The sequence below is a fragment of the bacterium genome, from assembly GCA_028820935.1.
Classification (GTDB): Bacteria; Actinomycetota; Acidimicrobiia; order Spongiisociales; family Spongiisociaceae; genus Spongiisocius.
In genome coordinates, this window is sequence record JAPPHZ010000028.1 from 1 (window position 1) to 45978 (window position 45978).

Genomic DNA, 45978 nt, shown 5'->3' on the forward strand with positions numbered 1-45978 from the left:
AGCGCGCTTCGTTCGGGACGAAGAGGTCGTGGGTTCAAATCCCGCCTGCCCGACCAGCAGTCTGTTGGTGCTCGACTCTCGCGGCCCGGCGGGCCTTGATCAGAAGGTGTCCGCCCACGAAGACGGTTCCGAACACGCCTCCTCGCCGTCCCGCTTAGTAAAGGCGGACGGGGTTTCCTTAACTTACGCCCGTCTCTTGTTAAGAGGTCTTTAGTCCACCCTTCGATTACGGAAGCTTGTACCGGATTGCGCTACTGAGAATGAGTGGGGTAGGCCGCCTGCAAGGAGGGACTTGCTACCCGGCGGCTCCGGACTCCAGCTTGGACGCTGCGGCGTACTCGAATGCGGCGAGGGCGCTCGACACATGGCCGATCTCCCGTGCCGCGATCGCGGCTGCCTCGGCGCTGATCGGCCGGGCATCGGGGGCCTTGACGTGGACTTCGGCCACCCGCTCGAACAGCAGGAACCAGCCGATCGCCTCCTCGACCGAGCCGCCCACGGTGACCGGCCCGTGATTGCGCAGCAGCACCGCCTTGGCGTCACCCAGGGTGGCCGCGATCTTCTTGCCGGTGTCGAAGTCCGAGACCTGGACCTCCTCCCCTTCGTACACCTCGTGGTCGTCCAGGAAGGCGGTGGCCTCCTGGCAGATCATCCGGAAGCCCTCCACGTTGGCCGCCCAGGGCGTGGCGTACGGGGTGTGGGTGTGGGCCACCGCCACTGCGTCGGGACGTGCCTCGTGGATGGGAGCGTGGATGTAGTAGGCGGTCATGTTGATCGAGCCGCCGCCCTCCACTCGCCCATCCGGACCGACCAGCACCAGGTCGTCAACGGTGGTGCGGTGGAACGGCACCCCGTAGCGGATCAGCCACATGGCGTCGGTACGTTCCGGATCCCGCGCCGTGATGTGCCCGTCTCCCAGCGATCCCCATCCGAAGGCGCCGAACAGGCGGTAGGAGGTGACCAGCATCCGCTTCCGGTGGGCGCGCAGTTCCTCGACCGAAGCGGGTTCGGCGCGGGCCGCCGCTCCGTCGGATGCGATACCAGATCGCCAAACGGGGTAGGAGCCGACCATCGCGCACAGATTACCCGAGGCTGCGATCTTGTTACCCGAGATTGCAGCTAGTGGCCTGTCTGCGAAGCGACCAGGCCTGTTCTGGCGGTCATCGGCGCCCCATCGCTGCGTTCCGCTTCCTCAACGTACCACTGCGGGTACGCCTTCGTCAGCGGGCCTTGCGAGGAACACCGCTGCCGACGCCATACCACACCGCCGCTCCACAGACAGACCACTGCTAGATCAGCAGCTCGGCGATCTCCACCGCGTTGAGCGCCGCTCCCTTGCGCAGGTTGTCGCCCACCACCCACAGGCTGATTCCACCGGGCACGCCGATGGTGGGACGGATGCGGCACGCCAGCACCGGATCCTGGCCCGCCGAGTCCAGCGGGGTGGCCACGCGGTCATCGCTCCACAGCTCGACGCCCGGCGCGTCCGCGAGCACCCGCCGGGCGGTTTCGGGGTCGACAGGCGAGTCGAACCACATCGAGGCGGAGATGCCGTGGCCCACCATGACCGGCACCCGCACGCAGGTCGGTTCCACCTCGATGCTGTCCCGTTCGAGGATCTTGCGCGTCTCGTTCACCAGCTTCCATTCCTCGTCCGTGTGACCGGCATCGGTGATCGACCCGGCCAAGGGCAGGACGTTGAAGGCGATGGGTCTCTGGAACGGATCGGTCTCGCCCTCGTCCCATCCTCCCCGCACCAGCGCTTCACGGCGGTCACCGAGTTCGAGCATCTGTTGCCAGAGCGTGTCCATGCCGGTCATCCCGGCCCCCGAGACCGACTGGTAGGACATGGCCACCATGCGGTCCAGCCCGGCGTAATAGTGCAGCGGTCCGGCGGCCATCATCAGCGTCATGGTGGTGCAGTTCGGGTTGGCGATGATCCCGTCGCTGTCGGCCGCCGCGTGATCGTTGACGCCCGCCACCACCAGCGGAACCTCCGGCGCCATGCGGAAGGCGGAGGAGTTGTCGATCACGACGGCTCCCCGGTCCACGAACGACGGGGCGAAATCCCTGCTCCTCCCCGCACCCGCGGAGAAGAGGGCGATGTCGATCCCCGAAGGGTCTGCGGACGACAGGTCCTCCACCGTGATGTCACCCCAGCGGGTGGCGACCACCCGGCCGGCTGAGCGGGAGGAGGCCATGAGACGCAGCTCCGAGAGCGGGAAGTCCCGTTCCTCGAGGATCTCGAGCATGGTGCGGCCCACCGCTCCGGTGGCACCGACCACGGCTACTCGTGGATCAGGCATCGGCGCCGACCTCCGCCGTGATCACAGGGGGGTCGAACTCGGCGTGCAAGGCGCGCACTGCGTCCTCCACCGAGTCCCGATTCACCACGCACGAGATCCGGATCGGGGACGTGGAGATCATCTCGATGTTGATGCCGGCGTTGCCCAGGGCGCGGAACACCCGGGCCGCCACGCCGTGGGTGGATCTCATCCCCGCTCCCACCAGCGACACCTTGCCCACGTTGGCATCCACGGCGGAGCCCTTGGCGTCCAGCTCCACGACCAGCTCGGCGGTGGCCCGGCGAGCGACGTCGACGTGGGCCTCCGGGACCGTGAAGCTGAGGTCCGTGCATCCGTCCTCGCCCACGTTCTGGACGATCATGTCCACGTTCACCCGGGCGCCCGCCAGCTTCTCGAAGATGGCCGCCGCGACGCCGGGGCGGTCTGGTACTCCGCGCAGGGTCACCTTCGCCTCCGAAGTGTCGTGCGCGATGCCGCTGATAATCGCTTCTTCCATCACCTTCTCCTTGACCCAGGTCCCCTCGTCCTCCACGAACGAAGACCGCACGTGGATCGGAATGTTGAACTTTCTCCCCACCTCAACCGAGCGCGCCATCAGCACCCCGGCGCCCCCGGCGGCCAGCTCGAGCATCTCGTCGAAGGAGACCTCGCCGAGCTTGCGAGCGTCGGGCACCACCCGGGGATCGGCCGTGTACACGCCGTCCACGTCGGTGTAGATCTCGCACACCGCCGCGGAGTAGGCAGAGGCCAGCGCCACCGCCGTGGCGTCGGAGCCGCCCCGTCCCAGCGTGGTTATCTCCCTCGAGTCGGGATTCACCCCCTGGAACCCGGCCACGATCACCACCTGCCCGGCCGCGATGCTGTCCCCTACCCGGGTCCCGCGTATCTCGGTGATCTTCGCCTCGCCGTGGGCGGAGTCGGTGAGTATCCCGGCTTGAGGACCGGTGAGGCTGAGCGCCGGAATGCCCTTGTCGTGGAGAGCCATGGCGAGCAACGCCATGGAGATGCGCTCGCCCGCCGTCAGGAGCATGTCCATCTCCCGGGCCGGTGGGCTGGCGCTCACCTGATGGGCGAGGGCGATCAGGTCGTCGGTCTGCCTACCCATCGCCGAGACCACCACCACCACGTCGTTGCCGGCGCGCTTGGTGCGAGCCACCCGGTGGGCGACGCGCTCGATGCGCTCCGAGTCGGCCACTGACGTGCCGCCGTACTTTTGGACAACCAGAGACATGGCAAGCAGTTCCAGGGAGAGGCGCGGGCGGGGCCGCTTTCTATTGCTCCGATCCGCGCTGGCATGCCGTGGCGCGTCGGAGACTCTTACAATAGCTCCCATGGGGAAAGAGAAGAGAGCCCGCCAGAAGCAGAACCGCCAGGCCCGCATCGAGGAGGAGCGCCGGGCCGCCCAGCGGGCCAAGTGGCGGCGCCGGATTATCACGGGGCTGGTCCTGTTCGCGCTGCTGGTGGTGGTCTTCGTGGTCGGGAACCTGCTCACCGGCGGCGGTGACGCCGGAGTAGCGACCACCACCGTCCCGGTCGTCACCGACACCACCGCCGCGCCCGGCGGCCCATAGGGACCGGGCACGGATGGCCTCGTAGCCAAACCTCACACACCCCGAGACGCCGAGAACGCGAAAATCGCCGGAACGCAGCCTCCCCGGCGGGCCCATCCCCCAGCCACCACCTCCTTCGGTCCGAGCGCGTTCCGCCATCCCCGACGGGTCCGCTCCCGAATTGATCCCGGTTCCGGTTCCCTCGACGTCGATTAGCTGAGAACCGGCGGTGCTTGTGACTGCCGTTCAGTATGCAAGGGGTGCGTGACAGTTTCAACCCCCTTGTCCGGGCGCCGGAATCCCGTCACCACCACAGTCGGGTAGCGGACGCAGCCAACAGAGGCCCGGGACCGGGATCTCGGCGGTGGGCATCACCGGTACGTGCCTGCCGTCGATCCGCCCGACTCCTTACCGGCGCCCGATCCGAGGAATCGGGGTTAGCCTCATCTCCGGATGGCCGTCGATCTTCACACCCACTCCACCGCCTCCGACGGCAGCGAGAGCCCGGCCGCGGTCGTGGGGCTGGCCGCCCGGGCCGGTCTTTCCGCGGTGGCCCTGACCGACCACGACACGCTTGAAGGGATCGAGGAGGCCCGCGCGGAGGCGGGTCCGGCCGGTATCGAGCTCATCCCCGGTGCGGAGGTGGCCTGCGAATGGAAGGGCGGCGGGCTCCATCTGGTGGTGCTGTTCCTGGAACCGGGACCCGGCCCGCTCCAGGATCGCCTGGCGGAGTTCCGTGCGGGCCGGGACCGCCGCAACCAGGCGATCGCCCGCCGGCTCGACGAGATCGGCGTGGACATCGACTACGAGGAGGTCCTCGCCCAGGCCCGGGGTGGCGGGAGCGTGGGCCGACCCCACTTCGCGGCCCTCCTGGTCGCCAAGGGATATGTTCCCGACATCCCCACCGCCTTCCGGGAATACCTCGGGTCGCGCGGCGTGGCCTACGCAACCCGCCCACTGCTGCCGCCCGAGGAGGCCATCCAACTGGCTCGGCGCTCCGGCGGAGTGCCCGTGGTGGCGCATCCCCATACCTTGGGACTGAACACGGCCGAGGAGTACGCGGACGCCTTCCGGCGCCTGGCCGGACACGGTCTGGTGGGCGTGGAGTGCTACTACGGCGAGTACCCGGCCGAGACCCGCCTCCAGCTCGAGGCCACGGTCCGGTCGTTCGGCCTCCTTCCGTCAGGCGGGTCGGACTTCCACGGCTCCTACAAGCCCGGCCAGAGGGTGGGCGTCGGACGGGGCGATCTGGTCGTCCCCGACCGGATCCTGGCGGACCTGCAGGCCGCCCGGGACGGCTGAAGCGATGCGCCGGCCGGCAGGAGGGATAGCGCGGGCCGCCTCGGTGGTCGCGGTCGGCATCCTGGTATCCCGCATCCTGGGGTTCGCCCGCAACGTGGTGCTGGCCAACCGGTTGGGTGACAGCCCGGCCGCCGATGCCTACGAGGCCGCCTTCATCATCCCCGACTTCCTGAACTACCTGCTGGCCGGAGGTTTCCTGGCGATCACGTTCATCCCCATCGTCAGCAGGTACCGGGCCAGAGGCGACGGCGCGGGTGCCCGGACCGCGTTCAACGCGGTGCTGGGGCCGGTGGCGGTGCTCATCATCGCCCTGACCGTGGCGGCGGCGCTGGCCGCCGACCTGGTGGTCGGGTGGCTGTTCGGTTCGGGTGGCCGGCTCGACGCCGCGCAGCTGGCCGAGGTGGCCCGCCTCACCAGGCTGGTGCTTCCGGCGCAGGTCTTCTTCGTGGTGGGCGGGCTGTTCACAGCGGTCCAGTACGCCCGCGGGCGGTTCCTGGTCCCGACCCTGGCCCCGATCATCTACAACCTCGGGATCATCGTGGGCGGCGTGTTGGGAACATCGTCCGGCGAGGCCTCGGCCACGGGCTTCATCGTCGGAGCGGTGGCCGGGGCCTCGATCGGCAACTTCGCCCTCCAGTGGTGGGGCGCCGCCCGGGCGGGCTTCCGGGTGCGCATGATGGTTCCCGACTTCCGGCATCCGGCCTTCCGGGAATACCTGCTGCTGGCCTTCCCCCTGATGGTGGGCCAGTCGATCGTGGTGCTCGACGAGTCCATCGGCAAGATCGTGGCGGCGGCGGCCTCGGACGGGTCGATCTTCAGCCTGAACCTGGCCCGGCGGGTCAACATGCTGCCGGTGGGCGTGATCGCCCAGGCCGCCGGGGTGGCCGCCTTCCCGTTCCTCGCCCGCCTGGTGGCCGAGGGCCGCGGTGCCGAGATGCGGGAGTCCATGGGGCGCACCATCCGGACGGTCCTGTTCGCGTCGGGCGGAGCGGTGGCGGCCGCGGTGGCAGTCGGCCTGCCCGCCGTCCGGGTCGCCTTCCAGCACGGAGCGTTCAGCGAGGACGGCACGGTGCTGGTGGCGGCGGCCCTGGTGGGGTACTCGCTCGGCATTCCGGCGTGGGGCATCCACCAGCTGTTCGCCCGCAGCTTCTACGCCCACCGCCAGATGTGGGTCCCGGTCATCGCGGGGACCGCCTGGGTCCTGCCCGCCATACCCCTGTACTTCCTCGGGTACCGGGTCGGAGGCGTCCCCGGCATCGCAGTGGCCGCCTCGATCACCGTCACCGGCCATGCGCTGACCCTCTGGCTGCTCTGGCGGCGCTTCCACAGCGGCGAGGGATTGGAGGGGATGGTCCGGGCGGTCGGGCAGGTGGCGCTGGGCACACTGGTCGCCGGCGCGGCCGGATGGCTGGTCGCTACGGCGATAACCGGGGGGCAGGTGCCGGGCATGTCGACCGGCGTGCTGGCGACGCTGGCCGGAGGAGCGGTGGTGGCGGTGGTCTACCTGGCTACGACGTACGCGGTCGGCTCCGCCGAGGCGCGCTCGGTCGTTCGGCGCCGTTGATCCGGGTCCCGGCGGCAGGCCGGGGCCGGTGGTAACGGTGGTTCCATCCGGCCACGGTCCAGTTGGTGAACCGCCGCGCCGGGCCGGGCTTGCCGTTGCGGCGTTCCTCCGCCAGGGCGTGCTCGAGCACAGCGGCGATCACCGCCGCCTCGTACGGTCCGGCGGCGCCGTCGACGTGGAACTTCACCCCGGCGTGATCGGACGATCCATTGCTGGTCATGTAGGGAGTTCGACTAGCTCGACGAGGGTTTGGTTTCCACCTTTCGGATGCACGAAGGCGATCCGGGTGCCGCGTCCCCCGGTTCTGGGGGTCTCGTCCACCAGGCGGGCGCCCTCCGCCTTCAGGTGGGCCAGGGCCGCCTCGATGTCCACCACCGCGAACGCCACGTGGTGCATTCCCTCGCCCCGGCGCTCCAGGAAGCGGCCCACCGGAGTGTCGGCGTCCAAGGGTTCCAGTAGCTGGACGAAGGACCCGCCCACCGCCAGCATGGCCTCCTCCACCCCCTGGTCCTCCACCACCTCCCGGTACAGGGGCTCTATCCCGTAGCGGCGCCGGTACTCGTCCAGCGCCTGGTCGAGGTCGCGAACGGCGATCGCCACGTGGTCGAGGTTGAGGAGCTTCACGGCGGGGAGCGTAACCCGATGGCCGGTCCGATCTGCATTCGGTTACCGTGGCCGGGATAATGCAGCATACGGATCGGTGCCCCGCCACGGGGATGGGACGCCATCCGGAGCCGCCGACCTGGAGGCAGAATGCGTATCGGAATCCTGACCGGCGGGGGTGACGTCCCGGGACTCAATCCGGCCATCAAGTCCTTCACCAACCGGATGGACGAGGCCGGCCATTCCGTCCTGGGGCTGCGCCGCGGCTGGGGAGCGATGATCGGCATCGATCCTGACGATCCCCGATCGATCTCCGCCCACACCATGCCCCTCGACCCCCTGGCGGTGCGCGCCATCGACCGGACCGGCGGGACCATCCTGCATTCCAGCCGTACCAACCCGGGCCGGGTGGCCGAGGGGAGCCTGCCCCCGTTCATCACTCCCTCCGAATCCGAGGCTCCCTACGACCTGACCGCCCATGCGGTGCGGGTGATCGAGCGCCTGGGCCTCGACGCGCTCGTGGCGATCGGCGGTGACGACACCCTCTCCTACGCCCTCCGGATGCACCAAGAGGGCGTCCCGGTGGTGGCCATCCCCAAGACGATGGACAACGACGTGCCGGGAACCGACTACTGCATCGGGTTCTCCACCGCCGTCACCCGCTCGGTCGGGTTCATCAACGACCTGCGGAGCGCGGTGGGAAGCCACGAGCGGGTGGCCGTGGTCGAGCTGTTCGGCCGCTACTCGGGAGAGACCAGCCTGGTGTCGGGCTACCTGGCCTCCGCCGATCGGACCCTCATCGCCGAAGTGCCCTTCGACATGGATCGGCTGGCCGCCATGGTGGTGGCCGACCGGGCGGCCAACCCGAGCCGCTACGCCGTGGTGGTGGTGTCCGAGGGCGCCACCATGTCGGGTGGAGAGCGGGTGGAGAGCGGCGCCGCCGACGCCTACGGCCATCGCAAGCTGGGCGGGATCGGGGAGACCACCGGGAACCTCATCAAGCGGATGACCGGTATCGGCGTCATGAACCAGCGGGTCGCTTACCTGATGCGCAGCGGTCCTCCGGACGTGCTGGACCTGATGGTGGGCACCAACTTCGGTACCATGGCGGCGGAGATGCTGCTGGCCGGGACCAGCGGGGACATGGTGGCGATCCGCCGCGGCGTCTACACCACCGCCGGTCTCGAGGTGCTGGCGGAAGGCGCCCGCCGGGTGGACGTGGAGACCTTCTATGACGCCGAGGCCTACCGGCCCAGGGTCCGCGCCCTGGCCGGCAAGCCGATGTTCCTCTCCTGATCCGGCCGGGCGGTCCAGGGAGGTAGGTGATGAAGGCCCAGGTAGTCCACGAGTTCGGTGATTACCGCAACCTCAGCTACGAAGAGGTGGACGACCCGGCGCCGGGACCGGGGGAGGTCCTGATCGGAGTCGAGGCGGTGGGGCTCAACTTCCCCGACATCCTGATGATCGCCGGCCTGTACCAGGATCGGCCCGAGTTGCCGTTCGTGGCCGGAGCGGAAGCGGCCGGGAGGGTGCTGGCCGTAGGGGACGGGGTCACCCAGGTATCTGTCGGTGATCGGGCCTTCGGATACAAGCTCCTGGTCGGGGCCATGGCGGAGCGGTTCGTGGCGCCCGCCGACCAGGTGCTCCGCCTGCCCGAGGGGGTGACGATGGAGCAGGGCGCCTGCCTGTCGCTCACCTATGGCACCGGCTACCACGCCCTGGTGGATCGAGCCCGTCTCGAGCCCGGCGAGACGGTGCTGATCACCGGCGCCACCGGCGGGGTGGGCTCGGCCGGCATCCAGATCGCCAAGGCGCTGGGCGCCCGGGTCATCGCGGCGGTCGGTACGGATGCCAAGGCGGAGACGGCCCGGTCGTTGGGCGCCGATGATGTGATCATCTACACGACCGAGTCCCTCAAGGACCGCACCAGGGAACTGACCGGCGGCCGGGGCGCCGACGTCATCTACGACCCCGTCGGCGGCGACACCTTCCTGGAGTGCCTGCGCTGCATCAACTGGGAGGGCCGGATCCTCGTGGCGGGCTTCACGTCCGGCCGGATCCCCAAGGCCCCGATGAACCTGCCCCTGCTCAAGGGATGCTCGATCGTCGGGGTGTTCTGGGGCGCCTTCGCCGAGCGGGATCCGCAGGCCAACCGAGCCAACTTCGCCCGCCTTCTCGACTGGACCGCCGAGGGGATCATCGGGCCCCGGATCAGTGCCCGTTTCCCGCTGGAGTCGGCGGTGGATGCGCTGGACACGATCGCCAACCGGCAGGCAACCGGCAAGGTGGTGCTGAGTCCGGGCTGAGGCACATTCGCGACAGCCCAAGGAGCCTCCGGTTCTATCGGTGCCATCGATGGGCTCCCGAGCGTCTGAACCCGAGATAGGCAGCGGCGGCGAACCTGAGGATCAGGGCGTCATATATGACGCCCTCTGCCTCAAGAATCGCCAGGCGCCAAAAGTCGCGAAAAACCGATGCTCCGCATCGGGCCCCGCCCCCGCCACCACCCATCCTGTTGGAGCGTGGTCGGCCATGCCCGGCTGGATGCCGGGCCTCGGCTGTTCGCTCCATGAAGCCTTGTGTTCCCTCGGACCGGCCGTCCGATCGGTCTCACCTCATCGGCCGGTGTTGGTGCTTGGCGATAGGCAACATATGGTGGGGATGTGACGGTTTCAACCCCTTGTTACGAGAACGCGAAAATATTCTCCGCACCAGGTTCACGACAAGGCCATGCCCTCCGCGACGAGCCGGATCGCGCAGCTGCCACGAACAGGGGAATTCGTGGAGGAGGCAACGGCCTGATCGCCTAGTGGCCAATCCCGGATGACGCGGCTCCGGGACGATCGGTGACGCGCTACGCGGCGTGGACTAGGAGGCCCGCTCCGCCCGGTTCTCCAGTGAGTCCTGGACCAGCGCGCTCGTCCGGTAGGTGGCGTGGACGAACTTGCCGTACGGCAGGCTCACGAAGAAGGCCGCCACCAGCGCCAGATGCAACAGCAGCAGCAACCCCATGGCCGTGGTCGACCGCAATGCGAGCAGCGCCAGTCCTGACCCGTTGACCAGGACGAGGAGGATGATGAAGTCCAGATCCAGGCGCCGGGCCCCGCCCGCTTCGAGTTCCTGCCGGCTCCCGGCCCGCAACACGAGCAGCCCGGCGCAACCTCCGATGGTCGCGATTCCGCCGACGGTCCCGATTATCACCGGTGCGCTCAGCAGCGGATAGGGAGGCATCCTTCCCAGCAGTTCCTGCCAGATGGCGGCGAGGACGGTGGCGAGGAAGGTGAGGAGGAACCCGTTGAACACCAGTGAGTGCATGACCAGCCGGCTCTTGGCAGGCGTCTCGTCGGGATACGTGCATCCCGGTCCTCCGCCGTGCATGTTCTTGAGGCTGAAGGCGGCGTAGACAGCCTCTCTCATCGAGCCCAGGTCGGGCCTGCCGCGGGTGGTGTCCCGCCAGAAGGCGGCCAGGCCGGCGCCGAGGAAGAGCAGGGCGAGGCCCGCGATCACCGACGCCGGGATCGTCATCACCAGGAAGGGGACCACCTCGTAGAACGCCTCTTCTGCGGCGGGCGGGGCCACGAGCCGGTCCCATCCGAGGATGAGCAGCCCGATCACCACGGTTACCGCCACTACGACCGTCGCCAGCCAGGCCCTTCCTCGGGTCGGCCCCAGCAGGGCGGGCCCGAGAGGCTTGGGACGTGCGTAGCTCTTGTAGGTCTCCTCCCGGATGCGGCTCATCAACGGGGGGATGTCCACCGCGAACTCGTGGGGCGTGGCGTAGGGGCAGACGTCGTAGCAGCTGCGGCAGTCGTGGCACAGGTTGGCGAGGAAGAGGATGTCGCCTTCGCTGAACGTAGGGCGTCGCTCGAGGGCCGGGAAGACCGCGCACAGGCCCTCGCAGTACCGGCAGGCGTTGCAGATGTCGAATTGCCGTTGGGCCTCGGTGAGAAGGCCGGGCTCGAGGATTCGCGGAGGGTCGGTCGCGATTGCGACGCTCGCCGTCGGAGCGCGCATGCTCGTGCTCGGTTGGTTCACGAGACGTACAATACAGCCATGTCCAGTCACTCCGTCGCCCGGCGTAGGGAACCGGTGCGGCCGGATCCGGCGAGGCGTGGAGGCGCCATGACGGTAGATGAGGGTTCGCCATGACAGCAGCGGCCGATGTGATCGTCGTGGGTGGCGGCAACGCCGGGCTGTGCGCCGCCCTGACCGCCCGCCGGTTCGCCGACAGGGTCCTCGTCCTGGAGTCGGCGCCCATGGACATGCGCGGAGGAAACACGCGCCACACCCGCAACATCCGCCACATCCACGCCGGCGGCGACAGGGTCCTGACCGGCGCCTATAGCGAGGAGGAGCTCTGGGAGGATCTCGTCAAGGTGAGCGACGAGGACATCGACGAGGACATCGCCCGGATGGTGATCAGGGAGTCCGAGTCGGTTCCGGGCTTCATGGAACAGCACGGCGTCCACTGGCAGGCGTCCCTCAAGGGCACGCTCCACCTGTCACGGACCAACCGGTTCTTCCTCGGCGGAGGCAAGGCGATGCTCAACGCCCTGTACGCGTCCGCCGGGAGGCAGAAGATCGAGGTGCGTTACGAGACGCCGGTGACGGACATCCTGGTCGAAGGGCGCAGAGCGTCCGGAGTGGTCGCCGTCATCGACGGCGAGCCGACCGGGTTGGCGGCGCGGTCGGTCGTGGTGGCGTCGGGTGGCTACGAGGCCAACAAGGATTGGCTCCGCGACCACTGGGGTGATGCGGCGGATCGGTTCGTGATCCGCGGGTCGCCCTTCAACATGGGCGGCCCCCTCAAGGCCCTGCTCGACCGGGGCGCGCGGTCGGTCGGCAATCCGAAGGGGGCGCACGCCATCAGCGTCGATGCCCGCGCCCCGGACTTCGACGGAGGGATCGTCACCCGGATCGACTCGGTGCCGCTGTCGATCATGGTCAACAGGGCGGGCCGGCGCTTCGCGGACGAAGGAGAGGATCTCTGGCCGAGGAGATACGCCAGCTGGGGTCACCTGATCGCGGCCCAACCGGATCAGATCGCCTACTCGATCTTCGACTCGCAGGTCAACGACCTCTTCATACCGGGCCTGTACCCGCCGTACCGGGCGGAGACGCTCGACGGTCTGGCAGAGTTGGCCGGGCTTCCTCCGGATGCGCTCGGGCGGACGGTCCGGCAGTTCAACGCGTCGGTTCCGGACGACCCTCCCTTCGACCACAGCGGCCTCGACGGGCGGAGCACGGCCGGCCTCGACATACCGAAGTCGAACTGGGCGCTGCGCATCGACACCCCGCCCTTCTACGCCTACCCGCTGCGATGCGGGATCACCTTCACATACCTGGGCCTCAAGGTCGACGCCGAGGCCCACCTGCAGACGGACGCCGGCCGGGTCGACAACCTCTTCGCTGCCGGAGAGATCATGTCGGGCAACGTGCTCACCGCCGGCTACCTGGCGGGGTTCGGCCTCACCATCGGCGCGGTCTTCGGCCGGCGAGCCGGGTCCGGGGCAGGCCGGTTCGCCTCGTCCGGGAGCTAGCCGACGCCTCTCACGTCATCCCATGTGGACAATCCGTCAGCCTGATGTCCATGTGGGTGCGGCTTGCGGGAATTTCCCTGCCGGAGAACGCCGCCAGCGCGAGGATCGTCCGGTTGCTACTCGGCCGTCCAGGTGCCGAGGCTGGTGATCAGCTTGCCCAGGTCGCCACTGCCGCGGGCTGCCGTGGAGCGATTGACGGCATCCTGGAGGGCGTCGTCGTAGACCGGGCGGTGGACTTCGCGGAAGATGCCCAGGGGGGTCGGGCCGTAGGGTCCGTGGGCCAGGCGGGAAAGGGCGAATGCCGCCGATGCGTCCTCGGCATGCGCGTCGTGGACGATGATCTGTGACGGGTTGACCGAGGCGCGGTCGGCGATCGCCGCCCGGCCGCCGTCCCAGACCACGGCCTTATCCTTGTTGGCGCCGAACACGATCGGCTGGCCGTGGACCAGGTCGATCCGGTTGGCGTAGCGATCGGGCTTGCCGGTCAGCTGGATGAACGCCTTGTCATTGAAGACGTTGCAGTTCTGGTAGATCTCGATGAGGGCCGAGCCGCGGTGGGCGTGGGCGGCCTTCAGCATGGCGGTGGTGTGGTTGCGGTCCATGTCCAGGGTCCGGGCCACGAAGGTGGCTTCGGCGCCCAGCGCCAGGCTGACCGGGTTGAACGGGTAGTCGATCGAGCCGGCCGGCGAGGACTTGGTGGTCTTGCCGGGTTCGGACGTGGGCGAGTACTGACCCTTCGTCAGCCCGTAGATCTGGTTGTTGAACAGCAGGATGGTCATGTCGATGTTGCGGCGCAGGGCGTGGATCAGGTGGTTGCCGCCGATCGACAGCAGGTCCCCGTCCCCTCCGACCACCCACACCGACAGCTCCGGGTTGGCGACGGCCACGCCGCTGGCGATGGCGGGTGCCCGGCCGTGGATGGCGTGCATGCCGTAGGTGTTCATGTAGTAGGGGAAGCGGGCCGCGCAGCCGATGCCCGACACGAACACCACGTTCTCGCGCTTGATGTCGAGCCCGGCGAAGAAGTTCTGGACCGCGGCGAGGATCGTGTAGTCGCCGCAGCCCGGGCACCAGCGGACCTCCTGGTCGGTCTGGAAGTCGACCCGTGTGTAGCTCATCGGCCTGCTATCTCCATGATCTTGGCGCTTATCTCGCCGAACTGGAACGGCACCCCCTCCACCTTGCTGTAGGAGATGACCGGCCGGGCGAACTCGGCCTTCACCATCCGGGACAGCTGGCCGTTGTTCATCTCGGGTATCAGCACGTGCTCGTAGCTGCTCAGCACGGTGGTCATGTTGGGGGGGAAGGGACTCAGGTACCGGATCCGTGCGTAGGCGACCTTGGCGCCCTTGCGCCGGGCGTTGCCCACCCCGGCCTTCACCGCCGAGTACGTCGACCCCCAGCTCAGCACCAGCAGGTCCGCCCCGTCGGGGTCGTCGACCTCCACCTCCGGGATGTCGTTGGCGACGTTCGCCACCTTCCAGGCCCTGATGTCGGTCATGAGTTGGTGGTTGGCGGGGTCGTAGGAGACGTTCCCCGTCACCTCCTCCTTCTCGAGGCCGCCGATGCGGTGCTCGAGGCCGGGCATCCCGGGGATCGCCCACCGGCGGGCCATGGTCTGGAGGTCGCGCAGGTAGGGCAGGAACTTGTCGCCGGCGTTCGGCCCGGTCGCGAACGGAACCTCGAGGATCGGCAGGGATGCGATGTCGGGCAGCCTCCAAGGCTCGGAACCGGTGGCGATGTAGCCGTCGGAGAGCAGGATGACCGGCGTCATGTACTTGATGGCGATCCGGGCGGCCTCGATCGCCACCTCGAAGGCGTCAGATGGGGAGGACGCCGCCACCACGGGCAGCGGAGACTCGCCGTGGCGGCCCCACACCGCCAGGAACAGGTCGGACTGCTCCGGCTTGGTCGGGAGGCCGGTCGACGGGCCTCCCCGCTGCACGTCGACGATGATCATCGGCATCTCGGTGATCATCGCCAGGCTGATCGTCTCGCCCTTGAGGGACAGACCGGGCCCGCTCGTGCCGGTGACGGCCAGCGACCCGGCGAAGGCCGCGCCGAGGGCGGCGCCCGCCGCGGCGATCTCGTCCTCGGCCTGGAAGGTCTTCACCCCGAAGTTCCGGTGGCGCACCAACTCGTGAAGGATCTCCGATGCCGGGGTGATCGGGTAGGAGGCGTAGAACAGCGGCAGGCCCGACAACACCGAGGCGGCCACCAGCCCCCACGACAGGGCGGCGTTGCCGTTCACGTTGGTGTAGGTGCCGGGCGGCAGGTCGGCCGGACGCACCTCGATCTGGCGCGCGAAGCTCTCGGTGGTTATCCCGTAGTTGTAGCCCGCCTTGAGAGCGGCCAGGTTGGCGTTCATCACCGGCTCGATGCGGCCGAACTTCTTCTTCACCCACTCGGCGGTCACGTCGGTCTCGCGTCCGAACATCCAAAGGAGCAGCCCCAGGGCGAGGAAGTTCTTGGAGCGGAGCACCGCCCGGCCGCTCACCCCCGAGCCCTTGACGGCTTCCTTGGTGAGGGTCTCCATCGGCACCCGGTGGACGTCGAAACCGGCGAGCGTGCCGTCGTCCAGGGGGTTGGCCTCGAATCCGGCCTTGTGCAGGTTGCGCTCGTCGAAGGCTTCCTCGTTGACGATCAGGATCCCGTCGTCGCGCAGGTCTTGGAGATGGACCTTGAGGGCGGCCGGGTTCATGGCCACCAGCACGCCGGGCCGGTCACCGGGGGTAAGGATGTCCCAGTCGGCTATCTGGAGCTGGAAGGACGAGACGCCGGGGAGGGTGCCGGCGGGAGCGCGGATCTCGGCCGGGAAGGTGGGCAGGGTGGCCAGGTCGTTCCCGAAAATGGCCGCGGCGTCGGTGAACCGGTTGCCCGCCAGCTGCATGCCGTCGCCCGAGTCGCCCGCGAAGCGGATGACCATCCGGTCCGTTCGGTCGACGCCTACCCCGCCGTTGGTGCCTGTGACGCCGGGTGCCTCCGGCAGGGGGGTGACCGGGTTGTGGTCGCTGTCCACCGTCTTTCTCTCTCCAGCCGTTCCTGAGGCGCGAATCCGGGCGCGCCCCTGGCTTCTGCCGCACGCGCGCACTCCGCAGTGACCGGACGGTCCATCCGGATGCGGATGCTCCGGAGTCTACCCCCTCCGTACGGGTGTGCGGGGCGGACCGGCTGTGGGGAATCGGTGCCGGTATCACTCAACAAGGGTATTGTCACTACGCCCGACTATACGTACTGTTACTTCTGTCTGATATTTGCGATATATGGCCACGTATTCAAACAGTGTGGCGCTGGCGGAGCATCGGCTCCGGTCCGGCGTTACACTGGCGGCAGAAAGGACGCCCAACATGCCCCCTCTCGACTGGATCGGAGTCGTCACCCTCTTCGGCATCGCCGTGAGCATCAACTGGTGGGTGGTCAAGAGCTACTCCGACCGGATGGAACGGCGCTTCGATCAGCAGGACGCTCGTTTCGACAAGCGCTTCGATGGGCAGGACGCTCGTTTCGGCAAGCGCTTCGATGGGCAGGACGCCCGTTTGGATCGGCAGGAGAGGCGTTTGGAGAGGCTGGAGACCTTGATGCTCAGTCTCGTGCGCGACGTAGGCCTGCTCATGGGCGCGATGGGTATCTACCCTGCCGCCAAGGCGAAGGCCGGCTCCGGGGAGTAGGCCCGCACCGGTGACATCCTCACCCGCTTGACGGAAGGGCCAGGCCGGTCCGGATCAGGCCGGCCTGTTCCAGCGCCTCACCCACACCCAGCAGCACGTTCTCTCCCCACCAGGGCGCCAGGAACTGGACCGACGGGGGTGGCGCGCCCTGGTCGGTCGTCGGCAGGGCGATGGCCGGGCATCCGGTCAGGTTCACGAGCGAGCTGTAACCGTTCAGTACGTCCCGGTAGAAGTGGGCCTCACCGTCGATCGTCATGGTGTCGTTCCCGATGGTCTTGCGGGAATGGCCGACCGCCGGGGTAAGCAGCAGGTCATGGTGGCGGAAGGCCTCGCGGGCAGCCTGCTGGAGGGCCGCTCTCCGGCTCATCGCCTCCGTGTATTGGTCTATCGTCACGTCCATCGCCGCCCCCAGGCGCACCTCGAGGTCGGGACCGTACGGCTTGTCGGGGTCGTTGAGCCACTTCCGATGCACAGCCGCCACCTCGCCGGCCACCACCGCCATGTATGTCGGATCGGGCACCAGGCCGGGGGCCTCCACCAGCTCGACATGGGCGCCCACGCTGCGGAGCCGGTCGGAGAAACGATCGAACGAGCGGTGCATTGCGGCGGAGGTGGGCGCCGCGGACAGCCAGCCGGTCGGCACTCCGACACGTAGGTTCTCGAGGCGTGGAGCCCGATCCGGGGAATCGGGCGCCCGCGTCGACCTGGGATCCTCCGGGTCGAACCCCTTCATCGCGTCATACAGCAGGCGGGCGTCGCCCACCGTGGCGGTTATCGGTCCGACCGTATCGAGGGAACCCGCCACGGGGAGCACGCCGGTCAAGGGGACGGCCCCGTGGGTGACCTTCAGACCCACTACCCCGCAGAGGGCGGCGGGCACCCGCACGGATCCTCCCGTGTCGGTGCCGATCGCTCCCGCCGACATGCCGGCCGCCACGGCCGCCGCCGATCCGCCCGAAGACCCTCCCGGCGACAGGTCGCGATCCCACGGGTTGCGAACCGGCCCGAACCAGGGGTTCTCCGACGAGAACCCGAACGCGAACTCGTGTAGCCCGGTCCGGCCGATGATGATGGCGTCGGCCGCCTCCAGGCGCCGCACCACGGTGGCGGATGCCGTCGCCCTGTGCCGGTAGAAGGCCGACCCGGCCGTGGTCACGTGCCCGGCGTGGTCGACCAGGTCCTTGAGGGCGATCGGTACCCCGCACAGCGGTCCGGCCGGTGATCCCGCACGGAGCCCGGCATCGACCGCATCGGCCCGCTCCAAGGCCCCGGCCCGGTCGATCTCCACGAACGCGTTGAGCTCCGGGTTGAGCCGCTCCGCCACGTCCAGGTATCGCTCCACCACCTGGCGGGCGGACCGGGTGCCGCTCCGGACGGCCTCGGCGATGCTGGCGCCGGTCCCGGGCATCAGCGCTACCAGACCAACTCGGCGGTCTCCGGGTAGATCATGATCCACGTCAGGCCCGCCGGCATGGTCACCGGCTCGCCGCCGGACCCGGTGAGAGTGAACCAGTCGCCGTTGTCGGCGCGGCTCCACCTCCCTTCCTGCGCCAGGCCCTCGGCGAACACGACGGCCCGGTTCTCCCCGGTGGTGTGCCAGGCCGGAACGCACGAACCGTCACCCGAAGGGCAGGCCGTGTAGCGCTCGGCCATCAGCACCACCAACACGTCGGCCGCGATCTGGGTGGTGGTGCCGTCCTGGGCGATCAACTGATGGGGCACCCCCTCCACCGAACGCAGGTACTGGGTGCCGTCCCAGTGCCACACCACATCGGTTGTGTCCGTCCAGTCGAGGAAGATGTAGGTGGCCACGTCCATCGGCGAGGCGGTGGAGGGACCCCGGTTGAACAGGGTCGGGGGAGGGCTCTGGTCGAGGCGCCGGTCCGCTGCGATCCGGCGGGCCTCGGCGGTGTCGGCGTAGAGGTTGTGGGGCGCCTTGCGCTCATTCCAGCGGTCGGTCAGGGGCGGTCCCATGTCTCCGATCAACGGTACGAGTGACTTGCCGACTATCCACGACTGGCCTCCGCTGATGGTCAGCGCCCCGTTGAGCGGCTTGATCAGGGTCGAGTCCGTGGGACGGAGCGACCGCACCGGGCCCACCCACGCGGAGTCGCTGTTATGGAACAGAGCGATGAACCTGGTGATCCCTGCCTCCACGACCAGCTCGAACACCGCGTCGGCCTCCTGGATTCCGGACTGGGGCCGTGAGTTCCAGTGGTTGTCGACCTTGACGGCGATCAGCTTGCGATCCACCAGGGAGGAAGACGCGACGGGCAGACCGCTGACCGGCGACACCGGGCCGGAATAGACGGTGGTCGAGGGGGAGGTGTCTTCGGTCTCCGGGGTATCGGTGGGCTCCGAGGTCCCCGCGGTGGTCGTGGCGCCCGTTCCGTCCGGCTCGGTACCCCCATCGGTGGTGGCTCCCGTGGTGGCTCCCGTGGTGGCGCCGGTGGTGGCGCCGGCGTCCTGGGCGTCCTCCCCGGTCGTGGTGGCGGCGGTCCCCGCCTCCGGCCCCGTCCCCGCCTCCCCGGCCGGCTCGCTACCGGATCCCGGGTCGGATGTGGAGGTGCCGGCGTCCCCGCTGACCTGGGTGGTCGTGTCGGAGGGGGCGGTCGAGGGAACGGCGTCCTCGCCACCGCCACAGGCGACGGAGAGCACCAGCCAGACAGCCACGACCAGGAGGTTCTTTCGGGGCATAGGTCGTCTCAGTTTCTCAGACTCGGAGGCCTATTCCAAGCATCGAGCCGGCCCGCACCGGCGCGTCACCACTAGACGCGCCCGGCTCGGCGCCAGGGCCAGTACCGGGCCACCACTCTCGAGTGGACGCTCGGGCGCCGGATCGGTCCGAGCGTCCGGCTGTCGGCCGAAGAGTCGGCCCGGTTGTCGCCCAGGACGAACCAGGAGTCGGATGGCACGACCCACTCACCTTCGGGACGGGTGGCGGCGTGCCACCACGGATCCACGGCCGGCCGGCCCCCGATCATCAGCACACCACCCTCGATGCCGACCGTCTCGCCGGGCATGCCGACCACCCGCTTGATCATGTAGCGTCCACCAGCCCGGAAGATCATGACGTCCCCCCGGGCGAGCCCCGTCCGTTCCCACGCCCGATCCGTCATCAGATGGTCCCCCGGCTCGATCGCGGGCATCATGGAATGGTCCGCCACCCGGAAGCGGCGGTAGCGGGACATCAGCACCCTCGAGAGCACGGTCGAGGCAAGTCCGGTCAGGGCAATGATGCTCCGGCGGGCACGGCGCCTCCAGGGACTCAAGGCGCGAGAGCGGGTAGGGGCTGCATTAACGGGACACCGATGAGTGTATTGTCTCCCTCATCCGGTAACCACCAGACCCGAGGAGATGTTCATGGGGATTCTCGCACCATCCAGGCAGGCCCACGCCCACTGCGACCTGTTCTGCGGCGTCTACGACCCGGCCCAGGCCAGGATCGAAGCCGAGTCGGTGCTCCAGGCCGCCAACAAGTACCACGGGAGCGATGACGAGGTGTTCCGCAGCCGTTGCATCGCGGTCAAGGAGGCGCAGGCCGAGCTGGTGAAGCACCACCTGTCGGTGCTGTGGACCGACTTCTTCAAGCCGCACCATCTGGAGCAGTTCCCGGAGCTGCACAATCTGTTCTGGAACGCCATCAAGGCGGCCGGCGACGCCAAGAAGTCGACCGATACGGCCGTGGCAGAGGATCTCGTGGCCCAGATCGAGGGCATCGCTGAGGTCTTCTGGCAGACCGCGGAGTCGGCCAACGTGGGGCTGTACCCGCCCTCCTGAACCCCCTCGGTGCCCACCCCTCCCACGAACCTAAGGCTCAGGGCGTGGTCTGCCGTGTTTTGAACCTAAGGTTCAGCGATCGCTGGTCTCGGAAGCTGGAAACACGCGACCCCTTCGGCAGGTAGTCCGACGGCGGGGCACAGAGCAAGCGGAACCCGTGGTCTGAGGGCTCACGGTTGGCTCACCTCTCGCGCAAGATCGAGCAGCGGGACGGCCTCGGTGTCCGGAGTGATCCTGTAGCGCTCCGCTCCGGGATAGACGACGAATTTGGCATCCGGACGCACGTCGCTGCAACCGCTATGGAAGCCCCTGCGAGGCCGGGGGTTGAGGCTCCGTTTGACCTCGATCGCCCACGGACGACGCCCGGGCAATGTCACGATCAGATCGATCTCCGCTCCCCCCGACGAGCGGTAGTAGCTCGCCTCACTTCCTTCCGGTAGCCGTGACACGAGAGTTTCGATGGCAAACCCCTCCCAGCTTGCCCCGACCACGGGATGGCCGAGAAGGTCCTCCTTGAAGGTCAGACCCAGCAGGGCATGCACGATCCCGCTGTCGCGCACATAGACCTTCGGGGACTTGACAAGACGCTTCCCCGTGTTCTTGCGCCAAGGCGGCAGGCGCCGTACCAGCAGCAGGTCGGACATGAGGTCCAAGTAGCGGGAGACAGTCTTGCCGTCCACTCCGAGGCCGCGGGCGAGGGCCGCAGCGTTGAGCAGTCCCCCTTGGGCGTGGGCCAACATCATCCAGAAACGTCTGAGCGTCTCGGCAGGAATACGCGGGCCGAACTGGGGAATGTCGCGCTCGAGATACGTCCGGATGAAGTTCTGTCTCCACAGGAAGCTCCGGCGGTCATCGGCCGCCAGGAAGCTGTCGGGGAACCCGCCTCGCACCCAAAGGGGCGCCCAGTCGCCTGACCCCACCTCCGTCACGTCCAGCGGACCGAGTTCAAGGTAGGCGATGCGCCCGGCCAGGCTCTCGCCCGACTGCCGTAGTAGCTCCATTGACGCCGACCCCAGCAGAAGAAACCGCCCCGCTCCTCGTCCTCCGCGCCTTCCCCGATCTATGAGGCCGCGAAGGACTTGGAAGAGGCCCGGTGTCCTATGCACCTCATCGAGGATCACCAACCTGTGCTGATGGTCGGCCAGGTACAGCTCGGGGCCCGAAAGCTTCGCGAGGTCAGATGGCGATTCCAGGTCGAGGTAGACCGAGTCCAGCGCGTCGGCGATCTGCCAGGCCAGCGTGGTCTTCCCCACCTGCCGGGGTCCGATCAGAGCAACGGCGGGATACTCCGAGAGGAGTTCGTGCAGCCGTGAATGCAGACGGCGCGGAATCATCCTTGTAATTATGGCACAGCACTCCAGAAATACAAGGTTGAGGAGGAGGTCACACTTTGGTGTCGCGTTCCTGAGGTTCAGGGCGTCATATTTGGTGCGGTGATCCTCAGGTTCGGGGGTCGTGGTGTTCCTCAGGTTCAGGGCGTCATATTTGACGCTCTCTGCCTCAAGAATGTCCTGAAGTCCCCGAACTCGCGAAAAAGCAGGCCGAACTCGCGAAAATCCGGCGCTTCGCACCGGGCCCTCCCCCGCCACCACCTGTCCTGGTTTGGAGCGTGGTCGGCCATGCCCGGCTGGATGCCGGGAATCGGCGGTTCGCTCCATTAGCTGTCGTGTTCCCTCGGGCCGGCCGTTCCGATCGGTCTCACCTCATCGGCCGGTTAGGTGCTTGGCGATAGGCAACATATGTCGGGGGTGTGACATATTTGACCCTTGCGGGGCAGACCGCGAAAAAACTGGTCACGGTTGGAGAAAGGTCGAGTAGCCGGGTCGCGTAGCCGCGGCGCGGATGCGCAGGAGGTTAGGCGCATGGGAGCCCGAGCTACCTGCTCGGGGCGGCTGTCACTCGCCGACCAGGTCCCGCCGTTTCAGGATCGACCCCGTGAGCAGCACCGAGACCAGCGCCATCACCGCAACCTTGGCGGCGGCACCCCCCGCTCCGATCGCCACGCGGCCGAGTATCACGTCCACGGTGTCGTAAGTGTCGATGGTCATCGTGGCGAAGTCGGCCGAGGCCGAGACGACGATGCGGTAGATCGAGGATGCCTGTATCCCCCCGATGATGCTGGAGAGGATCCCCTCCCACAGGAACAGGTAGCCGAGGCCGAACAGGGTGGCCCGGTTGAGCACCAGCCCCAGGGGCACGAACAGCGCGGCCGAGGCCACGCTCTGGATGGCCACTCCCACCGTGGTGGCCATCCCGATGGTCCAGTCGCCGCTCATCACGCCGGCCACCAGCCACGTGACCAGCACCCCGGCCTCCAGGATCACGAAGGAGGAGACTGCCGCGGCTATCAGGGCGCCGAGGGCGATCACAGCCCGAGGCACGGGCTTCAGGAGGAGGAAGGGAAGGGTGTGCGCCTTGCGCTCCTCGCCGAGGGCGGCGGTCGACACGACGAGGGCGGCGACCGGGTAGAGGGTGGCCATCCCCAGGCTGAACGTGAGGTCGTTGTACATCTCGGCAGCGAACGATCCGGAGCGCCCCAGGGACAGGAAGAACAGCAGCGGCGCCAGCGCCCCGGTCAGGAAGAGCATCGCGATCGACCGGCGGCGCCTCATCAACCGGCCGGTTAACGAACCGACCACCAGGAACAGGGCTCTCATCGGGGGTTCACCAGGTAGCGGAAGACGCTGTCCAGGGACTCGTCCTCGGGGGAGACCGCGGTGATCCGGGCTCCGGTCTCCCGGGCGCCGGCGGCGATGTCGAGGCCGAGGGCCCGGGCGTCGCCGGTCCTGATCTCGATCCCGTCCCGGCCGACCCGAACCGACTCCACCCACTCTCCTCCCAGCAGCCTCCGCGCCAGCGGGCGCGGCCGGTCGGTGTCGATCCGTATGACGCGGGGCTTGTCGGACATGGCGTCCCGCAGCGCGGCCAGGGTTCCCGCCGCGGCCACCCGTCCGTCGACCATGGCCACCACCCTTCCGGCCATGCGTTCCACCTCCGCGAGGACGTGTGAAGAGACGATGATCGTCCGGCCCTGCTGCCCGAGATCCAGGAACAACTCGATCAGGCGGGCGCGCTGGAGTGGGTCGGTGCCGTTGAGCGGTTCGTCCAGGAGCAGCACCTCCGGATCGTGGACCAGGGCCGCAGCCACCTTGGCCCTCTGGCGCATGCCCTTGGAGTAGGTCGACAGGGCCCGGTCGGCGTCCTTGGTGAGGTGGACGGTCTCGAGCGCCCGGACGGCGGCCGCTCCGGGGTCCGCCACCTTCGACATGGCCGCGCTCCACCGGATGAAGCGCCGGGCGGTCATGTGCCCGTACACGGCTTCGTCCTCCGGGACGAACCCGAGATGCCGGTACGCCGCGGGCTTGCGGCCCGGATCTCTACCGAGGATGGTCGCGCTGCCCGCCGACGGCGTCAGCAAGCCGGCCAGGACCCGGAGCAGGGTGGTCTTGCCGGCCCCGTTCGGACCGAGCAGGCCGGTCACCCCCGGCCCGAACGAGCAGTCCACCTCGGAGACCGCCACCTTCGCCCCGAACCACTTCGACAGCCGGTTGGCCACCACCGTGGGCTCGTCGACATGGAGGGCGTCGGTCGAGCGGTCGGGCGCCGTCACGTCAGCCTCCGGTAGCGCCAGCCGACCAGCGCCGCGCTCAGAACGGCCAGCCCGACTATGACGGCCAGCGAGATGCCCGGTCCGAATCCGGCCTGCGCCGGTATCCATTCGGCCGATTCGTGGACCCCGAAGATCCAGTCACGCACGTACCGGGGATGCTGCTCGGTGGCGAGCAGGGCCGCCCAGCGGGATCCGGGCGTGTCGTCCGTGGCCTCTTGGAAGAAGAGCGCCACCAGGTTGAGGCCCAGCGAGCCGATCAGGAAGGCGGCCGCGGCGGCGCCGACCCGGTTGATGAAGGACGCGGTGAGGAAGCTGAGCGATGCGTGCAGGACGAAGTAGGCGAGGGCTGCCAGCGGGACCTGCCAGAGGATGTCGGTTGTCCGGCCCAGGTAGGACAGGAAGCCCTCCCGGGAGAGCGCGGCCAGCCCCAGGTGGAGCAGCAGTTGGGGCGCCAGCCAGAAGCTGAGGATCACGGTGGCATACGCCAAGACCTTGCCGATCAGGTAGTCCCGGACGGCCAGCGGGCGCGAGAAGTACACGTTGAGGACCCCGTCGGTCCGGTCGGGGATCAGGAGCTGCGCCCCGGCGTAGGCCGCGAACAGCAGAGCCACCACCGAGATGAAGTCGAAGTAGCCCCGGTAGCGGGGGACCAGGTCCGTCAGCTCCTCGGCCGGGGTCTGGGAGGTGGCCCAGGTGATGGCGACCAGTATCAGCACCGACGCCAGCGCCACAGTGATGAGCGTCCACGGCAGCAGCTTCCGTTTCGCCTTGCGGCGGAAGCCCATCACCCTGCGGAACCCCTCTCTCACGATGGCCCGCACCGCGCCCCTTCTCCCGGTGCGGGTCCCGTCGTAGTGCCGGTAGCCGCGGTCGACGATGATCGCCTGGTCGCGGCCGGTCTCCCGCGAGTCAGCCATTTGCTTCCCTGGCGGCGGCCACGAGCACGTCCTCGAGGCGCCTGAGGCTGGTTCCCAGCCTGCGGACAGACGAGCCCGACGACTCGAGGGCGTCGCGCATCACGGTGAAGGCGTCCTCGGATCGTGTCACGACCGTCACCACCGCCCCGTCCAGGGTGGCGGACACGCCCCGGCGGGTCAGCGCCTCGACCAGGGGCCGGGGGTCGCCGTAGACCTCCACGGACAGGCGGTCCCCCTCCCCCGGAGGGTCGAGGGGCGCCGAGTGGATCAGCCGCCCGGCGTCGAGCATCACCACCCAGTCGCAGGTCCGCTCGATGTCGTCGAGGATGTGGGACGAGAACAGCACGTTCATGCCGAACTCGCGGAACCGGGCTATCAACTCCAGCATCTGGTCGCGCCCGGCGGGGTCGAGACCCGAGGCGGGTTCGTCCAGGAGCACCAGTTCGGGGTCGTGCACGATGCTCTGGGCAAGCTTGACACGCTGCTGCATCCCGGTGGAGAAGTCCCCCAGGTAGCGGAACCGCTCCTCGTGCAACCCCACCAGGAAGAGGGTCTCCGAAGCCCTCCTCCGCGCCTCGACCGGAGGGATCCCGCCGAGTTCCGCGGCGTACGCTACGAAGTCGGCCGCGGTCTGGTCCAGGGGAAGGCACTTGTTCTCGGGCATGTAGCCGATCCGCTCCCGGAGCCCGGCCGGGTCCTCGGCCACCGGCGTTCCGAATACCGAGATCTTCCCGTAGGTCGGCCGGATGAGGCCGAGCACGAGCCTGATGAGGGTGGTCTTGCCGGCGCCGTTGGCCCCGATGAGGCCGGTCACTCCGGGCTGGACGTCCAGGTCGACGTCCTCGAGCGCCCTGATGTTCCCGTAGCGCTTGTGGAGACCGCCGGCCTCGATGATCGGCGCGCCGGCCTCCGGCGTGGTCCGGCGTTCGGTCACGAGCCCGCTCTCACGCGAGCGCACCGTGTCTCATCCGGAAGTCCTTTCGGGAGCATCTCACCTGGCTCGCCCTTGACCGCCGGGCGGGCGGTGCGAGCATGAAGCCGGGCGGGCGGTGCGAGCATGAACTCTACTGTTCTAAAGGTCGCGCCAGATGTCAATGGGGGATGGCCCTCGCGATACCCGGATCGCCGGGCGGAACATCGGGATAGTTCCCTCCGTCGGCCGCACAGCCGGTCGGGATTCGGGAGTTCGACCTCGACTGACGCGCTCTCGGAGCCGTTCAGCCCGACGTAGGATCCGGGCCTTCCCGGCGGCGCCGGGAGCGGGACGACCGCTTGTCCTTCATCTTGGCGGACCGGTCCGCCATCCAGGAGCGCACCCGCGCCAGGAGTTCCCGGGCCCACCTGAACTCGGAGGACCACACGAGCAGGCCCGCCACCAGGAGCACGGTCCCGGGGATGATGGGGAGCACGAGCCCGGCCAGTGCCAGCAGGATGAGGAGCCCGCCGCCGATGGCCACCAATACCCTCCGGAAGTTCTTCTGGAGCCTCATCTCTTCGTGCCTGCCACGCCGGATCGGGCCTGCTCAGCCGCGGCTCTCCGCCTCGACCTTCCGGTAGAGCGGAGAGACTTCACCGAGCGGGGTTCCGGCCGGGACCGGAGCGCCGACCCATCCCTGCTCGGCGACGGTGCCGGGAAGGCCCAGCATCGAGTGGAGCCGTTCCGTGGTCACGGGGAGGTAGGGGGCGAGTGCGAGCTTGAGGTGGTTGATGGCGTCGAGGGAGTTCTTCAGGACGGTGGCCGCCGCCTCCCGGTCGGTCTTCACCAGCTTCCAGGGCTCGGTGGCGTTGAGGTAGGCGTTGATCCTCGCCGCCCCCTCCATCGCCGTCCTGAGCCCGGCCCTGAGCTCCACCCGCTCTATGTGGGCCGCCACCTGGTCGAGGGTCCGCCCGGCCGAGTCCAGGATCTCCTGGCCCATGGCGGTCTGCTCGCCCCGTTGGGGTACCCGGGCCGAGAACCCCGACCGGGTCATGGAGAGCACCCGGTGGACCAGGTTGCCCCAGGTGGCGACCAGCTCGTCGTTGATGCGGCGGTCCAGCTCCTCCTCGGACACCTCGGTGTCGTTGTTCTCGGGCAGGTTGGCGGCCAGCGCGTAGCGGAGCGCGTCCGGCTCGTAGACCTCGAGGGCGGCGCCGATGGTCAGGCCGATGCCCCGGCTCGCCGAGGCCTTCCCGCCGCGGAAGGTCACGTACTGGTTGGCGGGGACGTTGGTCGGTAGCTCCAGGCCGCCGTATCCCATCAGCATGGCCGGCCAGATGATGGTGTGGAAGGGGATGTTGTCCTTGCCGATGAAGTAGTAGTGCTCCGCCTCGGGGTTCTCCCACCAGTCCTTCCAGGCGTCGGGGGTGTGCTGGATCTGCGCCCATTCCTTGGCGGCGGACAGGTAGCCGATCACCGCGTCGAACCAGACGTAGATCTTCTTGCCCTCGCCGAGGCCCTCCACCGGGATGTCGACTCCCCAGTCGATGTCCCGCGTGATCGCCCGGTCCTGGAGGCCCTCCTCGATCCAGCCCAGGGAGAAGTTCAGCACATGGCGGCGCCAGCCCTCGCGGGACCGCAACCACTTCTCGAGGCGGTCGGAGAAGTCGGGCAGGCGCAGGTAGAAGTGGTCGGTCTCCCGCCGGACCGGGGTCGCTCCGGACAGCTTGGAACGGGCGTCGATCAGGTCGACCGGATCGAGGGTGCGGCCGCAGCCGTCGCACTGGTCCCCGCGGGCCTCGGGGTAGTCGCAGTGGGGGCAGACGCCCTCGACGTAGCGGTCGGGGAGGAACCGGCCCGCGTCCGGGTCGTAGAACTGCTCGGAGGTCCGGCGGTCGATGTGGCCGTTCTCGTGCAGGCGGCTGAAGATGTCCTGGGTGACATCGTGGTGGTTCCGGGTCCCGGTGGACGTGTAGAGCTCCCACTGGATGGCCAGCGCCTTCCATCCGGCCACGAACTCGGCGTGGTAGCGGTCCACGATCTCCTGCGGGGTGACGCCTTCCTGGTCGGCGCGGACCGTGATCGGGGTGCCGTGGACGTCGCTCCCCGACACCATCAGGGTGCGGTTGCCGACCAGACGGTTGTAGCGGGCGAAGATGTCGGCGGGCAGGTAGGCGCCGGCCAGGTGTCCCAGGTGCCTGGATCCGGATGCGTAGGGCCAGGCCACGGCCACGAGAATGTTTCGAACCATGCTCCTAGGGTACCGGAGTCGTTCCACCCGGCCCGCGCGGCGGCGCCGTACCGGGCGATTTCGCGGCCGCGGCCGGGGCCTACGATTGGGACGGTATGAGTGCTGCGGCCTCCCTGGCGGCCGGCTTGGTCGCCACCCTGTTCTGCGTCGACCTGGTGCGACGCTACCGGGCCTCGCCGAGCCCTCATACCGCCGCCTACGCGGCCGGCATCGGGTTCTTCGCCCTGGCCACCTGGGCCCTGTTCGTGGGGACCGCCACCGGGTGGACCTCGGCCAGCTACCGGACCTTCTTCCTGTTCGGGGCGATCGTGAACATCCCGGTCTTGGCGCTGGGCTCGATGTTCCTGGTGGTGGGGCGGAGGGCCGGCCACGTGATGCTGCTGCTCATGTTCCCGTTCTTCGCCATCGCCCTACCCACCACCCTGGCACAGCCGTTCGATGCCGGTTCCCTGCCGGCGGGCGGGGTGCCGAGCGCCCGCGACCTGTGGGCGGACATGTTCGGACCCCGTCTGTGGTCGGTCATCGGCGGGCGCCTGGGCGGAACCATCATCATCCTGCTGGCCCTGGTGTCGCTGGTCCGCTTCCTCCGCAAGAACCCGCGGCTGGCATGGGGCAACCTGGCCATCGTCGCGGGGACGCTGGCGGCCGCCACCGGGGGGACCATCCTGGCCCAGGGTGCGGACTGGGGGTTCGCCGCCTCGCTGCTGGTGGCGGTCACCTTCATCTGGGCCGGCTACCGCATCGCCTCGGGAGCCCGCCGCGCCCGCCCCGCCGCAGCCGAGGGCGGGGCACAGCCCGTCCGGCGAGAGTGATCCGGTCGGGTCTCGGCCCTCCCGCTGCAGTAGAGCGATCGCGCGGTCTGGCCGTCCCGAGTCCCGAAGAACGCGAAAATCGCCACGGACCGGCGTCCCCGCAGGGCCCGGCCCCCGCCGCCACCACCGTTGGGTTCGGAGCGCGGCCGGCCATGCCGGGCTTGCCGCCGTCGTGACCGGCGACCGGCGCTCCGCAAACCTCAGATATGTTGCCTCCGGACCGGCCGGACCGATCGGATCTCGCAGCGTCGGCCGGTTCAGGTGCTTGGCAATGGGCAACGTATCGCGGGGATGTGACAGGTTCAACCCCTTTGTTCCACCCCTTCTATCCGTGCCCTTTCCAGCCGGAGTGACGGCCCTGCCGCCTCGGCTTCCGGGCCCGCCTCATGCCCACGAGATCTCCCGTCATGCCAGCACGGCGAGGATAAGTCCGGTGGCCGACGCAACCATCGCGAACACCAATCCGGCGAACCACATCGTCTCCCGGAACCTCGCACGGTCGGACTCCCGCATTGCCTCAACCAGAGCGGCCATCGCCTCGGCCTTGATGCGTTCGGCCTGAGCCTCCACGAATCCCTCTGTGACCGTCATCGCTTGACCCCCTCGAAGACTTCTCGCTTTTTGCGGGGAGGTGCTGGTCTGACCTCCATCCTATATGCCAACCGCTGTAACGGCTGTTCCCTTCGACTCTGCTACCCAGCACGATCGGAACAACGCCCCGGTGCTTGGCGGTCGGTAACGTATCGCGGGGGTGTGACGTGTTCAACCCTGTTCCACCCCTGCTGGTCGTGCCCGTCTCCTACGGGTGCTTCGCCTCCCTATAGGGGACGGGAAGCGCTTGCCGGACCCGGCCGGTTCCTCCGGGCATCCGTCCGCAACGAGGCCCATGCCTGGCGATGGGATCGCCGTCACTGCTGCCGTGGTAACAGCCGGGGCCCGCGTGTCATGGTTGTCAACGTCCGGTGAATACCGAGCACGTTCTCGCAGCATCGGCCGGTTCAGGTGCTTGGCAACGGGCAACGTATCGCGGGGATGTGACATGTTCAACCCCCCTGTTCCCACCCCTCCATTCCGTGCCGGTCTCCCAGGGTGGCACTATCCCCGTCTCTGGGGAAAGGGGCGCTAGCCCGACTCGGCCAGTTCCTCCGGGGCCGCGGCAGGGTGCGCCAGGCCGTCGCTGTCGGGTGCGCCGGTCAGGGCCGGTTTGGGGGTGCGGGTCTTGAGATCCTCGATGCGGTCCAGCGTCCGCTCCAGCTTCCGTTGCCGGGTGGTCGTCAGCTCCCCGAACGCGGAGTTGAGACGGCCCAGGTGGCGCTCCGCCAGTTCGACCTTCGCCACGTAGCGGCCCCATTCCTCGGCGAAGACGGTCAGGTGGTCGAGTATCTCCTGGGAGGACCGCTCCAGGGCGATGGTGTCCATCGCCTGGCGCACCAGCGAGACCATCCCGAACAGCGTGAAGGGGGAGCACACCACCACCCGCACCGACAGCGCTTGGTCCAGCAGTTGCGCGTGGTGCTCGTGGATGAAGGCGTAGACCCGCTCGTTGGGAACGAACATCAGGACGAACCCGACCGTGCTGATCGACTCGCGGTAGGCATCGCGCCGGGATGTCTCCAGGATGTGGCGCCACACCGCCCTCCCGAAGTCCTTGACCGCGGCCTCCTCCTCGTCGGGCGTTCCGGCCTCCAGGTAGCGGACGTAGGCCTCCAGGGGGAACTTCACGTCCATGTGGAGGAGCCGCCCGTCCGGTAGGTCGAAGCTGAAGTCGGGCCGGGTGCCGGCGCTGGTGGTCAACTGCTTGCGGTAGTTCACCCCCTCGATCAGCCCGGCCGAACGCAGGATGTCGTCGGCCATCCGCTCTCCCCACTGACCCCTGGCCTGAGAGTTCCCGAGGATGTCGTTGAGCCGCTGGGTGGAGTCGAGCAGCCGGCTCTGCTGGTCGGCGGCGTTGCGCAGGCTCTCGGTGAGGCCCTCGTGCTGGGCGGCCCGGTCCTTCTGGAGCTCGGCCACCAGCCCCCGGATGCCGGACAGCTCCTCGTTGACCCTGGCGACCAGCGGCTCCCACTTGGTGTCGAAGACGTCACGCTCGCGGGCGATCTCGGCGTGGCCGGTCCGGATCTCGGCCCGGCCGGTCTCGAGATGGGTCTGGAACGCCTGCCCGGTCACCCGCACCACCTGCTCCACCAGCGCGTTGGGATCCACTGCCAGCTCCGGGCCACGACCCCGCCGCCGGGCCAGGGCCAATCCCACCCCCGCCCCGAGGGCGCCGGCGAGAACAAGACCGAGAATGACGGTGATGATGTCCATGCCCGGCATGGTAAGGGCGGGGTGTGACACATTCCGGGATTGCCCCCGCTTCGACGCCGCGACCCCACCGGTTCCCTCCGTGCTGTGATGCCACCCGGCCACGGTCAGCAGCCCGTCATGGCTGCTTGTTATATTCTGAGAATGATGACAGAATGACAAAATCTTCTGCCATAGACCAACCAATAGAATAAGAGGATTGATATATAGTACGTATGTTGGACGGTCACAGCTCAGGACAGGATGTCGACAACGGTGTGCTGGCGAGACGAATCTGTAGAATCGAGAAGTGAAGGAGAGAGCACGTGACCGCGCAGTTCGTTGATTGGGGAACACTCCTCACGCTGCTGGGTCTGCTGGGCAGTGTCGTGGGTCTGGCGGTGGGGCTCCTCTGGCGTGCGATAGCCGCGCAGATGAAGATGCTGCACGAGCGCTTCGACAAGCAGGACGGGCGTTTCGACAAACAGGACAACGACATGGCTGAGTTGAGGTCGGACGTGGGGGAGTTGAAGACGGACATGGCAGTGGTGAAGAACGATCTCGGGCATGTGAAGAACGATCTCGGCCAGCTGAGAGACGATTTTGGCCATCTCCGGTCTCGCTACGATCGGATGGACGACAACATCGTCCAGATCATGCGCGACCTCGGTCGGTTGGAGGGCGGGCAGCGGAGTGCCTCCCCGAAGGAGAAGATCGGCGCCGGCGGCTCGTAGGGCCCAAGGACAGGGTCCGGTCCGCAGCAGTTAACCAGCGCTCAGGCTTGTCCGGTCATAGCTCCGATCGCCTCCCCTAGTGGTCTGTCTGTGTAATGGCGGTGTGGTATGGCGAGGCAGCGACGGGGCGCCGATGGCCGCCAGAGCACCCGGTTGTTTCGCAGACAGACCACTAGCTTCCCATGTGTTCGGGGACCATCCGCCGGAGCTGGAGGCATCCTCCAGGATTCCTAGCTCCAGCTAGGCCGACGGCGGTCTGGGACCAGAGTCGTCGCATTCCGGATACAACGGCCTATCTGGTCGAGATGTAATGGCGAACATGTGACAATGTAATTTTTCCCATCAATTTCAGACGTATCGTTAACAAGATAACACTATCGTCATGGCAATAGGCAGAGGGACCGGTCGGTTGGGGGCCACACTGACCGCGTCTCTCGACGCCCTTCTTGAACGCCCGTAGTAAGGAGTGAGCTAATGGATGTAGGGCTGGCATGGCTATTTCTCCTGAGCCTGATCGGGGTGATCTTCGTGATCGTGCTGCCCGACAGGATGACGTTGAAGTCCTCGGAGCACCGCATCGAAAGGCTGGAGGAGAAACTGTCGGACTTGCAGCGCGACCTGTGGGACTTGCAGTCGGACGTGCGGTCTATGCGGGTGGATGTGTCGACACTTGAGAGGGGCCAGGCGAGGTTGGACGACAGGGTTCCCGAGATGAGTTCGGCCCTCCGGAACCTGAAGGTCGACTTGGCGTCTGTCAAGAGGTGGTCTTAGCCACACGAACCGCGCCCGGAGAGCTTCGACCACGAGAGGCCGTCAAAGCCGTCTCGATCCTTGGCTAGGCGGAGGTCGGGTTGACCTAGTCCGTTTCCGATTGTGAGGGCCGCTCCAGCTGGTTGGTGCGGGCCGTTCCTGCCGGGCGGCTGTAAGCACTGCCTGAGGTTGGTCCGCCCCGCAGGCCTCCCGCAGCGGCCCCCGACCACACGTATATATATGTGCAGGAGGAACCGGCCACACGCCTGACCGCCCCGATCCACAAGCAACTCCGCAGCGCGCAGCCCCGGATCGCAACCCCGCCGACCCCATTACCTCACGCGCCACGAACCGGCCAACCGACACTCGGGGTACCCTTCCAAACACGATGTCAGCTCCGGCCACCACCGCCCCCGCATCCCCGCTCCTCGGGCCCTCCGTTTCCCCGCGGACGATCGACTCCTTCCTGCGGGCGGTCCCCTCCGTGGACGAGGTGGGCGTGGCGGAGCGGGCCGGCGCCCTGTCCACCCGTTCGGTGAAGCGGGAGTCCAAGCTGGCGGCGCTCGACCTGGCCATCCGGATGTGCGACCTGACCACCCTGGAGGGCCGGGACACCCCCGGCAAGGTCATCCAGCTGGCCTCCAAGGCGATCCGCCCGGATCCCACCGATCCCTCCATCCCCCCGGTGGCCGCCCTCTGCGTCTATCCCAACATGGTGCCCCACGCCGTCAAGGCCCTCGCCGGAAGCGGCAGCGGCGTGGCCGTGGCGTCGGTGGCCACCTACTTCCCGTCCGGCCAGGCCCCCCTGGAGGTCAAGACCGGCGAAACCGCCTGGGCGGTAGCCGCCGGCGCCACCGAGATCGACATGGTGATCAACCGGGGCGCCTTCCTCTCCGGCGACTATCTCAGGGTCCATGACGAGATCGTTGCGGTCAAGGAGGCCTGCGGGCCCGCCCACCTCAAGGTCATCCTCGAGACCGGCGAGCTCAGCACCTATGACAACGTGCGGAGGGCCTCGATGCTGGCGATGGCGGCCGGCGCCGACTTCATCAAGACGTCCACCGGCAAGGTTTCCCCCGCCGCCACCCTGCCCGTGACCCTGGTGATGCTCGAGGCCATCCGCGACTTCCACGCCGCCACCGGAACGCCCGTAGGGATGAAGCCGGCGGGCGGGATCAGCACCGCAAAGGTGGCCATCCGCTACCTCGTCCTGCTGTCGGAGACCCTGGGGTCCCACTGGCTGACCCCCGACCGGTTCCGCTTCGGGGCCTCCAGCCTGGTCAACGACCTGCTCATGCAGATCCGCTGGCTCCGTGACGGCCACTACCAGTCGTCCGACTACTTCACCAAGGACTGATCCGCCAGATGGACCCTTCCGAGCCATGACCCCGTCCGAGCCAATGAGCCCCCCCGAAGCGCCGAGCCCCGCCCGGAGCCCCGAGATCGTCCCGGCCGGCCTCGACTACGTGGCTTCCATCGAGTCCACCGATGTGGTGTCAGTCGACCCGAGCTACGATCTCTGGATCGCCGGAAACCCCGCCGAGCCCAAGACCAACCGCTACTTCCCCACCATCAACCCGGCCACCGAGGAGACCCTCAGCCGGGTCGCCGAGGGAGGCGCCGAGGACGTCGACCGAGCCGTCAGATCGGCCCGCAAGGCCTACGAGGGCGCCTGGGGCCGCATGCCTGGCGCTGAACGGGCCAAGTACCTCTACCGGATCGCCCGCATGCTCCAGGAACGGTCCCGGGAGTTCGCCGTGCTCGAGACGCTCGACGGGGGGAAGCCGATCCGCGAGTCCCGCGACATCGACCTGCCCCTCGCCGCCGCCCACTTCTTCTACTACGCGGGCTGGGCGGACAAGCTGGAGTACGCCTTCCCGGGCCTCGACACCGCCCCGGTGGGCGTGGTCGGCCAGGTCATCCCCTGGAACTTCCCGATGCTGATGATCGCCTGGAAGGTGGCGCCGGCCCTGGCCACCGGCAACACGGTGGTGCTCAAGCCGGCCGAGACCACCCCGCTGAGCGCCCTGGCCTTCGCCCGGCTCACCGCCGAGGCCGGCCTCCCCCCCGGCACCCTGAACATCGTCACCGGCGATGGAAGCACCGGCGCCGAGGTGGTGGGCCATCCCGATATCGACAAGGTGGCCTTCACCGGCTCCACCACCGTCGGCAAGCTGATCCAGCGCCGCCTGGCCGGCACCGGCAAGCGCCTGACGCTCGAGCTGGGGGGCAAGGCGCCCCACATCATCTTCGACGATGCGCCCGTCGACCAGGCCATCGAGGGGATCATCAACGGCATCTTCTTCAACCAGGGCCACGTGTGCTGCGCCGGCAGCCGCCTCCTGGTCCAGGAGTCCATCTTCGACGACCTCATGGACAAGCTGCGCCTCCGCCTCACCCACCTGCGGGTGGGCGACCCGCTCGACAAGAACACCGACGTGGGCGCGATCAACAGCCGGGCCCAACTCCAAAGGATCACCGACCTGGTGGACGTGGGCGTGGCCGAGGGCGCCGAGATGTACCAGCCGCCGTGTGTGCTGCCCGAACGGGGCTTCTGGTTCGCCCCCACCCTCTTCACCGGCGTCTCCCAGAGCCATCGCATCGCCCAGGAGGAGATCTTCGGCCCGGTGCTGTCGATCATGACCTTCCGCACCCCGGCCGAGGCGGTGGAGAAGGCCAACAACACGCCCTACGGCCTGTCCGCGGGTGTCTGGACCACCAAGGGCGCCCGCATCCTGTGGATGGCCGACCGGCTCGCCGCCGGGGTGGTGTGGGCCAACACCTACAACAAGTTCGACCCGGCCTCGCCCTTCGGCGGCTACCAGGAGTCCGGGTTCGGCCGGGAGGGCGGCCGCCACGGCCTGCTCCCGTACCTGGAGGGGCACTGAAGAATGTCCGGTCAGCCCGCTATCCGACCGAGAAACCCACGCCCGAAGACCATCGCACGCCGACCCGCCGCCGTCCCCGCCGGCACCCTCTCAGCGTCCCGTGCCGGAGTTTCACGGCCGATTGACGCCTCCCTTGCCTATTCCCGTCACCCGGACGCGAACGTGTCACACCCTCCCTATAGGTTGGTTCATGCCAAGCACCGCCACCGGCCGACAGCTGCGCAAGCTCCGATCGGCCCGGCCGGGACGGAGGGAACATACAGAAGGGGTTTCGTGGAGCGATCCGCCGCTTCACCCGGCATCAAGCCGGGCGTGGCCGCTCACGCCCCGGACCATGGTGGCGGCGGCGGGGGAGGGACCCGTTGGGGGACGCCCGCCCGGCCAGCGGCGTTTTTCGCGCTCTTCCAACGACTCCGCACCCAACGACTCCGCACCCAACCACTCAGCACCCTCCGACTCGGCACTCTCCCGGGAGGTGGGCCGTGAGCAGGCTGGCGGTCCGCAAGACCTACAAGCTGTACATCGACGGGGACTTCCCGCGCTCCGAGTCGGGACGGTCGTTCCCCGCTCTCGACCACAAGGGCGAGGTGGTCGCCCGGGTGGCCGCCGGCACCCGCAAGGACCTGCGGATGGCGGTCCGGGCCGCCCGGCGGGCCCAACCCGGCTGGGCCGCCCGCACCGGCTACAACCGGGGCCAGATCCTCTACCGGATCGCCGAGATGGTCGAAGACCGGGCCGAGGCGTTCGGAGCGGCCGTAAAACTCACCGGCGTCAGCGCCGCCAAAGCCCGCAAGGAGGTCACCCAGGCCGTAGACCGGCTGGTGTGGTACGCCGGATGGGCCGACAAGTTCGCCCAGGTGATGGGGAACCTCAATCCGGTGTCCGGACCGTTCTTCAACATCTCCACACCCGAGCCCACCGGCGTGGTGGGGATCATCGCCGTCGAGCCCTCCCCGCTGCTCGGCCTGGTGTCGCGGGTGGCGCCGGTCATCGTGTCCGGCAACACCTCGGTGGTGCTGGCCTCCGAGCGTTGGCCCACCCCCTCCATCACGCTGGCCGAGGCGCTGGCCACCGCCGATGTCCCCGGAGGGGTGGTCAACATCCTCACCGGCCCCAAGAAGGCCATGGTCCCGTACCTGGCCTCGCACCTGAACGTCAACGCCATCGACGCGTTCGGCGCCGAACCCGCCATGATGCACGACATCGAGCAGGAGGCGGCCGCCGGAGTGAAGCGGGTGGTGCGCCCGCCCGGCGGCGAGATCGACTGGGCCGGGGCGCAGAGCCCCTACGCCATTGCCGCCTTCACCGAGATCAAGACCGTCTGGCACCCCAAGGGCCTATAGCTGGTTGCTGGTTACTACAAGAGTGATAAAAATACTTATCACCCTGATCGGATAGCAGCCATGTGCTTCTCTAGATTAACCATTTGTTGATAAGTAGATATCTGCTATGCGCTCTTACTCGGTGGGACAATGCTTCTAGCATGGATAGGGAATGGAGTGGTAGATGGATCCGCAGCTAGTTGACTCTAGAGCCTCTCTTGGCGGCTCTGTCGTTCATACTGGGCTTCCTCTGGCGCGCGATGGCGAGGCTCACGCGGCGTCTTGACCAACAGGGGGAAGGCCTTGGCGGTGGTGAAGGCGGATGTGGCCGGGTTGAAGGAGGGTCAGGCTGGCTTGCAGAAGGATGTGGCCGACCTGAAAGCGAGTCAGGCTCGGATGGGCGACACCCTCCTCCGGACAGTCGGCGATCTCGGTGAGGTCAAGGGTGAGTTGAAGAGGATTCGCCCCAGGGAGAAGGTCGCGGCCGGCGGTTCGTAGCCCCGTGCCGCTCAGGGGGTACCCAGCTCGTCCTCTCCTCGTAGCTCCCGAGTCTTTCCAACCAGCAACTACCAACTAGCTAAGCGGCAGGGGGCTCGTAGGCACCCGTGCCGGTCGCCGGATTCTCAGCTCGTCCCTTCCTGTAATTCCCAGGGCTCTCCCGCCCGCCTATACATATATATATACACATCAGAACCGCTTCGCTACACGACCGCCGGCCACCGGTCCGCAACCGAACGGGTCTTGGCCGCCCGGCGACCCTCCGATCCGGCGGAATTCTTCCGAGAACGCGAAAAAAAGACTCTCGACTCGATAGGGCCGGAACCGGTCCGGCTTGGCCGGATGGTGGCGTTCCGCTGGCCCATGCGTGATCCTCGACCGCTGGCCCATGCGTGATCCTCGACGACGCCGAGATCGACCTGCTGGCCGAGCGCAACGCCAATGTGGCCCACTGCCTGTCCAACAACATGAAGCTGGCCAAATGCGTTACCCGGGTGCCGGACCTGTTGGCCGCCGGGGTCAACGTGTACCTGGAGGTGGACATGATGAGCGACATGCACACCGAGATGCGGCCCCGAGCTGCCCTTGTAGTCGCTGCATTTGGCAACCCAAGCGTGTTCACATCCCGGGATCTGCTCCCGAATGGCGACCTGGAGCCTCCGCTGGCCCCGAGCCCGCCTACAGCCCCGCCGACTTGGCCCTGATGGAGGCCCGCTCGGTGCTCCGGGCCCCGCTGGTCGATGCCCGGCACGCGGTAGTCCAGCACACCCAGGTGCCCATGGTACGCCATGTTCTGGTGGACGCCGCCTGGCTCGACCGCCTGGGCCTGCCCGGAGGCCCTGCTGACGGACTCGGACAGACCGGGCGATTCCACGCGCGGCGTCTCCCGCGCGCTACGTCGTCGGCCATGGCGAACGGTTGCCGTGCGCCGCTGGTGCTGTTACGGTGACATGATGTGAACGACGGGTGTCGGAGGGTTCCGCTCCTGTTGGTCAACACAGCGTTACACATCTGGAATGGATGGCCATGAATGAACGTGCTGCTCAGTGTGCCGTGCTACACTCTGTGTTCGGCATGGGCCCTGTCACCGTGGTAAGGTTCTCCATACGTTCCGGGTCAGCGATCCAGAGGGGAGTGGCCGGTGGTTGACGCAGGTAGCGTTATCCGGGAGCATCCGCGAGGGTTTTGCATGTGCGAGTTGTGCGGTCCCGGAAGGGCAGAACTTCGCCAAGGTGGAAACGAAAGGAGGGGCCAATGCCCCGTTTGAGAGGGCATGCGCCCCCGTTACAAGCAAAGGAGGGGCCGATGCCCCAGCTAGTGAACAAGCGGCGCTCGCGTTTGGCAGTGCTTGTCGTGAGTGCCTTGGTCGCTTCGATGCTCGCTGTCACCGGGGTTTCCCCGGCGGCCGCGGCTGAGCAGAACGCCGATGCTCAGGCTACGTGGACGGCGTGCCTTGGCCCGGCGAAGGCGGGTCACGGTTTCGATGACGTGGACATGGGCGGCGTCCATTACGACAACATCAACTGCCTCGCCTACTACGGGATCAGCACCGGCAAGACCGGCAACACTTACGATCCCCGGAGCAGTGTGACCCGTTCGCAGATGGCGCTGTTCTTGACCCGCATGGCGACGGTGGCTGGTGTCGATCTAGGCGACGCCATGGACGCCGGTTTCAGCGACTTGGGCGTCACCGGCGCGGACCGGGTGGATGCCATCAACCGCTTGGCGGCCGCGGGCATCATGGAGGGGCGTACAGCCACGACCTTTGATCCTGGGGGCATCGTCACCAGAGCCGACATGGCCCAGCACCTGTTCGCGTTCACCGATCTGGCGCTGGCCTCGGTCCACATCGACAATCTGCCCGTAACGGTTGACGGTGACGGGACCGGCATCGAGTTGAACGTCGTCGACGGCGACGGCACCCCAGTCGACGACTGGTTCGGTGACGCGCGTAGGACGATGCCCGCCCATGTCGACGAGATCATCGGTGCGGTCTATGAGCTCGGCATTACTACCGGCACCAACGACATGGTCGGCGAGAACGGCACCTTCGAGCCCAACAGGCCGGTGACCCGCGCAGAGATGGCGAGCTTCATCATGCGCACCCTGGGTCACACCAACCTGCGGCCCGCCGGGGTCACCGCGCAGCAGACCCTCACCTCGACCCAGGTATCGGTGCGCGACGCCGACTACAGCCCCATCGCCGATGCCGCCGTCGAGCTGTTCACCACGAACTACGCCGACGATGTCTTCGACGCCAGGAGAGAGTGCATCGACCGCTACGTGTCGAACTCGGGCTTCGGCTTCGAGACGGGCTGGGAGGCCTGCCAGATCGACCAAGGCGAGCAGCGCACCGGCGACGACGGCAACCACGTGTTCACCGAGATCGGCTCTGCCGGCAGGCCGGCCAAGGTCTGCGAGTACACGCTGACGGCGAGTGGGCTCGACGATCCCGACTCCAAGTACGGCATTTGGGCGTGGACAGGCGATTACGGCGACACCGTCGGGCGTGACACCACCCTCACCGTGCCCGAGTCCGCCAACGCCCAGTCGGGCCTGCGCACACCGGCGAGCGCCCTCCTCAGCGGCGGGACGAGCTACGACCTGAAGATGGGCACCGACACGCTGAGCTACACGATCCAGCTCCTGGATAGCGCTGGCAACCCCGTAGGCCCCGAGCCTGACGTGAACCGCACCTTCAGCGTCACGACCTACGTGGTTGACGTAGACCGTTCGTCGGCTGTAACCGTGGATCTAGGTACGGGCACGCTGTCGCCAACCTCACGCAAGGCAACGGAGACGATGACGCCTGACCGCAACGGGCGGATCTCGGTCCGCATCCCGCATCCCGATACCAGCGGTGCTGCCGATGGCTCTGATGTGCTTGTGGCTATCACCGTGGCGCTCGGAGGTCGCGCCGAGGAAGGGCTGGAGATCACGGACGCGGCACATCCGCGGGGAACCACCAGCAACGAAGTGGCCGCCAACGTACCGGAGGACGGAGCAGTGACCGTGAATATCGACGGCGCCGCCCCGACTGTCGCTTTGGTGGCAGCGGTGTTCTCTGACGATGACAGGGAACCGTCCAGCTACACGATCTCGACGCGGGACTGGGGCCGCTTCAGCAGCACCGGCAACCGCAACGAGGTTACGCTCACCCTGTTTGACCAGTACGGCGATACGTACCGCGGGACGTCTGCGACCAGCTATCGGTTCGGACTCACGCCTTCCGGTGGTACCGCAGATAGTGATCCCAACGATGCTGACGATGGGGACACGGTGTACGCGAGTGTGGCCAGCAACGGCCGAGCCCGGATCGTCTACACGAGCCCGGCCAGCGTCAGGTCAGAAGTACAAACCGATACGGCGATTGTTATTCAGTCGACCACCGGTGGCACTCACACTCTCGTCAATCTCACTGCCGCAGAGTTCTCGGTCTATTGGGCCGAGCCCGGCTCAGCCGCAAATGGCACCACAGCGGCGGTGCGTGTGGCCGATCCGTCGGCTCGCATCATCGTTGTCGAGGGCGGCACGGACGACCCCGAGTACTACGTCTTCGGCACCGACGACAACTTCATCGTCGGTACCACCTCCGTCAGCTTCGCCCAGTTCATGGAGGTGCTGGCGGCGGGGAACGACCCGACGATTACGGAGATCACCTTTGGCGGTACGCCTACGCTGACGTGGACCGGCTATGACGCGGCCCGGCCGAGGGACAGGGCCACATGGACGCTCGCGGGGGTCTGTGGCAGCTAGTGCATAACAGCGGCGGCTAGGCCGTCGAAGAAACTACTAACCCCGAGGAGGCCCTCGCACATTTGGCGGGGGCCTCCTCGCGTCTACGCAGCGGCCGTCGGACCGGTGCCGCATGGCGTACAGATGTGGGAGACTACGTACACAACCCACGAACGGAAGAGACCATGGACCACTTGCCTGACTCGTTCGTCAACCGCACCTACCGGCTGAATCCTCAGTAGAGGGGTTGTGGCTTGGCTGTGGGGCACACCCATCGCTGGCGACCGGCCCGCCGGGCCGCGAGGCGGGTTGTGGCCGCCACTGTCGCGGCTGCGGTTGTGGCTGGTGGTTTGGCGGCAACGGCGTCGGCTCAGGACCGCTACACCGACGTCGGCGGGACTTCCGTGCACGGCAGCAACATCGAGGCGCTCGACATATTGGGCGTGTTCGACGGCACCCAGTGTGGGGCGCGCAAGTTCTGTCCCGGCGAGCTGGCCAGGCGCTGGGAGGTCGCGGTGTGGATCGTGCGGGTCATCGACGGCCAGGACCCGTCCCCGGTCAAGGAGTCGAGGTTCGCGGATGTGGACGACGACGAGTGGTGGATGCCCTACGTTGAGCGGCTGTACGACCTGGGGATCACCACAGGCTGTGAGAAGGACCCGCTGCGCTACTGCCCCGACGACTCGGTCAGCCGGGCCCAGATGGCGTCGTTCCTGGTGCGGGCCTTCAGGCTCCAGCGGGCATCGTCGGCCAATTTTGCCGACACCCGAGGCAACCGTCATGAGGAGAACATCGACGCCGTGTTCGCGGCCGGCATCACCGTCGGGTGCAAGCAGCGCCCCGCTCGCTTCTGTCCTGACAAGTCGACGACCCGGGCCCACATGGCCACCTTCTTGAACCGCGGACTGACCAATGCGGGCCGAACGATCATCGGAGGCGGCCGACCCACCGACGGAACGAACACCGGTGGAACGACAGGTCCGGGCACGATCACCAACAGCCAGGGGCCACGCAGCGGTGACACCCAGATCGCGGCCATCCGGGGCCGCACCTGCGCGATCCGTTCTGACGAGACGGTAACATGCTGGGGAGGCGACGACGGCTACCGGGAGCACCTGAGCGCCGCAGACCTCGTTGACGTGGTCGCGCTGAGCATCAGCGACCACCCCTCCGACGAGCTGCACTCCTGCGCAGTGCACGACAACGGCGATGTCTCCTGCTGGGGCGCAGGATCAGAGGGGCAGCTTGGACAGGGGAACACGAACAGCTACTACCTGCCACAGCCAGTCTCCGACGTTAGGGACGCGGTGGCAGTGGCTGCGGGGGCGGGCTTTACCTGCGCTGTACACCGCGACGGCGACGTCTCCTGCTGGGGCGCCAACAACCTGGGTCAACTCGGCGACGGCACCACCTATTCGGGCAGCAACTGGCCTCAGTTGATCATCCGGCGGTTCGACGCAGTGGCCATCTCGGCGGGCGAGAACCACAGCTGCGCCATTCACCGGAACGGAGCGCTGTCGTGCTGGGGCGGGGTGTACGGCACCAGGCCGTCGACCGTGGCCGTCCCCGGCGACGTGACTTCGGTGTCGATGGGCGGGGTCGAGACCTGCATAACCACCGCCGACGGTCGGGTCTTCTGCTGGGACCTTGACGCATCCAGATCGCCGGGCATGACCCAGGTGGCCAACATCAGTGACGCGGTGAAGGTCTCGGTCGGCAACGAAACCGCCTGCGTGCTGCATCTGCGCGGCGGGGTCTCGTGCTGGGGACGCAACGACGTCGGCCAGGTCGGAGACGGCACCACCACCCGCCGCCACGCTCCGGTGCGGCTCAACACCATCACCAACGCCATCGACATCAGCGTCAGCCCGGGATCGGCCACGGTGGGAGCCCACGCCTGCGCCCTGCACTCCAACCGATCAGTCTCCTGCTGGGGAGGCAACAACGTCGGGCAACTCGCGGACGGCACCGTCACGAACAGACTCACTCCGACGCCTGTCCAGCTGTTGAGCAGGATTCGTTCCTTGGAGCTGCCCAGGACCGAGAACGCTTTGCTGCTGGACTTCATAGACCGGGTTGTGGACAATCGGGAACGGCGGTTCCCCTGGCTGCGTGAGGCATGGGACCACATCGATACGTCTACGAGAGCCAGCCCGACAGCCAGCACGGCGGGTGCTGGCGGCGATATTACCTTCGCTTGCACGACCAATCCGTTGTCAGGATGCGCCGTCACGGCCATGACCATCACCGACATGTCTGTGGGGACTGTGATTCGCCAGCTCGCCCGTGTGTACGATCTCGGTATTGCCGCGGGCGAGCAGTGGGGGGCCGTGCAGCTCTACTTCGCCTCCAGGTATCCCAGATGCTCGCCCGGCGATTACCTGCATGGCGCCCAGGTCCTAGCCGACACGCTGCTGCATGTCACCGCGCCCCACGCTTGGCTGCCCTACTACCAGGGGGGCCGCAGCCGCGATTGCACCGGGCTACCCAGTACACCAACACGCGAGGCCGAGCAAGTCGTCTCGCAGGGCCTGGAGGACCGACGGGCGCCTGGCCGGGCGCCTGACTGGTACTACACCAACATCACCAGCGCCGCCGAACTGTGGACGACCTGGCGCAACAACCCGTCGCTGCCGGCTCTGGATAACCTGCTGCGCGTCGAGTACGGAGGCCTGTGCATGACCTGGATCCAAGACTGGATCCCCACGCCGGGGACGCCGGCTACGGCGCTTCCGAATCAGATTCCCACGCAGCCCCAATTCATCGACGCCGGCTGCTGAACCGGCGCGCACAATGGGACTCATCAGGGTGCACCTGCCTCGCACCGGTGCCGGATGTTGACGATCATCGAGTTTGGCTCATGGTGGCGATCGACCGCAGGCCGGCGGAGATTGGAGCCAGGCAGAGGCCTTTTCTCCGACCAGCACTATCGTTACAGCAAGCTCGTCCGGCTACTCCACCGAAACGTCGTGTTCATCGTCATGTGAGGTGGGCCCGCTTTGGTGACACTCTGACGATGACCGCACTCACACGGGGTCTGGTGGATGCCAAGAACCAACCCCACCAGGCCGCCTGCACGTCGTAGGATTAGTACATTCGTGGGCGGCGTGGCCGCATTCGTCTACCACCGCGACTCCGACACCGGCGCCATCGAGACGATCACCGCCCGCCACGACACGCACACGGCCACCGCCCGCCAGATCTGGGCCGGCCCCATCCCCGCGCGCACCACGGGCTCCGGAGTCCTGGTAGATCCCGCCAACAACTGCGCCGCAAAATACGCTCCGGCATCGATGTCTGGCTAGTCGCCTACAGCCATACCGACCGCCTGCACATCGGCCGTGACCGTGTCCGCGTGTCCGCATGACCACTCCAAGAGACGCCCTAAACCGATGGCGCCACCCTCAGCTACCGGACAACCCCCACCGGCCAACCCAACACCTACACCCTCCCCACCCCCTAACCCCAGGGAACGCCCGCGCCCAACAGCGCGGACCCGGGAAAGGTCTAGCCAAACGCGCCCACCAGATGCGGGGAGGCTCACAGCTCCCCGCACCCCTTCCCCAGGCTCACGCTACCCCGTCCGAACCTTAGGTTCAGGACGCGCTCTAACTCGCTCGAGCCTTAGGTTCGCACGAAGCCGTCCCCGCTGTTGCAGCCGGTGGCCGCCCGCCATGTCGCGGGGTTTGTGTGACTGTCGCACCCGACCTAACAAGGCGCCGGTCTAGGCGGCTTGGGTGGTTTCGACGATCCTCGAGGCCTACACGACCACCCAGGCAGTCCGACAGTCACCTCGCAAGCTCGTTCGCCGCATCGTCTCTATCGAGCGGGCCTAGGGTCTTCACAGTCGTCTCGGCGCCGCTCATGGCTGACCGGTACATTGCCCACAGTCGTCGGGGAGCGTCGGTGCGGCGTCGACAACGGGTCCGCTCGGTTTTGTGCTCAAGCACGAAGATTGGGGAGTTAGTTGACGTGAGTGCCCAGGGCTAATAGCCGGCACAATTGCCGGACGTGTGCGTCCCGTCGTGATCCGTGCCGGGGTGGGTGTGTTTCGGGTGTCCCGCATGCCAGTGGGTGCAGCTGCCCGAAGGTGGGGGCACCGTAGTCGTAGTGGGTGCGGTGGTTGTTGTAGTGTCGGCGGGCGCGGCCATACTGTGGAGAAGAGCCATCATGTCCGCACGTGTGAAGTCAGGGTTGGAGAACTGGTCGTCACCGTCGGCGCCGAGGACCTGATCGTAGAAGCGTTCGATGAACACCCTGGCGTGCTTCCGCTTTAGCGGCTGGTCTGGGCAGAACTTGTCGGTGTCGCAGCCCTGCGTAATCCCGCGGTCGGATGCCCACTCGATAGCGTCAACCGGGTGGTCGTCCGTTACGTCCTTGAATCGGCTGTGAGCCGCGAGAGCGCCACCCGCGATAACCAGGACCATCAAGCCACCCAATACCCAGCCGATCCTTTTGCGCTTGCTCGCTGGCTTTGCCATGGGATCCTTCCGACTGGCCGACACGCCACGCTAACAGGTCTGTCACGGCCGTTGGTCGTCTTAGTCGTTGGTCGGACGCGAACGACGACCCGGTACCCAGGCCGGGCGTCATGTTCAGCGTCAGTGTGGAGGAGTCGCGGGACGGTCGTAGCCACGGACTCGGCGCTACGGTTAAAGAGACCGCCTCGGACGGTTCGTTCGAGATGGAGTTCTACGAGATCGATCAGAACCCCAAGCCCGAGGACCTGGGTGACATAGCCCAACTGGACCTCGATATCCTGGACAGCGGCATGCTCGAGGTGATAGACCGCACCACTCTCGGGCTGCTGGCGAACGACGGGACCAGCGAAGACCGGCTGCTCAACTGGTCTGACGAGGTGGGAGTGTTCACCACCCTCACGCTGACAGTGCCTAAGGTGATGGCGATCAGTGAGATTCCCCGGAGTTGATCGTCGAAGTTCCCCACCC

42 protein-coding genes are annotated in these 45978 nt (G+C 67.6%); 21 read left to right on the top strand and 21 right to left on the bottom strand.

All coding sequences use genetic code 11. From position 1 onward, the window contains the following. Positions 1 to 295: 295 nt before the first annotated feature. From OXM57_05915 to OXM57_05925, 3 genes are all read right to left on the bottom strand, one after another. Positions 296 to 1072 carry a class II aldolase/adducin family protein gene (locus tag OXM57_05915; GenBank protein ID MDE0352207.1) on the bottom strand — a complete coding sequence of 259 codons (777 nt, stop codon included), beginning with the start codon at positions 1070 to 1072 and terminating at the stop codon, positions 296 to 298. A gap of 217 nt (positions 1073 to 1289) precedes the next feature. Continuing rightward, on the bottom strand, positions 1290 to 2306 hold the full coding sequence (locus tag OXM57_05920; GenBank protein MDE0352208.1) for an aspartate-semialdehyde dehydrogenase: 1017 nt from the start codon (positions 2304 to 2306) through the stop codon (positions 1290 to 1292). Beyond that, complete coding sequence (locus OXM57_05925; GenBank protein ID MDE0352209.1) at positions 2299 to 3537, bottom strand: aspartate kinase; 1239 nt, start codon at positions 3535 to 3537, stop codon at positions 2299 to 2301. The genes OXM57_05920 and OXM57_05925 overlap by 8 nt, the downstream gene beginning before the upstream one ends. A gap of 100 nt (positions 3538 to 3637) precedes the next feature. On the opposite strand from OXM57_05925, the gene OXM57_05930 reads away from it, so the two are divergent. The 3 genes from OXM57_05930 (at position 3638) to murJ (ending at position 6722) form a co-directional block, all read left to right on the top strand. Next, complete coding sequence (locus tag OXM57_05930; protein MDE0352210.1) at positions 3638 to 3877, top strand: hypothetical protein; 240 nt, start codon at positions 3638 to 3640, stop codon at positions 3875 to 3877. A gap of 432 nt (positions 3878 to 4309) precedes the next feature. Beyond that, positions 4310 to 5158, top strand: coding sequence for a PHP domain-containing protein (locus OXM57_05935; GenBank protein MDE0352211.1), 849 nt, complete (start codon positions 4310 to 4312; stop codon positions 5156 to 5158). Between the two features lie 4 nt (positions 5159 to 5162). Beyond that, on the top strand, positions 5163 to 6722 hold the full coding sequence (murJ, locus tag OXM57_05940) for a murein biosynthesis integral membrane protein MurJ (GenBank protein MDE0352212.1): 1560 nt from the start codon (positions 5163 to 5165) through the stop codon (positions 6720 to 6722). Here murJ and OXM57_05945 read toward each other — a convergent pair. Next, complete coding sequence (locus OXM57_05945; GenBank protein ID MDE0352213.1) at positions 6667 to 6942, bottom strand: hypothetical protein; 276 nt, start codon at positions 6940 to 6942, stop codon at positions 6667 to 6669. The two genes, murJ and OXM57_05945, sit on opposite strands and share 56 nt — an antisense overlap. After that, entirely contained in the window at positions 6939 to 7346 is a 408-nt protein-coding gene (mce, locus tag OXM57_05950) for a methylmalonyl-CoA epimerase (protein ID MDE0352214.1), read from the bottom strand. Before mce ends, OXM57_05945 begins: the two co-directional genes overlap by 4 nt. Before the next feature lie 129 nt (positions 7347 to 7475). Between mce and OXM57_05955 the strand changes: the two genes are divergently transcribed. Then, positions 7476 to 8621, top strand: a complete 1146-nt coding sequence (locus OXM57_05955; GenBank protein ID MDE0352215.1) for a 6-phosphofructokinase — start codon at positions 7476 to 7478, stop codon at positions 8619 to 8621. Positions 8622 to 8650: 29 nt separating this feature from the next. Next, entirely contained in the window at positions 8651 to 9631 is a 981-nt protein-coding gene (locus OXM57_05960; protein ID MDE0352216.1) for an NADPH:quinone oxidoreductase family protein, read from the top strand. Between the two features lie 562 nt (positions 9632 to 10193). Here OXM57_05960 and tcuB read toward each other — a convergent pair. Continuing rightward, positions 10194 to 11339 carry a tricarballylate utilization 4Fe-4S protein TcuB gene (gene tcuB, locus OXM57_05965; GenBank protein MDE0352217.1) on the bottom strand — a complete coding sequence of 382 codons (1146 nt, stop codon included), beginning with the start codon at positions 11337 to 11339 and terminating at the stop codon, positions 10194 to 10196. Between the two features lie 131 nt (positions 11340 to 11470). Here tcuB and tcuA point away from each other — a divergent pair, with 131 nt between their 5' ends. Further along, positions 11471 to 12865, top strand: a complete 1395-nt coding sequence (gene tcuA, locus OXM57_05970; GenBank protein ID MDE0352218.1) for an FAD-dependent tricarballylate dehydrogenase TcuA — start codon at positions 11471 to 11473, stop codon at positions 12863 to 12865. A gap of 116 nt (positions 12866 to 12981) precedes the next feature. On the opposite strand, the gene OXM57_05975 is transcribed toward tcuA, so the two are convergent. Both OXM57_05975 and OXM57_05980 read right to left on the bottom strand, forming a co-directional pair. Next, positions 12982 to 13983, bottom strand: a complete 1002-nt coding sequence (locus OXM57_05975; GenBank protein ID MDE0352219.1) for a 2-oxoacid:ferredoxin oxidoreductase subunit beta — start codon at positions 13981 to 13983, stop codon at positions 12982 to 12984. Continuing rightward, positions 13980 to 15791 carry a 2-oxoacid:acceptor oxidoreductase subunit alpha gene (locus tag OXM57_05980; GenBank protein ID MDE0352220.1) on the bottom strand — a complete coding sequence of 604 codons (1812 nt, stop codon included), beginning with the start codon at positions 15789 to 15791 and terminating at the stop codon, positions 13980 to 13982. Before OXM57_05980 ends, OXM57_05975 begins: the two co-directional genes overlap by 4 nt. A gap of 421 nt (positions 15792 to 16212) precedes the next feature. On the opposite strand from OXM57_05980, the gene OXM57_05985 reads away from it, so the two are divergent. Next, a complete protein-coding gene (locus OXM57_05985) occupies positions 16213 to 16533 on the top strand; it encodes a hypothetical protein (GenBank protein ID MDE0352221.1) in 321 nt (106 codons plus the stop codon). Between the two features lie 19 nt (positions 16534 to 16552). On the opposite strand, the gene OXM57_05990 is transcribed toward OXM57_05985, so the two are convergent. From OXM57_05990 to lepB, 3 genes are all read right to left on the bottom strand, one after another. Continuing rightward, a complete protein-coding gene (locus OXM57_05990) occupies positions 16553 to 17941 on the bottom strand; it encodes an amidase (GenBank protein ID MDE0352222.1) in 1389 nt (462 codons plus the stop codon). Between the two features lie 5 nt (positions 17942 to 17946). Then, on the bottom strand, positions 17947 to 19230 hold the full coding sequence (locus OXM57_05995) for a DUF3048 domain-containing protein (protein ID MDE0352223.1): 1284 nt from the start codon (positions 19228 to 19230) through the stop codon (positions 17947 to 17949). 71 nt (positions 19231 to 19301) lie between these two features. Then, a complete protein-coding gene (gene lepB / locus OXM57_06000; GenBank protein ID MDE0352224.1) occupies positions 19302 to 19805 on the bottom strand; it encodes a signal peptidase I in 504 nt (167 codons plus the stop codon). A gap of 91 nt (positions 19806 to 19896) precedes the next feature. Between lepB and sodN the strand changes: the two genes are divergently transcribed. Further along, positions 19897 to 20313, top strand: a complete 417-nt coding sequence (gene sodN, locus OXM57_06005) for a superoxide dismutase, Ni (protein MDE0352225.1) — start codon at positions 19897 to 19899, stop codon at positions 20311 to 20313. A gap of 170 nt (positions 20314 to 20483) precedes the next feature. On the opposite strand, the gene OXM57_06010 is transcribed toward sodN, so the two are convergent. From OXM57_06010 to metG, 7 genes are all read right to left on the bottom strand, one after another. After that, positions 20484 to 21647, bottom strand: a complete 1164-nt coding sequence (locus OXM57_06010; protein MDE0352226.1) for an ATP-binding protein — start codon at positions 21645 to 21647, stop codon at positions 20484 to 20486. A 561-nt stretch (positions 21648 to 22208) separates the two neighbouring features. After that, the gene (locus tag OXM57_06015; GenBank protein MDE0352227.1) at positions 22209 to 22970 is read right to left on the bottom strand and encodes an ABC transporter permease; all 762 of its coding nucleotides are present in this window, start codon (positions 22968 to 22970) and stop codon (positions 22209 to 22211) included. Continuing rightward, entirely contained in the window at positions 22967 to 23923 is a 957-nt protein-coding gene (locus tag OXM57_06020; protein MDE0352228.1) for an ABC transporter ATP-binding protein, read from the bottom strand. The genes OXM57_06015 and OXM57_06020 overlap by 4 nt, the downstream gene beginning before the upstream one ends. Further along, positions 23920 to 24840, bottom strand: coding sequence for a hypothetical protein (locus OXM57_06025; GenBank protein MDE0352229.1), 921 nt, complete (start codon positions 24838 to 24840; stop codon positions 23920 to 23922). The genes OXM57_06020 and OXM57_06025 overlap by 4 nt, the downstream gene beginning before the upstream one ends. Further along, positions 24833 to 25774 (bottom strand): ABC transporter ATP-binding protein, encoded by a 942-nt coding sequence (locus OXM57_06030; protein MDE0352230.1) that lies wholly within the window; start codon positions 25772 to 25774, stop codon positions 24833 to 24835. Before OXM57_06030 ends, OXM57_06025 begins: the two co-directional genes overlap by 8 nt. Positions 25775 to 26057: 283 nt before the next feature. Further along, positions 26058 to 26330 carry a hypothetical protein gene (locus tag OXM57_06035; protein MDE0352231.1) on the bottom strand — a complete coding sequence of 91 codons (273 nt, stop codon included), beginning with the start codon at positions 26328 to 26330 and terminating at the stop codon, positions 26058 to 26060. Positions 26331 to 26363: 33 nt separating this feature from the next. Continuing rightward, on the bottom strand, positions 26364 to 28007 hold the full coding sequence (gene metG, locus OXM57_06040; protein MDE0352232.1) for a methionine--tRNA ligase: 1644 nt from the start codon (positions 28005 to 28007) through the stop codon (positions 26364 to 26366). 95 nt (positions 28008 to 28102) lie between these two features. On the opposite strand from metG, the gene OXM57_06045 reads away from it, so the two are divergent. After that, positions 28103 to 28819, top strand: a complete 717-nt coding sequence (locus tag OXM57_06045) for a hypothetical protein (protein MDE0352233.1) — start codon at positions 28103 to 28105, stop codon at positions 28817 to 28819. A gap of 405 nt (positions 28820 to 29224) precedes the next feature. Here OXM57_06045 and OXM57_06050 read toward each other — a convergent pair whose 3' ends face one another. Beyond that, positions 29225 to 29410 carry a hypothetical protein gene (locus tag OXM57_06050; GenBank protein ID MDE0352234.1) on the bottom strand — a complete coding sequence of 62 codons (186 nt, stop codon included), beginning with the start codon at positions 29408 to 29410 and terminating at the stop codon, positions 29225 to 29227. 531 nt (positions 29411 to 29941) lie between these two features. Further along, positions 29942 to 31126 carry a DNA recombination protein RmuC gene (locus OXM57_06055; GenBank protein MDE0352235.1) on the bottom strand — a complete coding sequence of 395 codons (1185 nt, stop codon included), beginning with the start codon at positions 31124 to 31126 and terminating at the stop codon, positions 29942 to 29944. Positions 31127 to 31428: 302 nt separating this feature from the next. On the opposite strand from OXM57_06055, the gene OXM57_06060 reads away from it, so the two are divergent. The 11 genes from OXM57_06060 to OXM57_06110 all read left to right on the top strand — a co-directional run bounded on the left by OXM57_06060 (position 31429) and on the right by OXM57_06110 (position 44334). Then, positions 31429 to 31836 carry a hypothetical protein gene (locus OXM57_06060; GenBank protein ID MDE0352236.1) on the top strand — a complete coding sequence of 136 codons (408 nt, stop codon included), beginning with the start codon at positions 31429 to 31431 and terminating at the stop codon, positions 31834 to 31836. A gap of 474 nt (positions 31837 to 32310) precedes the next feature. After that, a complete protein-coding gene (locus OXM57_06065; GenBank protein MDE0352237.1) occupies positions 32311 to 32607 on the top strand; it encodes a hypothetical protein in 297 nt (98 codons plus the stop codon). A gap of 367 nt (positions 32608 to 32974) precedes the next feature. Beyond that, positions 32975 to 33943 (top strand): deoxyribose-phosphate aldolase, encoded by a 969-nt coding sequence (gene deoC / locus OXM57_06070; GenBank protein ID MDE0352238.1) that lies wholly within the window; start codon positions 32975 to 32977, stop codon positions 33941 to 33943. Positions 33944 to 33986: 43 nt separating this feature from the next. Next, the gene (locus OXM57_06075) at positions 33987 to 35474 is read left to right on the top strand and encodes an aldehyde dehydrogenase family protein (GenBank protein ID MDE0352239.1); all 1488 of its coding nucleotides are present in this window, start codon (positions 33987 to 33989) and stop codon (positions 35472 to 35474) included. A 482-nt stretch (positions 35475 to 35956) separates the two neighbouring features. Beyond that, positions 35957 to 36817 (top strand): aldehyde dehydrogenase family protein, encoded by an 861-nt coding sequence (locus tag OXM57_06080; GenBank protein MDE0352240.1) that lies wholly within the window; start codon positions 35957 to 35959, stop codon positions 36815 to 36817. Between the two features lie 261 nt (positions 36818 to 37078). After that, positions 37079 to 37294, top strand: a complete 216-nt coding sequence (locus tag OXM57_06085; protein MDE0352241.1) for a hypothetical protein — start codon at positions 37079 to 37081, stop codon at positions 37292 to 37294. Positions 37295 to 37686: 392 nt separating this feature from the next. Further along, positions 37687 to 37998: an amidohydrolase family protein gene (locus OXM57_06090; GenBank protein ID MDE0352242.1), complete on the top strand. Its 312-nt coding sequence runs from the start codon at positions 37687 to 37689 to the stop codon at positions 37996 to 37998. Then, positions 37998 to 38243, top strand: a complete 246-nt coding sequence (locus tag OXM57_06095) for a hypothetical protein (protein ID MDE0352243.1) — start codon at positions 37998 to 38000, stop codon at positions 38241 to 38243. The genes OXM57_06090 and OXM57_06095 overlap by 1 nt, the downstream gene beginning before the upstream one ends. Positions 38244 to 38599: 356 nt before the next feature. Then, positions 38600 to 41050, top strand: a complete 2451-nt coding sequence (locus tag OXM57_06100) for an S-layer homology domain-containing protein (GenBank protein ID MDE0352244.1) — start codon at positions 38600 to 38602, stop codon at positions 41048 to 41050. Between the two features lie 290 nt (positions 41051 to 41340). Continuing rightward, positions 41341 to 43809, top strand: a complete 2469-nt coding sequence (locus tag OXM57_06105) for an S-layer homology domain-containing protein (protein ID MDE0352245.1) — start codon at positions 41341 to 41343, stop codon at positions 43807 to 43809. Positions 43810 to 44127: 318 nt separating this feature from the next. Beyond that, entirely contained in the window at positions 44128 to 44334 is a 207-nt protein-coding gene (locus OXM57_06110) for a hypothetical protein (GenBank protein ID MDE0352246.1), read from the top strand. Between the two features lie 681 nt (positions 44335 to 45015). Here the strand turns inward: OXM57_06110 and OXM57_06115 are convergent. After that, on the bottom strand, positions 45016 to 45510 hold the full coding sequence (locus tag OXM57_06115; protein MDE0352247.1) for an S-layer homology domain-containing protein: 495 nt from the start codon (positions 45508 to 45510) through the stop codon (positions 45016 to 45018). A 110-nt stretch (positions 45511 to 45620) separates the two neighbouring features. On the opposite strand from OXM57_06115, the gene OXM57_06120 reads away from it, so the two are divergent. Further along, positions 45621 to 45959, top strand: coding sequence for a hypothetical protein (locus OXM57_06120; GenBank protein ID MDE0352248.1), 339 nt, complete (start codon positions 45621 to 45623; stop codon positions 45957 to 45959). Positions 45960 to 45978: the final 19 nt, after the last annotated feature.

Bases quoted from the DNA above. Each gene is read 5' to 3' on its own strand.
- OXM57_05915 (MDE0352207.1), bottom strand. From the start codon at position 1,072: ATGGTCGGCTCCTACCCCGTTTGGCGATCTGGTATCGCATCCGACGGA.
- OXM57_05920 (MDE0352208.1), bottom strand. From the start codon at position 2,306: ATGCCTGATCCACGAGTAGCCGTGGTCGGTGCCACCGGAGCGGTGGGC.
- OXM57_05925 (MDE0352209.1), bottom strand. From the start codon at position 3,537: ATGTCTCTGGTTGTCCAAAAGTACGGCGGCACGTCAGTGGCCGACTCG.
- OXM57_05930 (MDE0352210.1), top strand. From the start codon at position 3,638: ATGGGGAAAGAGAAGAGAGCCCGCCAGAAGCAGAACCGCCAGGCCCGC.
- OXM57_05935 (MDE0352211.1), top strand. From the start codon at position 4,310: ATGGCCGTCGATCTTCACACCCACTCCACCGCCTCCGACGGCAGCGAG.
- murJ (MDE0352212.1), top strand. From the start codon at position 5,163: ATGCGCCGGCCGGCAGGAGGGATAGCGCGGGCCGCCTCGGTGGTCGCG.
- OXM57_05945 (MDE0352213.1), bottom strand. From the start codon at position 6,942: ATGACCAGCAATGGATCGTCCGATCACGCCGGGGTGAAGTTCCACGTC.
- OXM57_05955 (MDE0352215.1), top strand. From the start codon at position 7,476: ATGCGTATCGGAATCCTGACCGGCGGGGGTGACGTCCCGGGACTCAAT.
- OXM57_05960 (MDE0352216.1), top strand. From the start codon at position 8,651: ATGAAGGCCCAGGTAGTCCACGAGTTCGGTGATTACCGCAACCTCAGC.
- tcuB (MDE0352217.1), bottom strand. From the start codon at position 11,339: ATGCGCGCTCCGACGGCGAGCGTCGCAATCGCGACCGACCCTCCGCGA.
- tcuA (MDE0352218.1), top strand. From the start codon at position 11,471: ATGACAGCAGCGGCCGATGTGATCGTCGTGGGTGGCGGCAACGCCGGG.
- OXM57_05975 (MDE0352219.1), bottom strand. From the start codon at position 13,983: ATGAGCTACACACGGGTCGACTTCCAGACCGACCAGGAGGTCCGCTGG.
- OXM57_05980 (MDE0352220.1), bottom strand. From the start codon at position 15,791: ATGGTCATCCGCTTCGCGGGCGACTCGGGCGACGGCATGCAGCTGGCG.
- OXM57_05985 (MDE0352221.1), top strand. From the start codon at position 16,213: ATGCCCCCTCTCGACTGGATCGGAGTCGTCACCCTCTTCGGCATCGCC.
- OXM57_05990 (MDE0352222.1), bottom strand. From the start codon at position 17,941: ATGCCCGGGACCGGCGCCAGCATCGCCGAGGCCGTCCGGAGCGGCACC.
- OXM57_05995 (MDE0352223.1), bottom strand. From the start codon at position 19,230: ATGCCCCGAAAGAACCTCCTGGTCGTGGCTGTCTGGCTGGTGCTCTCC.
- sodN (MDE0352225.1), top strand. From the start codon at position 19,897: ATGGGGATTCTCGCACCATCCAGGCAGGCCCACGCCCACTGCGACCTG.
- OXM57_06010 (MDE0352226.1), bottom strand. From the start codon at position 21,647: ATGATTCCGCGCCGTCTGCATTCACGGCTGCACGAACTCCTCTCGGAG.
- OXM57_06015 (MDE0352227.1), bottom strand. From the start codon at position 22,970: ATGAGAGCCCTGTTCCTGGTGGTCGGTTCGTTAACCGGCCGGTTGATG.
- OXM57_06025 (MDE0352229.1), bottom strand. From the start codon at position 24,840: ATGGCTGACTCGCGGGAGACCGGCCGCGACCAGGCGATCATCGTCGAC.
- OXM57_06035 (MDE0352231.1), bottom strand. From the start codon at position 26,330: ATGAGGCTCCAGAAGAACTTCCGGAGGGTATTGGTGGCCATCGGCGGC.
- metG (MDE0352232.1), bottom strand. From the start codon at position 28,007: ATGGTTCGAAACATTCTCGTGGCCGTGGCCTGGCCCTACGCATCCGGA.
- OXM57_06045 (MDE0352233.1), top strand. From the start codon at position 28,103: ATGAGTGCTGCGGCCTCCCTGGCGGCCGGCTTGGTCGCCACCCTGTTC.
- OXM57_06050 (MDE0352234.1), bottom strand. From the start codon at position 29,410: ATGACGGTCACAGAGGGATTCGTGGAGGCTCAGGCCGAACGCATCAAG.
- OXM57_06055 (MDE0352235.1), bottom strand. From the start codon at position 31,126: ATGGACATCATCACCGTCATTCTCGGTCTTGTTCTCGCCGGCGCCCTC.
- OXM57_06065 (MDE0352237.1), top strand. From the start codon at position 32,311: ATGGATGTAGGGCTGGCATGGCTATTTCTCCTGAGCCTGATCGGGGTG.
- deoC (MDE0352238.1), top strand. From the start codon at position 32,975: ATGTCAGCTCCGGCCACCACCGCCCCCGCATCCCCGCTCCTCGGGCCC.
- OXM57_06075 (MDE0352239.1), top strand. From the start codon at position 33,987: ATGAGCCCCCCCGAAGCGCCGAGCCCCGCCCGGAGCCCCGAGATCGTC.
- OXM57_06095 (MDE0352243.1), top strand. From the start codon at position 37,998: ATGGAGGCCCGCTCGGTGCTCCGGGCCCCGCTGGTCGATGCCCGGCAC.
- OXM57_06100 (MDE0352244.1), top strand. From the start codon at position 38,600: ATGCCCCAGCTAGTGAACAAGCGGCGCTCGCGTTTGGCAGTGCTTGTC.
- OXM57_06115 (MDE0352247.1), bottom strand. From the start codon at position 45,510: ATGGCAAAGCCAGCGAGCAAGCGCAAAAGGATCGGCTGGGTATTGGGT.
- OXM57_06120 (MDE0352248.1), top strand. From the start codon at position 45,621: ATGTTCAGCGTCAGTGTGGAGGAGTCGCGGGACGGTCGTAGCCACGGA.